Source organism: Halopseudomonas yangmingensis (assembly GCF_900114825.1).
GTDB lineage: Bacteria > Pseudomonadota > Gammaproteobacteria > Pseudomonadales > Pseudomonadaceae > Halopseudomonas > Halopseudomonas yangmingensis.
In genome coordinates, this window is sequence record NZ_FOUI01000007.1 from 1 (window position 1) to 56,131 (window position 56,131).

Here is a 56,131-nt window from a genome sequence, read left to right on the forward strand (position 1 = left end):
GAAGCTGAGGCAAACTTCTACCAGCAACACACCGGTCAGGCCATGGCTGCCTGACTTAAACGAAATGGCCTCCATAAAACCCGGTGTGATTCAGTACGCAGGAAGGGAATGCGATGAAACCTTTGAACATTACCGTTGAAGACCATGCAGTGCCACAGTTGATCACCTCTGCATTGGAGGCCTACGAAATTGGGCGCACGAGCCCGCGAAAGAAAGAAGACAAACTGGAAACCTTTGGCCTGCTTTGGGGGTATATGACCCCCGAGCGGGGCAATCGCCCCCCGCGGATTATCGTGACAACCGCCACTGTTGAAACATCGGCCCTGGTGACCAAAGGCTCGGCCAAGCCCGACCTGGGCTCACTGCGCATGAAAATGGAGTTTGTCACGCGCTACTGGCCTCATCTTGAGGTAGTGGGCACCTTTCACTCCCACCCTTACGACTCATTAAGCGAGGCGCGCGAGTACAAAGGGTGGCAGGCATCCAGCCCGGAAACTGTTGGGCCGAACCAGGGCGACACCGTGTTCTGGCCCTGGCTGCATGAAGAGCTTTTTCTGAATAACCCCTATCTAGGCCACCTGATTATCAGCGTGACCGCCCTGCAAAAGACGGGCTGGGCGTTGCCGAAAGCGATTGAGGGCGACTCGGGTTTTGAACTGTCGCTAGGCAAAAGAAAGATCTGGATTACCAGTTACGCCAGCGAGGCCATTGAGTACGAAGATGGGCCTGGGGCGCAGATGATGGACGCGCTCCCGGTGTTGGATATCCCGTCGATGACTCATCGAGCGATTGAGGGCAATTTTGCCCAGGCAAGCGACTGACCCCTAAAACCCTTGGGCTTAATGGGTAAGAGGCCGCTATGCCTCTTGCCTTAAAGCTGGAGGAGCAGGGCTTCACTCAAACTAGCCTTGGCAAAGTGCCAAAGAAGAGGCTGCCTGGCTTAAACGCTGCGTATTGCTGGGCGGGGAAACTGGCCGCACTGACAGAAACTATTGGCTATGGCTTTACCCCTGTGCGGCCAGTGGATAAGGTGACGAGCATCACAGCATGGCAGGCCGCGGTATCCCAGGGATGGCCTCTCCAATCGTATTGGCACACAGCCCAATACGCGTCACACAGCCATCCCCCACGCCCTTTGCCATCACCGTTTTTAGCATCGGCGCGCCGCCAATATGCAGCGCGTATTGAGGAGTGTTGTATGAGTGGTTTAGCCCAACTTGGCGAAGCCCTGCTGGCCGCAGTGCCGGTAGATGGCAGCAGCATTGGCAATCAAACCTTGTTTGAGCGGCTAAAGGCGCAGTTGCCGGAGATCAGTGAAGAGCAGCTCTGGGCAGCCCGCGATGCGCTGATCGAGCAGGGCGTGCTGGTCAAAGGCCGTGGCCGCGGTGGTTCGGTATTGCGCGCGCAAGCATCCGGCAGCAGCCTGGCGGATCAGGTGTTGAACAAGGCCCGTGAACGTATGGCACCGGTAAGTACCGAAGAGGTCTCTGCCGGTTATGTGGTGCAAGCCGCCGCAGCGGTGAAAAAGGCCAAAGCGCCCAAGCAGCAAGCCACCAGCATTGAGGCCATGGAGAAAACCCTCTGGGCCACCGCTGACAAGCTGCGCGCCAATATGGACGCCGCCGAGTACAAGCACATCGTGCTCGGGCTGATCTTCCTCAAGTACATCTCCGACAGTTTTGCCGGCCGTCGCGAGGAGCTTACGCACAAGCTGCTGGATGAAAACGACGACTACTACCTGGGTGCTCACGCCCTTGACGGCAGTGACCCGGAAGCCCTCAACGCCGAGCTGGAAGACCGCGACTACTACCGCGAGGTCAACGTGTTCTGGGTGCCGGAAGTGGCGCGCTGGGAGTCGATCCGCGCCGCGGCCAAGCAGGTGGATATCGGCAAGCGTATCGACGATGCCCTGGCCGCTATCGAGGCAGAAAACCCACGGCTGAAAAACATCCTCGACAAACGCTACGCCCGCGCCCAGTTGCCGGATGGCAAGCTCGGTGAGCTGGTGGATTTGATCTCCACCATCGGCTTTGGTGACGACACCAGCAAAGCCCGCGACCTGCTCGGCCAGGTGTATGAATACTTCCTCGGTCAGTTCGCCAGCGCCGAAGGCAAGCGCGGCGGGCAGTTCTACACGCCAGCCAGCATCGTGAAAAGCCTGGTGGCGGTGCTTAACCCGCACCACGGCAAGGTGTATGACCCCTGCTGCGGTTCGGGCGGTATGTTTGTGCAGTCCGAGAAATTTATCGAAGCCCACGGCGGCAAGCTGGGCGATGTGTCCATCTATGGCCAGGAAGCCAACCCCACCACCTGGCGCTTGGCGGCAATGAACCTGGCCATTCGCGGCATCGATTTCAATCTAGGCAAAGAGCCGGCCGACACCTTTGTTCGCAACCAGCACTCAGATCTGCGTGCCGACTTTGTGCTGGCCAACCCGCCGTTCAATATCAGCGACTGGTGGCATGGCAGCCTGGAAGGTGACCCGCGCTGGGTGTATGGCACGCCGCCGCAAGGCAACGCCAACTACGCCTGGCTGCAACACATGCTCTACCACCTCAAGCCCAATGGCCGCGCCGGTATCGTGCTGGCCAACGGCTCTATGAGCTCCAGCCAGAACAGCGAAGGCGATATCCGCAGAGCCATGGTCGAAGCCGACGTGGTGGAAGTGATGGTCGCGCTGCCCGGCCAGCTGTTCTTTAACACGCAGATTCCCGCTTGCTTGTGGTTCCTCGCCAAACAGAAAGCCGCCCGCCCCGGCGAAGTGCTGTTTATCGACGCGCGCAAACTCGGCACCAGCGTCAGCCGCGTGCAGATCGAACTGACTGATGCCGATATCGAACGCATCGCGCAAACCGTCGCCAACTGGCGCGGCGAGCCGCTGGATGTGGGCGGTGAGATTGCCGAATACCAGGACATCGCTGGCTTCTGCCGCAGCGTCAAACTGGCCGAAATCGCCGAGCATGGCCATGTGCTGACGCCGGGCCGTTATGTCGGTGCCGAAGAGGTAGAGGATGACGACGAAGCCTTTGCCGAGAAGATGCAGCGGCTGACCAAACAGCTGGGTGAGCAGATGCAGAAGGGCGCGGAGCTCGACCAGTTGATCCGGCAGAAGCTGGGGGGGCTGGGGTATGAGTTCTGAGTGGATACCAACTACCCTCGGAGCGATATGCAGCGCCCAGGGTGGAGCGATTCAGACAGGCCCTTTTGGTAGTCAATTACACACATCGGATTACAAGGAACTAGGCGTGCCCGTCGTGATGCCGACAAATATCGGCGACGGTGGTATAGCAACTGAAGGAATTGCGCGAATTGGGCAGGAGGATGTCGAAAGACTTCAGCAGCACAAGCTGCAGTTGGACGACATAGTTTTCAGCCGCCGTGGTGATGTTACGAAGAATGCTTTGGTGCGAGAGCATGAGGTCGGCTGGCTCTGTGGGACTGGTTGCCTCAAAGTTCGGCTGGGTGATCAGAGAATTGCTGATGCCAAGTTTATTTCTTACTGCTTACGACTACCTGATACGAAGGAGTGGCTGATACGGCATGCCGTCGGTGCCACGATGCCCAACCTGAATACAGGAATTCTTTCGGTTGTCCCCATTACTTTGCCGCCGCTCTCGCTGCAAGTCGCAATTGCTGAGCTTCTTGGGGCTCTCGACGATCGCATCACCCTGCTACGCGAAACCAACGCCACCCTGGAAGCGATCGCCCAAGCGCTGTTCAAATCCTGGTTCGTCGATTTCGACACCGTGCTCGCCAAGGCCGAAGGCCGGCAGCCGGAAGGCATGGACGCCGCCACCGCCGCCCTGTTCCCCGATAGCTTCGAAGAGTCCGAACTGGGCTTGGTGCCGAAGGGGTGGCGGTGGGCTGCCTTGGCTGACGCCTACGAAATGAATCCGGCGCGTAAGTTAAAGAAAGGCGAAGTCGCCCCTTATCTCGATATGTCCAGTGCACCCACCAGTGGGCACTGCTCGGAAGCATATGTTCAACGCGAAATGGGCTCAGGTGCCAAGTTCACTAACGGCGACACGCTGTTGGCTCGCATCACGCCCTGCTTAGAGAACGGTAAGTCGGCCTTCGTAGACTTTTTGGATGATGGTCAAAATGGGTGGGGATCAACTGAGTTCATAGTGCTGCGCCCTAAAGCACCTCTGCCTGAGTACCACGGCTATTTGCTGGCTAGGCACACACAGTTCCGCGATTTCGCTGTTCAATGCATGTCCGGCACCAGCGGTAGGCAGCGAATCCAGAACGACATGCTGGGAAGGTTTCTTCTGGCGCTTCCTACAGAGTCAGTGGCAAATGCATTTTCTGATTTTGTCATGCCTATTCAGAAATCAATTACGGCGAACCATAAGCAAGCCCAAACCCTCGGCCTGCTGCGCGATACCCTCTTACCCCGCCTAATCTCCGGCCAACTGCGCTTGCCCGACGCAGAGCAGTCTATGAGTGAGGCGCTGACATGAGCACCCCGGCCACCATTATCGATCTGCTCGATGCCGTGCGTATTCGTGCGGCATCCCTGGCCGAAGCCAAACAGCGTTACGCCGCTGAGTTGGCCCCGGACTTTAACCTGGTGGATCACCTGCGCAATAACGAGGTGGCACTGTCGCGCTACCTCGGCCTGTTGTTGGATACAAAAGGCGTGCACGGCCAGGGCGAACTGTTTTTGCGCGGCTTACTGCAACGCCTGGGGCAACCCGGTTTTCAGCCGCAGGATCTGCTGCGCGTTGAGCTGGAACAACGCACCCACAGCGGCCGCTTCCTCGATATTTACCTTGAGTTTCGCGGTGGCGTGATCGGCATCGAAAACAAGCCGTGGGCCGCCGACCAGGACAAGCAGCTCGAAGACTACGCGCGCTTTCTGCAGCTGTCGGCCCGAGGTGGGCAGTGGCTGCTGGTATATGCCTGCAACTGGGACCCTTCCGAAGCCAGTTTGAGCGAGGATCAGCGCAAGGCGCTGGAGCAAACCGGCAACTTCTTGCGCCTGGATTTTTTACGGATTGCCGAATGGCTGGATGACAGCGCCTGCCACACCCGCGCCCCTAAAGTGCGGCTGTTTGTAGAAGCCCTCAGCGCCTACGTGCGCCAGCAGGTTAATGGAGAAAGTGACGTGAGCGAGGCCGAACAAATCAAGGCGGTGATCCTGCAAAAGCCGGAACACCTGGAAGCCGCACTCAAAGTGGCGCAGTCCATCGAACAGGTAAAAGCCCAGCTGCTAGCCGAGTTCAAACGCAGCCTGGAAAACGCCCTTGCAGCGCATAGCTTGGGTTTGGCATGGGAAGACCAACCGCTGTCCAGCGGGCTCGCTTGCGCCGGCTTTGGCGTAAAGCTGCACAAGGCGCATCAACTGCAGCTGCGCTTTGAGTTCGGTGCTGCACGGTTAAACGCGCTGGTGTGGGGCATTTGCCGCGACAACGCCAAGATCGAACTGAACCAAACCGACGCCGAGATTGTAGCTGCCGCCATGGATAGCGCCTTTGGCCCCGGCACTAAAAGTTTGCTCGCGTGGCCCTGGATACCCAACGCGGTTATTCGCGCCAGCGTATTGCACGACAACGAACGCAACTGGGCGACGGCTGCTGAGCCATGGCTGAGCATGCAGGATCACAGCGAGCAGGGCTTTGTTAAGCGCATCGTTCAACTCGCGCTTAAAACCCAGCAAGCGCTGGCCGGTGCGCACGATGCGATGTGCCTGCGTGAGCGTTAAAAAACAGATGAATAGTTAGTTTCAAGTAAAGCTAGGCCTCTGGATTCGAAGTGGTTGGACCTTTGGGATAAGGCAACGCCAAAGACGCTGATTTCCCTTTTGACTTAGATAGTGATCGACTGCTGGATGTCGATGCTGCTGCAATCTCCCTTGCGGCATGTCGCGACCACCCGGGCACCCATGGAACTGAGCAGATGAGCCATTACCAGCCACCGTTAACTGTGACACCGCACATGCTGGCGCTGGTTGCCGAGATCAGCGAGCAAGTCGGGTTGCTATCTGCCCAGCGTGATGGCGCGCTGACGCCGCAGCTGCGCCGCGGCAATCGCATTCGCACCATTCAGGCCTCGCTGGCCATTGAGAACAACACCCTGAGCGTCGAACAGGTAACTGCACTGCTAGATGGCAAACGGGTAATGGGCCTTCCGCGTGAGATTCAGGAAGTTCGCAATGCCTTTGCCACCTATGACGCCATGCATGGCTGGCGCCCCGATAGCCAAGATGACCTGTTAGCGGCCCACGGGTTGCTGATGCAGGGTTTGATCGACGACGCCGGCCGCTATCGTCAGGGCGGAGTGGGGATTTACCGCGAGGGGCGTTTGCTGCATATGGCTCCACCGGTCAGCCGTGTTGCTTCCTTGGTGCAAGACTTGCTGAATTGGCTCGGCTCAACTGATTGGCATCCGCTGATTGCCAGTTGTGTGTTCCATTACGAGTTTGAATTTATCCATCCGTTCGCCGACGGCAACGGGCGCATGGGGCGACTGTGGCAGACGCTGATCCTCAGCCAATATCGGCCTGCTGGATGACGAGTTCCTCGCCGAGGTGCGCAACCTGCCAGAGAAGAACCTAGCCGTTGAGCTGCTGGAGCGCCTGCTGGAAGGTGAGATCAAGAGCAAGTTCGCCAGTAACCTGGCCCAGGAGAAGAAGTTCTCCGAGCTGCTCGACAGCGTGATCAAGCGCTACCAGAACCGCTCCATCGAAACTGCCCAGGTCATCGAAGAATTGATCGAGATGGCCAAGAAGTTCGCTGCTGCCAGCAAGCGCGGTGATGAACTGGGCCTGAATGATGATGAGCTGGCCTTCTACGATGCCCTGGCTAATAACGAAGCTTCGGTGCGCGAGCTGGGTGACGAGATTCTCGCCAAGATTGCCCACGAGCTCACCGACAGCCTTCGGCAGAACGTAACGGTGGATTGGAGCAACCGCGACAGCGTGCGCGCTAAGCTGCGGCTGCTGGTTAAACGCATTCTTCGTAAATATAAATATCCACCGGATCAGCAGGAGGAGGCGGCCCAGCTGGTGCTGATGCAGGCTGAGACGCTTTGTGAGGCGTGGATGTAACGATGGAGAACAAGCAAGGATCGCTGTTTGACCAAGCGCCTCAAGCCAGATTTATTTGCTGCTGCTGGCATCTGTTGGACGTATCCGACCAGGTGTGACAGGCTCGAACCGGCCAGCGACTGAACAGTACTCTAAATAAATTCTTCCCATTGTCGCTTCATTTTTTTACTTATGTCCGAAAACAAGGGCATGCTCTTTTTAGCGGCTATAATAAATCCCCCAGCGGGGCCGGGGGGTTATTGAGCGGCGATATCGGCAAGTTTAACTATGGCAGTTACTTGTTGAGGGGGTCAGCGACGTAAGCCGACTGGTTTATGGTTCTTGTCGTAACAAATTGGGTAGTCACAAGTACCACCAGCTGCATCGACTTTATCTTCGTCGACGTAGGGTAGGTATTTGTGAAGGTCATCAATCGATACGGGTTCGTTGTTGATATAACATTCATCATCCATGCGAGGGTTACACCAGGCTTCGGTTACTTTTGTGATGGCTGAGGGTTTATTGCCACCCTTCTTATCTTGAAGGTATTTATCGACACCACCTTCGTAGAACGCCCCTACAATGCGGTTAGCGCCTTCTTCATCCCTTCCAGTGCGACGTAACCATTTATGCAGCAGATCTCCGACCTGAACATACGACAGGTTCTGACTGCTGTATTCTTGGTATTTGTCATGACGATACACGACCGGCATTCCGTCGGAGGTTGTTTGGATAAAGTATCCGAATGGAATTGCAGGTTTTAATTCCCCATTCCAATAACCAACCTGTCGATTATCGATATAACACTCTCCATCGACACAGTTTGCGTTTTGGAATGTAAAGATACGAACATTGGCACCTCGCTGCGAGTCCCAAAGTACACGAGTTTCATCGGGGAATCCAAGGCGGCACGTGATGTGACCATATTGACCTTGAATTATTTTCCGGCAAGTCATTGCTTCAGGTAGTGCATCAAGGTCTGTGAAATCACGTAACCCCAAGATCGCATTGTTGAGTGCAAATGCGTTGTTGCTGACAATAATTCCGACAAATGACATGGTGAAGACTAACGCATAGAAGATTTTTTTCATGATGACTTCCTGTTTTGTTGTCTATGGTTTTATGTATATTTGTGCAAGTCTTGAGTTTATTGTTTTTTTTAGGTGATCCTAAGGATAGTCTGAAAAAGCCTCCTCTCGTCGCTCCCGCTGAGGCGGGGACTCAGACAGTTCGTGGGCCATTGATTACCATCTGTGCGGGAATGACGGCTTTTTCAGAGTTTTTATAATTTCCAGTTATGTGGTCATGTCGATTTCGTGATCAGTTTCGTAGATGGGTAGGCCTGTTAGATTCCATTAGTACGTAAAATTAACACTGCTGCCTGCAAGGCTTCTGGGTCAGGGGGCGACTTCAGCCCAAATGCCTATAATAGCAGTCGGGATGCTGCCATCGTGTAGATTCCATTCATTCTCGGTTACGCCATGCAATAATCTGGTCAAGCGGATCAGCCCTCTTGCGGCATTCTTAATAAGGCATGGCTGGAGTTTTATATAGGACATTTTCTGTTCATCGTTATGTTCCCTATCGAGTTAAGTGGCTCTTCGCATTTAAGGGTGTAGAAAAAATCTGGCCAGCTGGAAAAGGAGTCGGGGAACTTGGAAAATGTAAGTTCCAACACAAACAAAAACTAAGCCCCCAACGTGAACAATCTTACCTTTTCCAGCCCTGACCTTTCCAGCTTTTGCCAACTGAATAACCTCGGCCTGACTGCCACTGGACAGCACCTTTGCGCAGAACGTGCCGTCATCGAATGTCGTTTCACCAAAGCACCCGAACCATGCCCCAAGTGCGGGGCTGCTGGTGTTTCACGCGGTACTGTCGATAGTCATCTTGCTCACACACCTTACGGGCAACGGCCAACCAGATTGCTGCTGCGTATTCGTCGCTGGCGTTGTGCTTGCGGCTGTTTCTGGCACGAAGACACCAGCAGCGCTGCGCCGCCACGCTCAAAGCTTTCCCATGGGGCGATACGCTGGGCACTGGTTGCCATCGTGCTGGATGACTTGTCGGTATCCCGCGTTGCGAACCATCTGGACGTTGCCTGGCACACCGCAAATAGCGCCATTATCAACGAAGGTCAGCGTCTGCTTTTTAATGATCCGAAGCGGTTTGACGGTGTGACCGTGCTGGGTGTGGATGAGCATGTCTGGCGACACACACGCCTTGGTGACAAATACGTCACCATCGTGGTTGACCTTACACCCGTGCGTAACAAAACTGGGCCGGCCCGCTTGCTCGATGTGCTGGAAGGCCGCTCCAAACAAGTCTTTAAGCAATGGCTGAACAATCGTCCCAGGGCTTGGCGTGACCAGATCGAAAGCATTGCCATGGACGGTTTCACAGGGTTTAAATCTGCGGCGCAAGAAGCCCTGCCTCAAGCCCAAACCGTGCTGGATCCTTTCCATGTCGCGCGCTGGGCAAGCAACATGCTGGATGAATGCCGCCGGCGTGTGCAACACGACATCCTGGGCCGCAGAGGGCGTAAAAACGACCCGCTCTACAAAAGTCGTCGAACGCTACTGACCCGGATCAGCTACCTGTTTGACGCCAACAAAAAGCAGCTGTTCCAGCTGTTTGCAGATGAGCGCCACCTCGAAGTGGATTGCACCTGGAGCATGTACCAACGGGTGGTCAGCGCCTACAACGAGCCGGATCGAGGGCGCTGCGAAAAGCTCATGCAAGAGGTTATAAATATCATTACAGCCAGCGACTTGCCCAAAGCGCTCATTGAGGTGAAAGGCTTGGGGAAAACGCTGAAAAAATACGCCCAGAGCATCCTTGCCTACTTCGACCGGCCAGGAACCAGCAACGGTCCAACAGAAGCTATCAACGGACGACTTGAACACTTGCGAGGCACCGCCCTGGGCTTTAGAAATTTAACCCACTACATAGCCAGGTGCTTGCTGAAGTCAGGAGGGTTTAGAAATCAGCTACACCCTTAAATGCGAAGAGCCAGTTAAGTTTGCAAGTTCAAGAAGCTCGGGATAGTAGTTACTTCGCTAGCGCACTGGTAGGCTCTCTTGCTGCTGTTCCGGGAGCCAATGCCTTCACGAGGCGGCAATAAATCCAGCACGCCAACAGTAATCCGATCAGCAGTGGTGGAAAGCGCGCCATCAGAAGGACCATCAAGAGAAGGGCCAGGCAGCCCGCGAGAATACCGGCGAATGTGAGTACGGCGGCAAAGGTGCGTAGCAGTTTCATTATCGTGTTCTCCTCACAGGTAGCCTCGATCAGCCAGGGATACGCAGCCCTCGTGGCCCACCACGATATGGTCCAGGGTTCGCACTCCGACCAGGTTCAGAGCCTCCCGCAATTTGTGGGTCAGGGTGAGATCCGATTGGCTGGGTTCCGGATCACCGGAAGGGTGGTTGTGAACCAGTATGGTTGCTGCCGCGTTGTGCTCCAGGACAGCCTTGACGATTTCCCTTGGATAAACGCTGGCGCTATCCAGCGTGCCGCGAAACAATTCCGTGAAAGCGATTATCCGATGTTGGCTGTCGAGCATGAGCAGGGCGAACACCTCATGCTCGTATCCGGCCAGCAGTGCTTGTAGGTGACTGAACACTTCCTTAGGTGACGTCAGGGCACGTCCTTTGCGCAGACGCAGGCTGGCCAGCTGTTTGGCCATCAGCAGGATGTCGTTTTCCGTCACCGGCGAATCGACCAGATAGGTGCCGGTCGTGTCACTGGCTTTCAGCTTGTGCAGGCGCATGACGGCCTCCTTGGTCTTGATCAGTTGGTGAGTTTTGACGCGCAGCTTGTGCCTCAAGTTTTTCAGCCAGGCTGGGTTTGGTTGCATTGGGTGGAGAGGTCGTTGCTGCAGCCGGCGCTTCACCCTCGGTGTAGAACTCTTCCACGATGGAGCTGACATCCTCCTCGCTGTCCTCGAAGGCACCGTTGCCGAATCCGCGTCGTGCCGCATCATCCAATGCGGTCTGATTGAATCCGGCAGCCTGGCGCCTCGAATCGAGTTCATTGGCGGTCACAAGCGCTTCAGCCATATCCATGCCGCTGCGTACCGTCAGGTCGGCGTAAAAGATCGGCGTGCCATGGCTCTGGCGTGTCGACTTGCCACGCAGACGCAGTTCCAGCGGCAGGCAGGCCAGGCGGTTGCCTGAGATAGCCTGGAAGTAATGCAGGCGAGCGGCCAGGGTGCGGATGCTGTTGAAACCGGTGGTGCGGAACACGAAGCTGCCCAGCGGATCCTCATCGCCAATGACCACGTTAAGTCGACCATAGGGCTTGCAGGCGCCGCCTTTTGCCAAGGGGCAAGCATCAGGTGACGGACAAGGCAACGACTGCATGCCGTCCTGGGTAACCCGCTTGCAGGTTTCGCCATTGCCGACGCAAACCGGCCGACCAGATTGCCGATCGAACAGGGTGTAGTCGGCTCGGAAATTCAGCTCCGGTTCGTTGAACAGTAGGCGTACCGGAATGCTGCGCAGCTTGTCGTCCTTACCTTCGCGCAGCTCATCGTTGAGCGGATGAAGCAGCCAGCCATCCCTGCCTTGCACCTGGGATGTGATGGTGAACTGGTCATCTTTCTCCGGCAGTCGCTTGCCGTTCTTCTCGATGACCTTGCCGATGGAAATCCGCCCGAGTACCGGCGGGGTGATAGCCAGACCTTTGAGCATGGTGAGTCTCCTGGAAATGAAAAAAGGCCAGCCACGCAGCGCGAACTGCACGGACTGGCCAAGGGGAGGGAAGGGGTGGAGTAGTAGGGTTTCAGCCGACCAGGAAGCGCCGTGTACCTGGTTTCAGCAGTGGGTACTTGGCCTGCAGGTGCGGCTTGTCTTTGAGCAGTTGAGCGACATCGAGACCGATGCTGTCCTTGGCTTTGCGCCAACTGACGTAGCCATTGGAAAACTCCGCCCGACTGGCATCGCCCATGGCCTGCTGCAGCATCTGCTTGAGCTCGGCCTCGCGTTTTTCCTTGTCGGCAATCGACTGGCGAACGGCCTTCAACTCAATGAAGGCAGCGGCCAGTCCGGCATGGCCGCTGAAGTCGACGACCTGGCCGTTGTCCTGCGGATAAAGGCAGCGCAGCGCCACCTCAGCCGAAGCGCTGCCATCAGCAGGCGGCGGTGTGTCGGTCTCGACGTAGTACCAGAACTTGCGCTCCAGTTCGATCAGGCGAGCAATCATCTGCTCGTCCCGCTCGATACGGTGGATCTCCAGCGTCTGGCCACCGAGCAGCACAGCCACATCTGCGGCCTGCTTGCCGGTGACCGCGAGTTGGTGCATTACTTGTAGCTGGACATACTCCGGCACGCCCTCTTTCCAGAGGCGAGCCCCGTTTATACCGGCTGTCTTGCATTCTAGGATCTGCACATCGTCGGCCCCGATCACCTCGCGGTCGATGTTGGCCAGCATCCAGGGCAGCTCTGGATCCGGGTGCTGCAGCACGGCGTTGATGCGGCGTACCTTATTCTTCGTGCGCTTGCTGTAGTGCCAGGCCACGATAGGCTCCAACACGTTGCCCCAGTACATCGGGCTTTCCTCATCCTGAGGATCAGCCTTGGGCATGCCAGCATCACGACCGGTTTTCTCCATCCAGAGTTCCAGCTGCGACTTGTAGGGGTTGAGTCCTACGGCTGCAGCTGCATCCGAGCTGCCAATACCTTGCTTGCGGATTTGCAGCCAGTCCTCGCGTGGCAGTTCCTTGGTGCTGACCAGGCGCAGAGCCGGGCGGGATTTGCTGGTGCTGCGGTTCAATGAAGTAGCTTTCATCATGTTTCTCCTGCAGGCATAAAAACGCCCAGCCAGCACAAGGCTGACCGGGCGTTTATGGTGGTAGGTGGATGGCTAGTTAGGGATATGCCTTTGACATATCCCGCTTGATTGGCACAATGGGCTATACGTAAGGCATATCCCCAGGAGGTTTCCATGGAACAAGGTGCAGTTTTTCAGAGCAACCGCAGTCAGGCGGTGCGTTTGCCCAAGGCGGTTGCGCTGCCTGAGGATGTGAAGCGGGTGGATGTAGTGGTAGTTGGTCGAGCCCGAATCATCACGCCGGCAGGCGAGGCCTGGGACGTCTGGTTCGATGGCGAAGGTGTGACCGCTGACTACATGGCGGATCGCGAGCAGCCTGCAGATCAAGAGCGAGATGCGTTCTGATGCTGAAGTACATGCTTGATACCAACATCTGCATTTTCACGATCAAGAATCGTCCTGAGCAGGTGCGGGAAGCCTTCAAGCGCCATTCAGGGCAGCTGAGCATCAGCACTGTCACCCTGATGGAGCTTATTTACGGCGCCGAGAAGTCCGCTAATCCCGAGCGTAATCTGGCGGACGTTGAAGGTTTCGCTGCGCGCTTGGAAGTACTGCCTTACGACGCTCAGGCAGCGGCTCATTCCGGGCAATTGCGAGCTGAGTTGGCTCGTATCGGCAAGCCTATTGGCCCGTATGATCAGATGATTGCAGGACACGCACGTGCCCAGGGACTGATTCTGGTCACGAATAATCTTCGTGAGTTCGAGCGAGTCCCAGGTTTGCGCGTCGAGGATTGGGTGAACGCCTGATTAAGGGCGATCATTTAATGCAGAGCAGCTGAACAACCCCTGATCACCCTTGTGGCGATCAGGGGTTGTGTTTATGCCGCATCAGCTTAAGCGGCGAGCTGCAGTGCTGCGTCCAGCGCGCGTTGCTTGATCTGCGCGCCCTGGCCGAACCAGGCAGAGTCCAATCGATACTCAGTGCTGCGCGCCCGGCGTTCGTGATCGACGTACTCGGTGACGGCATTGAGCAGGCCCCAGGCAGTGCCTCGTGCGGAGTCCAGCTGGCTACCACGACCACGACCTTCGTACAGCTCCTGCACTTTGCGCAGAGCGCGCTCGTTCGGCAGCTGTTCAGGAAGCGGACCGGTCGGGCTGGTCTCACACATCACGTTCATAAAGAAGCCCAGTGCCTCATGCCACTGCACCTTGCGTTCCGCCAAGTGGCGCATGCGGTACATGAAGTCGTCCCATTGCGAGACGGCGACACCAAGCTGCTTCTTCACCAGCTCACCATCGAAGCGGGTGCTGTGCGGCACCTTGATCGCACGGCTGGTGCCGTCCAGGGCGATAGTCAGTGTGTTGTTGCAGACTACGCGGATGGTGGTGGGCGTTGCGGTGGTAGCGAGGGTGCCGTCGCAGGAAGTGGCCAGCAGCAAATAGCCATTCACCTGGTCGTTACCTTTGATCGCTGCACCCTGGCCGGTCCGTGCCAGCGCCCAGAACTTGCGCCCGCCCTTGAGCACGCCAGCAGTTTCCAGCTCGTAGCCGGAGACCTCGGTCAGGTCACGATAAAATTCGAGCACTTCCCGAGGCTGCACAGTGTGATAACGCTGCGAGACCACCGACAGCGGTGCCTTGGTGTCCGAACGGTAGAGCACCTTCTGCTCGGGGAATGAGTGGATCGCGCCGAGATGACCGATGGCATCCGACTTGAAATGCACGGGGCTTTCCAGGATCTGCCAGTCCATACCGGCTTCGCGTTGCCAGACTTCGATGGGCTGTTTCTGCGGCAGGTTGTTGCCCAGGCCGTGCCACGGAGTAGAGCCAACGTAGGCCATTTGTTCGATTTGATGAGCCATGACGAATTTCCTTTGGGTGCGGGCCGGCATAAAGCGCCACGCAGAGCGCAGCACCGGCAATCAGTGATGGATAAGTAAGAGGGGAACGGTGCCCGGATCAGGCCGGCAGGTTGAAGCGATGACCGCAGAGCAGGCAGAGGTTGTGGGCCAGTACATGGCGATCGAGCGATTCGCCGAGCTGAGCGCCAATCGCACAGCCGCCGACGCCTCCGGCCAGCCCGCCGAGAATGGCACCGGATACCGAGCCGAGTGTGATGCCGACAGGCCCGGCGATTAGGCCGAGTGCTGCACCGGCCTTGCCGCCTGCCAGAGCAGCGCTGACGCCACGTGCGAGGCCTCCGACAGCGCCGATGGCCGCGCCGGCTTTCATGGCGTGATAGAATGAAGCGACTTTGGGGGAGTGACAGCGAGGGCACTGCAATGACATGGGAGGATCCTCCTTGGTGGTGATGTCACTGCGGTAATGTGTTGCTGAGATTTTTTCGAATCGAATGGCTGCTTTGCAGCAGCGCTAACTGAGTGCGAACAGGCTGGAGTCGGCCAAAAGCGGGCATTCATTCGTGGCAGATATCGACCGTGACTGACGGCCAGAGGCAGTAAAGCGACGACTCCTCCTATAGTCGTGGCATACCATTCCCAGCTTCATATTTGCCAGACTGGACAGCCAAACACCACTGCGCTTCTAATGGTTGATGGCGTTTTGATAGTGTTGAGCGGGTCAAATTAGGGAGGATTGGAATATGCCGACGAAGGCTGCAGAAGACTTTCTCGCTGCATTAGCAGAAGAGCTTGCAATTAGTGAGTCGCGCTATGAACAGGCAAGCCGGAGCTATGGGGCACTCGGAGTCTGGCTCCACCGTGCAGACTCAACCGTGGCTCAATACGACCCGCAGGTATATGTGCAAGGGTCGTTCCTGCTGGGTACGGCGATCCGTCCTTTGAACGATGAGGAAGAGTACGACGTCGACTCCGTTTGCTTGCTTCGCAACTTAGGAACGACAGATCTCACTCAGAGCCAACTGAAGGCGCTGGTCGGCAAGGAGATTAAAGCCTACCGCGTTGCACAAAACATGGTTAAGCCCGTTCGGGAAGGTCGGCGTTGCTGGATTCTGGACTATGCGGATGGGGCTCAGTTCCATATGGACATTGTGCCTTCTGTGCCCAACGCAACCCGTCAGCGCCTGTTGCTTGAGGCTCGTGGACTGGACTTGAAGTGGTCTGAAACGGCAATGGTCATCACCGATATCGAGTCGCCTGTGTATGAGCAGCTCTCGGATGACTGGCCGCGCTCTAACCCGAAAGGGTATGCCGAGTGGTTCAAGCAACGCATGGGAGAGCTCTTCGAGCGGCGCAGGCAGATGGTGGCAGAATCCATAAAGGCCAGTGTGGAGGATATTCCAGACTACAAAGTTAAGACTCCTCTCCAGTCTGCAATCATGATCTTGAAGCGCCATCGTGATGGCATGTTCGAAGATCGGTACGAGGAGCGGCCTATCTCGATCATTATCACCACTCTGGCTGCTCATGCTTACAACGGCGAAGAAACGATTGCCGCTGCTCTCTACTCGATCCTTTCGCGAATGGACCAGTTCATCGAGCCTGATGGGCAGCACTTCATCATTCGCAACCCTTCCGACCCGCTCGAAAATTTCGCAGATAAGTGGCCGGCGCATCCTGAGCGGCAAGCAGCATTTTTTGAATGGTTGAAGCAGGCCCGCCAAGATTTCAAAACGCTTGCGGACCAGGTAGAGCGGCGCCGCTTAATCGAAAGTATCCAGCCTCATATGGGTGCAGTAGCGGACAGAGCCGCCGTACGACTCGGCCCACCTCCTGGAAGCATGCTGCAGCCGGCCACAGCGGCGGCCGCTGCCGCGGTTGCTACCACAAGTGCTCCGGCATTTCCGAACACTCCCCGGGAGCCAACCACACCCAGGGGGTTTGCTTGATTTGGTGGGTGGAGCTGCCTGGACGTGCGCAGGCCGAGCGCGCCGCAGTCTCTGACTTGGCTGAGCAAAATCCATGGCTCACGAACGTAGCGTGGCGGGTCGCGGCTAACCTGCAATTTGTAGCCGACTTCGAGCTGCAGGTCGGAGAGCAGAGCATTCCGCTGACATTGACCTATCCCGATTTCTTTCCCGACACGACGCCTTCTGTTGTGCCGCGTGATGGGGTTCGTTTATCGGGGCATCAATACGGTGCGGCCGGCGAGCTCTGCCTAGAACACCGTCCTGATAATTGGTCGCCTGAAATTACTGGCGCCATGATGATTGAAAGCGCATACCGCTTGCTGTCGGTTGAGCAGGAAACCGGTCAGGCGGCGGAGTCAGATCACCGCACGCTCCCTGCCCAGCGAGTGAGAACCGCAGCGTTTCGCTTCCTCTGCTCAGAGCTAGTGCGGGCCGGTTTGCAGATGGTCGAAGAGGGGGATGTGGTAGAGGCTGAAATTCAGGAGCACTACTTCTCTGGCGTTTGGGCTGCTCAGTTAGCGCGTATTGGTCCTGCTGACGCGCCTGCCTGGGTCGAGCCGAAGAGACGTGGTTACGGTGCTACCTCAGTAGCTAGTAAAGTGATTCGTTTACCCGAGGGCTCACCCATCGAGTGCCAGTCACTTGATGACCTGGTCGCACTCCTTGAGCCTCATGGCCATCGCTCCTTGGGACAGGAGCTATTGCTGGTGTCCGGGACTAACGCGGTCATCCTCTGTGAGGGGGGGAACATTCTAGTCGCCATGGTCTATGGCGATGTAGGGAACCGAACGCTGATCAAATACAACCAGGTCATAACTGAGGTTGATAGCGTACGCCTCGATCCTGCATACGCTCGTCTCAATGCAGCGAGAGTCGCAGTAGTTGGATGTGGCTCCGTTGGTTCTAAAGTGGCAGTACAGCTGGCTCGATCGGGGGTCGGGCATTTTGTGCTCGTAGACGGCGACGTATTTGCCTCGGGCAATTTGGTCCGTAACGAACTCGACTGGCGAGCGGTGGGCATGCATAAGTCGCGAGCCCTGGAGTCCCGGCTTCAAGAAATTAGCGCTGATTGTGAAGTTATCAGTCGAACTACAGTCCTAGGCGGGCAAGAAAGCGGTGGGGCAACCGCCGTGACGATGAAGCACATCGCTGACTGTGATGTGATCATTGATGCCACTGCCGATTCGACCGTTTTCAACCTATGTGCATCCATTGCACGTAGAGCCAAGAAGCCAATGTGTTGGGCGCAAGTATTTGGCGGCGGCGCCGGTGGGATTGTCGTGCGATCACGGCCAGAACTGGATCCCGCGCCATTGGCGGCCAGGCAAAGAATCGAAGCTTGGTACGCGGACCAGGGAGTCGAGTGGCCTGAGGAACGAACCTCGCAACCTTATTCGGAGGTTGGTGATTCAGGGGGGCCTTTGATTGCGGATGACGCAGACGTATCCGTTGTGGCGGCGCATTTATCCCGCTTTGCCATTGATCTGCTTGCCCGTCCCGGCTCAACGATTTTTCCTTATTCGGCCTACCTCATAGGCATGGCTGAAAGGTGGGTATTCACTGCACCCTTTGACGTTAGACCCATCGACCTTGGCGCTAGTGATGGTTGGAGTACAGAGACGCAGGAAGGTGACCTTGAGGCGCTTAAGCAGTTGCTAGCCGATCTGTTCCCTGGAGCAGGCAATGCGGGTTGAGATCTCGAATAGCGTCAGGGACAAGCTACGGAAGGCGCTAAGAACCGCGGGCAGTCGCGAAATTGGTGGTGTCCTGATGGGGGAGCAGGTCGCGCCAGGTCATTTTAAGGTCGTCGACTTGTCGATCGACAGCCAGACCGGCGGACGAGCTCATTTTGTCCGTGATTCAGAGGCCCATGCCGAGGCTCTAGCCGCTTTCTTTCGCGAGACGGGCCATCAATATGATCGATTCAACTACTTGGGAGAATGGCACTCCCACCCTCGATTTTCGGTCACTCCGAGTACTCAAGATGTGAAATCCATGAACGATTTGGTAGAGGGGGAGAGGGGAATCGACTTCGCGGTATTACTGATTGTCAGGTTGCAATGGTGGCGCTGGATATCCTGCTCCTGCACCTTGTTTTGTCGTAACGCTAAGCCTGTGCCAGTCGATTTATTGGAGGAACAGCGTTGATCAACTACTTCCTGCGCTCCCTCATCGACTGGATCTTCAGGCGACGATCAACCGGATTGACCCTGGTAAGAATTGGGGTGCCGCTTCTTGCTGTAGTTCTCGTAGGCCTCACGATCGGGGTGGAGATTCCCACATCCCAAGGTCCCTTAGTCTTGAAGTGGGACTCATCTGGCTCTACTGGCGTATTGAGCTATGGCGTATTCGTCATCGCAAGCCTCATCGTACTGATAGGGCTAGGTCTCATCATTCGAGATATCCGTGAGGAAGGCCGCAAAAAAGTCATTGTCATCGAGGCAAGAGGGTTACGCGATTGGCAGGGGCAACCTTTGGCATCGGCGGTTCCGTGGTCAGTGCCTGGGCGACGCGAACAGGTGATAGTTGATCTCAGGCAAGGGTTAGTGGATGGCCAAATCGTCAGCCCTGACGTAGCGCTACGTCGTCTGGCTGGATTGGCCGACGATATTTCTCGACGTTGTGATGGGTTGGACAGGCTGGATATCTCCTTCGTGCTCGGTGGGCTCGCACCGGTGCCATTTCTTTTTCTACTGGGAGTGATCGTTGATGATGAGTCCCGAACGTTCTTTATGGACTGGGAGCGGACTCGGCATGACTGGCAAACTCTGGCTGAGGAGGATGATGGCAAGCGGTTCGTAGTTACCGGGCTGGAAAAGGTCCACGCACAAATACGGCGAGTGGCACTCTGCGTGTCTGCTTCGTACGATGTGCTGGACGCAGATGTGCAGGTTGCGGAGCCCAATGTACCGATCATCAAAATGGAGTTGGATGGGCGCAACACCAACTCGCACTGGTCCGAGCTGAAACAGCAGAAGCTTGCTCAGCAGTTTCTAGATACTGTGATGGTCTTGGCTCGGCAGGGCGTCAGCGAAATTTCTCTGTTTCTGGCCGCACCGGCGAGTCTCGCATTGCGACTAGGTACGCTCTACGACAAACGTAACCTTCCGCATGTCGAGGTTAATCAGTTTGAGCAGGGTGACCCCAAACGATTCCCTTGGGCAGTTCGAATGCCGGTGTCGGGGTTGCCACTGGCTGAGGTGAGACAACGATAGCTACGGGTATTCCAGCCAATAATGGAGGGGCGGGCAGTGATGACCGGCAGCTTTTGGCAGGTTTCTGCCTGTTGCTACCGGCTGCTTTGTTGCTGGCTGTGGATGGTCATTTTTCTCTCGTGCAGAACTCTGCCCAGTCCGCCATCAGTGTCCGGCCCAGTTAACAAATAAAAGTTTGGCCTATCTATATTTCAAAGGCCGTGTGGACTTCAAGCTAATCCGGGGTAGGGATCTTTCATCCAGATTCGTCCTGCAACCCCTGGGCAATAGGGTGGTCAAAGAGGTTTTCTATGCAAAACATCTTCTCTGAGGCAGCAGTCAGCATTTCTGAGCTGAAGAAAAACCCATCCCGCATATTGGCTGAAGCCGCAGGTGCCCCTGTAGCCTTGCTCGAACAGGATCGCGTTATGGCATATCTGGTCCCAGCGACGCTGTACGAACAAATACTCGAGCGCCTGGACGATTTCGAGCTGGCTTCATTAGCGAAGGCTCGGGCAGCTGAAAAATCCATCCAGGTTTCCTTGGAAGACCTGTAAGCAGCAGATGCTCGGGTTTGGATTGAGCCATCCAGTGTTATGCCCATCGGCGTCTGAATGCGCAGCACAGTTTTTTCTCTGCTACGATATTCAAAGGTAATACCTTTAGATAACGGAGGGCTGACCATGGCCACTTCCATCAAAATTGACGACGATCTGAAAGGTCGCATTCAGCATTTGGCTGGTTTGCGGCAGCGCTCATCTCACTGGATCATGCGTGAGGCGATCACCCAGTACGTAGAGCGTGAGGAGGCCCGTGAGAGCTTCAAACAAGAAGCGCTGGCATCTTGGGCTGCATACCAGGAAACCGGCCAGCACTTGACCGGCCAGGAGGCTCGCACCTGGCTTGGTAGTTGGGGTACAGATGCTGAGGCAGAGTTGCCCAAGTGCCACGACTGATCGTCACGGAAGGCGCGGCGAAGGGCCTGGAGCGTTGCCGGCGATTTCTCTCCGATAAAGATCCGCAGGTTGCGCGCCGTGCTGCACAGGCAATCGAGCGCCAATTCGCTCGATTGGAGGAAAGTCCGGAAGTAGGGCGTCCATTTCCAGATCTGCCAGAGCTGCGTGAGCTCATCATTGAGTTTGGTGACTCAGGTTACGTCGCGTTGTACCGCTATGAGCGCGCAGATGACACCGCCTATGTCTTGGCCTTTCGCCATCAAAAAGAAGCTGGCTACTGAGGCTGGATAGCAGGTACCGGAGTCCCGGCAAGAATCGACTCTAACTTTTCGCCCAACAAGCTCCAGGCTTCGGTTTTTTCCTTGGCGTAATCGTGGTGCAGGTAATGTCGACGTACCTTCGAGCCGCCCAGCAGATGGTTCTGGCAGCGGTCGATGATTTCCAGTGTCACACCCAGCTCCTGCATCATCGTCGCGCCCGTGCGACGCAGGTCATGCGGGGTCCATTCCCCCCTGGTTCCCTTGCTCAGCACAAGTGAATCGTCATGATGCCGGCCGGCCAGTGGCTTGCTGCGGTTTTTGAATCGACACTGGCGGTCTCCGATGAGCTTGCTGACAGTCTTGGTATCAACGTGGCTTTTACCATCCTTGCTGGGGAAGCAGAACGGCGTATCGCCGGTTTCTTTCTGAAGGCGTTTGAACTGAGCAATGGAAAACGCTGACAGGAACACGTGGTGATCCTGGCGCTTGCCTTTGTGGCCCTTGGTGGCTTCTGCCGGAATGAACCAGGTGCCTTTCTCCAGATCCACGTAGCGCCATTCTGCCTTAAGCAGCTCGCCGATTCGGCAGAGAGTGCTCAGGCAGATCCACAGAGCGCACTGGACTCGCGTGTTGACCGGGCGAATGCCTGAATACTTCTGTCCAGCAGGAAGCTCTTCGTAGTCTTTCTCCAGGCGTTCGAGGATGTCACGCAGTTCTCGAATCTCGTCAGGCGAGAGCAGTCGATCCCGCTGCTCTTCGTAGTCATGGTCGAGCAACTTATTCACGTCTATCAGGTCGGCTGGATTGCCGTCAGCCATCAGGCCACGCCATGGTTTGCGTTTCTCGGCCCAGCGCAGCATCTGGCCGATGTCCTTGCTGCGGATGACGACGGTGCGATTTAGGCCGCGAGATTTGACTGAGCGCAGGACAGCGAGGAGATCCTTTTCAGTAAGGTTGCGCAGCGGCTTCTTGCCAATCAGTGGCAGGACGTCCTTCTTGAAGCTGCGGATCAGTTCGGCATTGCCGTCCTGGCGGGAGACACCGTCGCGTATCCACTCATCAAACAGATCGGCCACTGTCTTGTTTTCTGCGGCTTCACGCTCTGCTTCAGCAATAGTGGTGGCGATTGCCGCTTGTGCTTCGATCCGTGCAGCTTTGGCGGCAAGGGTAGGGTGCAGGCCTTTGGTGACGAGTACCCGGGCCTCGTCGCGCTCAGACCGAATTTGCGCCAAGCTTTTCTTCGGCCAGCTACCCAAGCGCTTCCTGGTTCGCGCTCCATCCAGCTTGAATTCATAGCTGAACTGAACTGTGATTCCGCGAACCCCGGCGCGCACCTCGGCAACCAATCCTCCATCCTCACGGAAGACCTTGCCGTCATCTTGGGCTGTCAGTGCCTCTAATTGCTTAATCGTTACCTTGGACACTCTCTACCCCTAGTACAATTCCTTGCGCCCGAATTTTGTGCCACTTTTGTGCCACCGAATTGCATAGCTGGTGGTGGACGGTATTGGACGCTGCCGGATGCAATATTAGCCTGCAAGCCCCGTATTTACTAGGTTTAAGCCTGTCCAATAGTGTTTGGTAGGATCTATGGAAATCCACCAAATAAGCGCATGGGGTGCAAGGGGTCGAGTGTTCGAATCACTCCGTCCCGACCAAATAACTCCAGAAAATCCAGTCACTTTGTGGTGGCTGGATTTTTTTATGGGTGATGGTTTTGGGTGGTTTGAAGGGAATGGCTTTCTGGTAATAAAAACTGAGCTTAAGGTCTCATGCTCGTGGTACAGGTGAATAGCCAGAGTCCGTCTGGCCTTTGCCTGATTCAGAGGTGCAGCCGTTATTCGATCCCTCGCTTGTTTCAACCCCAAAGATTATTGCAGATACGCTGCGCTGCAGCGGTCGCGGCTCTGCAGTCAAACTGCGCTGGATCAAAGTGACCGCCGGCCCAAGCCAGCGCCTCCTGGCCTTCTTCACTGTCCGGCTGGGCAATCACCTGCAGAAAGTCCAGATACCCCGGCACGCCACCCACATCCTCCGGTGGACACGCACCAGCACCATCCAGTACCTCGCACCAGGTGCCGGAAGCATTGCCCGGCTCCTGTGCTTCCAGTGCAATCACGTGTTGCCAGCTGTCGCCAAAGTCATAGGTGTAGCGCACACGATCAACATGCTTGAACGCTTTTGTCAGTTCGCTAACAAATCTCGCTTGGCCATTGACAGCAAGGCTCTGCGACAGCGATCTTGTGTCTGAGTTGTAAGTTGCATTGCCGCCGATAGCTGCAATAGCCATGCGAGGAAATGCTACTCGGCAGTTGTCGTCTGGATATCAGGAAAGCTGTTTGCACATTTCGGCAATCACGATGCTGACGATAGTTCTCAGGCAACGCGTTTCACCTGCAAGAGTTGCTTGGAGATTTGGCTGCTTCTGCGCCAGTTCCTGATTGTCGCGGACGACTTGTTCAAGCAACTGATTCGCAGTGGCCTGGATCCCCGATGTCATTTTGTCGATTGATGCCAGTGCTGCGCTGGCTTTTATACCCATGGCCTCGGCAGCGGCAATGAGATTTTTGCGATTGAGGTGCGTAATCCGGTCCTCTTCTCCTACTGGCCAGGCCATTCTGACCTGTTCTGGCCAGCCATTCTGGTCAAACGCACGAGTGGTATACACCGCGGTACTCAGCAGGTCGTAAAAGGGGGAAAGGTTTACTCCCTTGGCCGTGACCAAGAAGCTGAGGTTTTTCAGGTGGGCGTCGCCGTTGCCCACCAAGATGTTGAACACTAGCCAGCGGAATAGCTCGAGGCGAGCTTTTGCCGGAATGTTGCACATCTTGCTGATATCCAGCAGGCGCTGCACGCTGCCTTGATCGTACTTGTAGGCTCGGTCGAGTCCAAGCAATTGGCAGGCATCAATGCAATGCAGACGCTCCCAGCCTCTTGGTGTTTGCCGCCTATCGAAACGGGAGATGAGGTAGACCGGTTGTGGAATATACCTGCGAGTGACTTCTGGAACTTGAAGGCCCATTCTTTTTGCCAGAGTCATGACAAACCACTCGTTAATCACCGAATGTGCGTAGGTCAAGTCTGGGTGGTCAGGCTTAAGGATATGGGTCGAGGGCATGTTGCCGGTGGGCTCTAGCAGTCGCTCTCCGTCTAAGATGATGGCCATCTTGTGCTGAGCGCCTGCCAGCGACATGCGCTTGGCAGCTTGCTCGGCTAAAGATACGCGTGGCATATCGCGAATGCGTTGCGAAAGTACTTCATCAGGTAGTGCCCGAAGTTCACCTGGTGTGGGTTGCTGCTCTGGTGGAAGGAGGGTGATAGAGCCCGCCGATTCAGCTCCGAATTGGGTAAGCAAGCCAAAGGCGTCGGCTACAGATGTATGCGCAGCTCGAGCGATCAACTGTCGCTGGCCTTCCTCAGGCAGCAGGTTGTCGAAGTACCACTGTACTGGACGCAACGAGGCGCCATCCATGTGCGGCTCATTCTGCAGGGGCAGGTTAGGGCAAAGAGGGTAGGCACCCGGTTGGCTTAGCCATTGCTGGGTGTAGGCGAAGCTCCAAAGCCCGTTCTGTTCGGATAAGGTGCCGATCAGTGTGTGGTTGATCCAGACGTTTAATTGGCGATCCATTGCAGTTTTCTATCTCTGGGCAGATTACTGTTGTTCAGATTTTTCGAGAAGCCTTTCCAGATTCTGTCGAGTTTGTTCCGCGACCTCATCCGGAACATCAACGTAGACTTGAAGTCCCAGCTCCCGCATGACCTGGAAAAGCTTTCCCCAGTGAACAGACTCGCCGCCACGCTCCACTTTGCCGAGGAAGTTCTCGGACACGCCGATGCTGCCCGCGGCATCGTCCTGGCGCATGTCCATGGCCTTGCGGCTTGAGCGAATTACCATGCCAATTTTTTCCGGTGTGTCGATCTGAAACTGCATGCCTAAATCCTCATGAACGAGCGGATTATGTTGCCGCAAGTTTATTCTAGCCATAAATCCTCATGATCGTGAGGATTAATGATGGTGGACCATCGATTGTATCAAAAACCTCACGATCTTGAGGATTTCTATCAATTCAGTTGGGCGCATAAGAAAATCCACTTTCCGCTGTTCAGCGTGGATCGGTGGTTTGTGGCGCAGCAGATAGTGCATGTAGTGGTCAACTGATTCCGGACACGGATTAAAGCCAGACGCTGATAGCCCGTTGCCGGCACTCACTCAGTTTTCAGGTTTCGGAACAGGCGTGTTGTACTGGCAGTTACCTCGGAGGCTGATGCTCTGCACCATGCGGTGTCTGCAGCACAGAAAAACTCGTAGCTTGAGCTACTGCGCCAACTATCCTGACACCGGGAGCGGTTGCTGGGTCAAACTGCGGCATCCTTGGGAACGACCACCAGTTTGACGCCCAGTGCGCCAAGTACGCGGCTAATGGTGTCAAAGCGTGGGCTTGCGCCGTTGCGCAGGGCCTTGTAAAGCGATTCACGGCCAATGCCGGCATCCTTGGCTATCTGTGTCATGCCGCGTGCTTTGGCGATGTCGCCCACGGCGCTGGCCAGCAAAGCGTCATCATTCTCTTCGAGGATGGCGTTCAGGTAGGCGGCAATGGCTTCTTCGCTGTCGAGGTAGTCGGCAGCATCGAAGGTGGCCAGTTCTGCAATTTTTGGCATGGTTCAGTCCTCCAGTTTTTTGGACAGTGCGATGGCTTTGTTTATATCGCGGCTCTGTCTGGACTTGCCGCCACCGCCCAGCATGACAATCAGGTGTTCGCCTCGCTGTATAAAGTACATTCGCCAGCCTGTACCGAAGTGCTCGCGCATTTCACTGACGCCTTCACCTACTGGTTTGACGTCTCCCAGGTTGCCCAAGGCTGCCTTTTTCAGGCGAACTATCAATCGTGCCTTGACTGTCTGGTCTTTCAGGTTGCTCAGCCATTTGTCAAATTCTGGCAGGCGTTTGATTTCTATATGCACTGGCAGTCCTTGCTTGTTGCGTGCATGAATTGTATTCTTTCGAATACAATCGAGCAAGCGCCCGTTCGCTTCTGTTACTGGCTGTCAATGGCCATGGTCAGGCTGGCTGGTGGCCGCGTGCGGCAGGCTATTTCAATATTGGACAGTTTTACATCTGGCTGCTAGGGTATCTAAAGGTATTACCTTTAGATAATTGGGGTGAATAATGGCTACCTCCATCAAGATTGATGACGAGCTTAAAGGCCGAATCCAGCAGCTGGCTGACCAGCGTCAGCGTTCGTCTCACTGGATTATGCGAGAAGCAATCATTCAGTATGTCGAGCGTGAAGAGGCGCGTGAAAGCTTTAAGCAGGAAGCACTTGCATCCTGGTCTGCTTATCAGGAAACCGGCAGGCATTTGACTGGCGAAGAGGCGCGTACCTGGCTTGATAGCTGGGGAACTGATGGGCAGGGAGAGCTTCCCAAGTGCCACGACTGATTGTCACTGAGGGCGCAGCTAAAGGTTTGGAGCGGTGCCGGCGATTCCTTGCCGATAAAGATCCGCAGGTGGCACGGCGTGCTGCGCAGGCAATCAAACGCCAATTCGCCTGTTTGGAAGAAAGCCCGGAAATAGGGCGTCCATTCCCAGATTTGCCGGAGCTGAGAGAACTCATCATTGAGTTTGGTGACTCAGGGTATGTCGCGCTTTACCGATATGAACGCTCGAATGACACGGCCTACTTGTTGGCCTTTCGTCATCAAAAAGAAGCTGGTTACTGAGTCCAGGCTGGTTGAGGCTTTGGATAAGCTGCTGGCAGGTAAACGCCAGCTGACTGTGCGCCACATCCGTGAGCTCTCGGATCGACTTGGCATTCCGGCGGATGTGTTTTTTGGGCGCGCTTTGCCGTGGCTAAACCAGTAAAATGCCGCGAGTTCTGTTCGCCGCACGCCCATGCCGGCGCCTTGTTCAATTGTTGCTGGAGTCCTCGCATGTCCCACCTGGTTACCCCGCCTGGCCGCATTGCGCCGTTGTTCCTGGCCTGCCTGTTGGCGTCTGCGGCATTGCACGCAGAGGATGCGGCTCAACTGGACTCCATTACCGTCTCGGGCGAGAAATATGATGCGGTTGCAAGCGCGCGTGCAGCGCTGAGCGAGGTGCCGGGTGGCACCAATGTGGTGGATATGCGGCAGGTCGAGCAGGGGCGGGTGGCCGGTGTGGCCGATGTGCTGGCCTTTCAGCCGGGTGTGTATGCCCAGTCGCCGGGTAACGAAGGCGTCAAGATCAGTATCCGTGGCTCGGGTATCAATCGTGGCCCCGGGGCGCATGCGTCGGGCAATCATATCCTGCTTGATGGCTTGCCGCTGACAGGCTCGGGCGGTACCCCCTATGAGTTGCTGGAGCCGCTGTGGCTCAGTCGTGTCGAGGTGCTGCGGGGTGCCAACGGCTTTGCGCGCGGCGCACTGGCGCTGGGTGGGGCGGTGGATTACATCACCCGCAGCGGGTTTGATGCGCCGCGTTTGCAGGTGCGCATGGAGGCCGGCAGTGATGGTTATCTGAAGCGCCATCTGGCTTCCGGCCAGGTTGTCGGTGATCTGGATTATTACGTTGGCATCACCGACCTGCACTACGACGGTCAGCAGGATCACGCCGCCGGCAGTGCCAAGGGCGTGGTTGCCAATCTAGGCCTGCAGCTGACAGCGGACCTGGAGACCCGTTTCTTCCTGCGTTACCGCGAAACCGAACACAAGACGCCGGGCCGCCTGACCCAGTCGCAGATCGACGACGATCCGACCCAGGCCAATGCCGGGAATGTTGCACGCAATGCCCGGCGCGAGCAGCCGGGCAGCACCTGGCTGGCCAACAAGACCACACTGCGGCTGGATGACGTCAGTTCGCTGGAGTTGGGGCTGGTCTATCACCACTACCCGATGGACCTGATGGAAAGCCCGTATCGCATTCGGGTGGATTACAGCGACATCAGCGCAACCCTGAATTACCGGCGCGAGCACACGCTGTTTGGGCTGAATTCGAACACCGTGATTGGCTGGCGCATTACCGCCAACCTGCCGAGCAGTGATTCGCAGGAGTCCGCCTACCAGCCGCTGAATGCCAGCGGCACCCTCTATCCGGTCGGCACAGTGACGCGCGAGTACAGTCATCAGGGTTCGGATAACGTGCTGCATCTGGGCAACGAACTGCAGCTGGCCCCCAGGCTGTGGCTGACCAGCGGACTGGCGCTGATCTACACCCAGCGTGAGGTCGAGGTCACCCGACCTGAGACCAATCAGAAGCTCAGCGAAGGCACCTGGGATTACGCGCCGCGGCTGGGCCTGCGTTACCGGCTGGAGTCCGGCACCGAGCTCTACGGCAACCTGTCGCGCTCGGTTGAGCCGCCGCACCCGTGGTCGATGATCTGGGGTTCGCCGACGCGCTTCCCGGTCAGCAATCAGCCCTGGAGCAACCGTCAAAGCACGCCGGTCAGTCTGGACAACCAGACCGCCACCACCCTTGAACTGGGTGCGCGGGGCGATTCTGTGCTGGGGCAGTGGGATCTGGCGTGGTACTACTCACGGGTCAACCACGAGCTGCTGACCATCGAGATCGAGCCGGCTATCTTTGCCGAGTCCAACGCCAGTGCCACCGTGCATCAGGGTATCGAGGCCGGGCTCACCAGCACCCTCTGGCAGGGTGACAAACTGGGTGCGCTGACGCTGCGCCAGGCCTATACGTTCAGCGATTTCCATTACCGTGATGACGACGCCTTTGGCAGCAATGCGTTGCCCGGTTTGCCGCGCCATTACTATCAGGGCGAGCTGCGTTATCAGCACCCGGCAGGCGTTTATCTTGGGTTGAGCACCCAACATGCGTCAAAGGTGCCAGTTGATTACGCCAACTCCTGGAATGCCGACGCTTACACCACCTTTGGCGCGATTCTCGGTTATGACGCGCCGAAGCAGGATTGGCAGGCGTGGCTGGAGCTACGCAACCTCACCGATGAGCGCTACGCCGCAACAGTGACCCCCGGGTTCAACGATAACGGCCTAGAAGCGCCGCGCTTGACGCCCGGTGAAGGCTTTGGCGTATACACGGGCTTTTCCTGGAGCTGGCTGTAACGGCGGGTTGACGGTTTCAGTGAGCGTACTCAAATACCTCAGCGGTTACAGCGCGGATCTGCAAAGTCAGGTGCAGAGGCTGATCGACACCAATCAGCTTGGCCTCTGGCTGGAGCAGCGCTATCCGCCACAGCCCCGGCATTTGATTCAGACTGACGCGGCCCTGTACGACTATACCCAGCGCCTCAAGCAAAGGTTCATGCGCAGCAGCGATCCGCTCAGCAAGGTGTACTTTGATACGCGCATGCACGTTATCGACAACGCCCTGGGTCAGCACCAGTTTGTCAGCCGTGTGCAAGGCAGCAAGCTCAAGCGCAAGAACGAAATCAAGGTCTCTGCCCTGTTCAAACGCTTGCCCGAACCGCTGCTGCGTATGGTCGTGGTGCATGAGCTGGCGCACCTGCGCGAGAAGGAGCACAACAGGGCCTTCTATCAGCTGTGCCAGCACATGGAGCCGGACTATCACCAGCTGGAGCTGGATTTGCGTTTGTTTTTGACGGCAGGGGGCCTGTGATCTGGCCCATCCAGCCCGATAGGCGCTGACAGCTGTTCCGGTTAGCCGGTTGCAGTTTTACAGCAGTACTGGAAATAGGGTAGAACCCGGACATCCTTCAATCATCCCGCCATTTTCAGTTATTGAGGCCTGGTTTGTGACGCCCGAACACCTGAACGATGACCTTTCGCAGCGCGCCATCATGCATGGCGCCAGTTTGCCGTGGATTGCCGGCCAGCACGACCGGCTGTTGTTCGAGGATGCCCATGAGTGCGACTGGGTAAAGGCTGTAGCGGCAGGCGTGTGTCTGTGGCTGAACGAGGCGCAGCCTGATTCGGGGATTCTGCCAAAACAAGTCGGAGAGGCCTTGCCATGAAAAAAGCCGTTTGCCTGCTCAGCGGCGGGCTGGATTCGACCACCACGTTGGCCATCGCCCAGGCCGAGGGCTTTGATGTGCATGCGATGAGTTTTCGCTATGGGCAGCGGCACTCGGTCGAGCTGGATCGGGCTTCGGCCTTTGCCCGGCAGCGCGGTGTGGCCGAGCACATCATTGTCGACTTCGACCTGCGACTGATTGGTGGTTCGGCGCTGACCGCCGATATCCAGGTGCCCAAACATGACAGTGCCGATGGCATGGGCACGGACATTCCGGTCACCTATGTGCCGGCGCGCAATACCATCTTTCTCAGTTTTGCGCTGGGCTGGGCCGAGGTGCTGGGGGCCGAGGATATCTTTATCGGGGTGAATGCGCTGGATTACAGCGGTTACCCGGATTGCCGGCCGGAATACATTGCGACCTTTGAAACCCTCGGCAATCTGGCTACCCGGGCGGGTGTCGAGGGTCGGCAGAATCTGCGTATTCATGCGCCGCTGATGCAGATGAGCAAGGCGCAGATTATCTGTCGCGGCCTGGAGCTGGGTGTGGATTTTGCCCAGACCAGCAGTTGCTATGATCCGGGCGCCGATGGCCGGCCCTGTGCCCGCTGTGATTCCTGCCTGCTGCGCGCCCGGGGGTTCGAGGCGCTGGGGCTGACTGATCCGCTGTTGTAGCGCCTGCCGCTATCCAGCCTTTACCACCATCAGTTGATCAATCCGTGTGCTGTAGGCCGGGCTCAGCAGCTGGCGCTGCATGTGCCAGCTGGCCGTGGCCGGGACCCGTGCGGGGCGGATACAGCCTTTGCCCCAGCGCTGGTTGATGCGGTCCATGGTCTGCATCAGGCGTTCGCTGCTGGCCGGTTGCGAGGGCGCGAACAGGTCCGGGGTGTACTGGTTGCGCTGGCACAGGTCGAGCAGCAGTATGCTGGCCTTGGCATAGGCCAGTCCGGGGCGATAAATCTGCCGCAACCCTTCGGTGGCGGCCGCCACCAGTACCCGGGTGTCGTCGGTCGGGCAGGGTAGCTGGCAGACCAGGCTGCGGGCGCTGCGGGTTTCCTGCGGGTTGAACATGCCGGTGCGGATGCCGACCTGCAGCAGGCGGCAAAGCGACTGCTGGCTGCGCAGTTTTTCCGCGGCGCGGCTGGCGAAGCTGGCTACCGCCTGCTGCAGCTGCGCCAGTTCGCTAACCCGGCTGCCAAAACTGCGGCTGCAGCAGATTGCCTGGCGTGGTGGTGTCTCCGGTTGCAGGTCAAGGCAGCTGATACCGCGCAGTTCGCGGGAGGTTTTCTCCAGTACCAGGCTGAAGCGTTTGCGCAGCAGGGCCGGATTGGCCTGGGCCAGATCCCAGGCGCTGCGAATGTGCATGGCCTGCAGTTGTTCATTCAGGCGTCGGCCGACGCCCCACACCTCGGCCACCGGCATGGCTCGCAACAGCTTGTCACGCCGCTCGGGATCGCGGATATCAACCACACCACCGGTCTGGCTCTGCCAGCGCTTGGCGGCGTTGTTGGCCAGTTTGGCCAGGGTCTTGCTGGTGCCGATGCCGATACCCACCGGAATGCCGGTTTTTTGCAGGACATCGGCGCGCAGCGCATGGCCGAGTGAGTCCAGTGGCTCCGGCAGGCCGGTCAGCTCAGCGAAGGCCTCGTCGATCGAATACACCTCGACACGCGGCAGGTGCTGCTCAAGGATGCTCATTACCCGCTCGCTCATGTCGCCATACAGCGCATAGTTGCTGCTGAAGGCGACGATGCCGTGGCGCTTCAGGCTGTCGCGGATCTTGAACCAGGGTTCGCCCATGGGGACATGGGGTTTGGCCTCGCGGCTGCGGGCGATCACACAGCCGTCGTTGTTGCTCAGCACCACAATCGGGGTGCGCGCCAGATCCGGGCGAAACACCCGCTCACAGCTGGCATAGAAGCTGTTGCAGTCGATCAGCGCAAAGCTGCGGTTCATGCCTGGCTCCGGTCACTGCTGGCATACCAGCGGATGCTGTTGCGCACCACACCCCAGATCAGCAGCTCGTCACCTTCCATGATGTAGCGCGGGGCATAGCGCGGGTTCTCCGAGACCAGCACTATCCGGGCCTGGCGCTTCTGCAGGCGCTTGACGAACACCTCGCCATTCACGCAGGCCACCACTATGTCGCCATGCCCGGCCTTGAGCGCCCGGTTCACCACCAGCACGTCACCGTCGTACAGGCCAATGCCGCTCATACTGTCGCCACTGACGCGCACCAGATAGGTGTGTGGCGCCTGTATGCCGAGCAACTCGTCCAGCGAGATGCGCTGCTCCATATGATCCAGCGCCGGACTGGGAAAGCCGGCCGGCACGCAGGTATCGAACCAGCGGATCGGCTGGTCGGAGGGAGCGAGCGGGGCGATGGCGGCGACGTTGGGCATACTGAACCTGCTAATGCTGATTGCATATACAGTAATATGCGCGAGCTAATAGCTCAACTGCTTTTCTGCAAGCTGCTATGCTTCTTCGATCAGGCCGTCGCGCGGGTGGATGGCCGGTAATGGCAGGTGGAGACCTTGATGGATGCTGAACTGCTCGAGGATGTGCTGCCAGAGGCGCACTTGGACAACCATTTCTACCGGGCCGTGCTCGATTCGCTGGAGGAGCAGTTTGCGCTGATCGATGACGAGGGGCGGATAATTTTCGTCAACCGCAGTTGGCAGCTGTTCGCCCAGTGCAACGGTCTGCCTGCGGATTTCGACTGGCTCGGCCACAACTATCTGGCTGTCTGCCAGGCAGCGACCGAACATGGGGATGCCGATGCGCTGGCGGTGGCCAGCGGGTTGGAGGCAGTGTTGACTGGCCGGCTCGAACATTTCCATCATGAGTATCCCTGCCACAGTCCGGGTGAGCAGCGCTGGTTCATCCTGCGCGTGGTGCCGGTGCAGCATCCAGGCAAGCCCTGCTTTGCCATAAGCCATCAGAACATCACCCAGCGCAAGCTGATCGAGCAGGCGGTTGAGCACTCGGCACAGCATGACCCTTTGACCGGATTGGCCAACCGGCGCAGCTTTGATGACTACCTGACCAAGGCCTGGCGGCGAGGCAAGCGGGCAGGCAGTCCGTTGAGTTTGTTAATGGTCGATCTGGACAGTTTCAAACCTTTTAACGACGGTCATGGGCACCTGGATGGTGACCGTGCTCTGGTGCGGGTCGCCGCGGTGTTGCAGCGTTGTGCGCGACGCGATACCGATCTGGCGGCGCGTTACGGCGGCGATGAATTTGTGTTGGTGCTGCGTGATACCGATACCGAAGGGGCCCTGCAGGTCGCCCAGGCAGTTATCGACGGGGTGGCGGCGCTGGCCCTGATGTCAACGGATGGATCGCAGGTCGGTGCCAGCGTCGGTCTGGTATCGCGGGTGCCGGGGAGGGCGATTGACTGTCCGGATCGCCAGACCCTGTTGCGGCTGGCCGATGATGCTCTGTACCAGGTCAAGGACGCAGGCGGCGGTTCGCTAGTCTGCGCCTGAGCTCAGGCGCTTTGACTGAGGCTGGCAACCCGGAGAGGGCAGCGGCGGCCTGGGTCAGGCCAACGTAACCACTGCCGAATACGCTGAGGTTCATGCTTGCCTCGTTATCCCGGTGAATGGGCGGTCGCTGGCTGAGGTTGCCGGCGTTGCAACGAGTGTTCCACGGCTGCGGGGCAGTCCGGTTACGCTTTGATGATAAAACTGTTGCAGGGGCGGGCTAGTGATCGTGGTTTTCCAGCGCCTGCATCAGCACCTGCACCTTGGTCAGGCTTTCCTGGTACTCGGCGTCGGCATCCGAGTCGGCAACTATGCCGCCGCCGCCCCAGACGTGGATGCGTTCTTGCTGGCGGATCAGTGTGCGGATGGTGATGTTCATGTCCATCTGGCCTTCGCAGCCGATGTAGCCGAGGCTGCCGCAGTACAGGCTGCGGCGCACCGGTTCGAGTTCCTCGATAATCTGCATGGCGCGGATTTTCGGGGCGCCGGTGATCGAGCCGCCGGGAAATGCGCCGGCCAGCAGGTCGAAGGCATCCTGTCCGGAGGCCAGTGTGCCGGTGACGCTGCTGACCAGATGGTGCACATTGGGGTAGTGCTCGATGGCGAACAGTTCCGGCACCTGCACGCTGCCGGGCTGGCAGCTGCGTCCCAGGTCATTGCGCAGCAGGTCGACGATCATCAGGTTTTCTGCGCGGTCCTTGCTGCACTGGCGCAGTTCCTCGGCGAGTGCCTGATCCTGCTGCGCGGTGCTGCCACGCGGGCGGGTTCCCTTGATCGGGCGGGTTTCCACCAGGCCGTTGTGCAGGTGCAGGAAGCGCTCCGGCGACAGGCTCAGGATGCTCGCTTCGGGGTAACTGAAGCAGGCCGCGAAGGGCGTCGGGCAGGCCTGGCGCAGGCGCAGCCAGGCGTCCAGTGAGTCGCCGCCGCAGTTGGCACTGAAACGCTGGGTCAGGTTGATCTGGTAGCAGTCGCCGGCCTGGATGTACTGTTGGATGCGCTGGAAAGACTGCTGGTAGTCGGCGCGACTTTGTTCGGCAATAAAACTGCCAGCCAGGCTGAACCGGGCGGGTGCTTCGGCTGGCTGTTGCAGGGCCTGCTGTACCTGTTTCAGCACGTCCTGGCTACAGCGCGGGTGGCTGACCAGCCAGCTACGCTGCAGCTGGTGATCGCTGAGCAGCACCCAGGCATACAGGCCAAAGCGCGCCAGTGGCAGCTGGATGTCGGCGCGGGCCCGGCTGGGCAGGCTTTCCAGCAGGCGACCAAAGTCGTAGGAGAGGAAACCGATCAGACCGGCACCAAAGGGCAGTGGCTGGTCCGGCCAGCGTGCCGGTCCGAGTTCGGCAAGGGCGCTGCGCAGGCGGTCGAACCAGTCGCCGGGATGGCTGTTGTCGCTGGCATCCAGCACCCGCAACGGGGCGGCGCTGACCAGACTGTAGCGTGCCTGTGCCAGGTTGCCGGCGGCGGAGTCCAGCAGCAGCGGCTGGGGCAGATGTCGCAGTTGCAACAGCCACTGGCTGGCATCTGCCTGGTAGGGCAGGGGGTGCAGCCGGTAGCAGGGCGCAGACACAGCGGGTTCAGTCACCCGCGCCGTCCGCAGCGGCGTCCGTGCTGCCATCCGGTTGTTTGGCCTGGGCTTCAGCTTCCTCTGCGTTCAGCAAGGTGGGCTGTTGACCAAAGTGTTTTTGTGTCCAGACAACACGCTGTTCCGGAGTCTCAGCTTCACGGCCGGTCTTCTTCAGCGCGGCCAGATGACGCTCCACCGCATGCAGACGGGTGGTCAGGCCGGCGTCGTTGGCGATCTGGATGTTCAGGCCGGGACGTGCGTTGAGCTCAAGAATCAATGGCCCCAGCTCTTGATCAAGCACCAGATCGACACCGACATAGCCGAGGCCGGACAGCTCGTAACAGGAGGCAGCCAGGTTCATAAAGCCGTTCCAGTCGGGCATCTGCACGCCGTCTACCGGGTTGGTGGTGTCCGGGTGCTTGCTGATTTTCTTGTTCAGCCAGGTGCCTTTGAGGGTCAGGCCGGTGGCCAGATCGACGCCGACGCCGATGGCACCCTGGTGCAGGTTGGCCTTGCCGCCGGACTGGCGGGTCGGCAGGCGCACCATGGCCATCACCGGGTAGCCCATCAGGATGATGATGCGAATATCCGGCACGCCCTCGTAGCTGATGCTTTTGAAGATCGGGTCGGGCTTGACCCGGTATTCGATGATCACGCGGTCGCGGTGGCCGCCCAGCGAGTACAGCCCGGAGAGGATGCTGGAGATATGGTGGCCGATTTCGTCGCGGCTGATGATCTTGCCGGAGACGGTCTTGAACATGCCCTCGAAACGGTCGGCGATGACGATGATGCCGTCACCGCCAGCGCCCTGCGCCGGCTTGATCACGAAGTCCTGGTGGTTGGCGACAATCGCATCGAAGCGGTCAATGTCCTTTTCCGTTTCGATAATACCGTACAGCTCGGGTACATGGATGCCGGCGGCGATGGCGCGTTCCTTGGTGAGGATCTTGTCATCGACCACCGGATACAGGTGGCGCTGGTTGTACTTGAGCACGTAGTCGGCATTACGCCGGTTGATGCCCATGACGCCCTTGGCCTTGAGTGCTTTCCAGGTTTGCCAGAAGAACATGGTGGTTTCCTCAGTCCTTCTGCAACAGCGCCTTGAAGCGCATCAGTTCGGTCAGTCGGTAACCGCGGTAACGTCCCATCGCCAACATGAAGCCAACCAGTACCAGCAGGATCGCCGGGAAAGTGAAGACGAAGTAGGTCAGCTCCGGAATACTCATCAGCATATGCGACAGGGTGGCGGCGATCAGAGTGCCGAGTGCAACCTTGAACGAGTGGCCGCCGCCGCGCTCTTCCCAGGTGATCGACAGGCGCTCGATAGTCATGGTCAGGATCACCATCGGGAACAGCGATACCGACAGCGCGCGTTCCAGCCCCAGCTTGTGGCTGAACAGGGTGATCACCGCGATGATCACTACCACAAAGGTCAGCACGATCGACAAGCGAGGCAGCATCTGCAATTTAAGGTGCTCAAGGTAGGAGCGTAGCGACAGGCCGAGGGCGGTGATCAGGGTGAACAGCACGATACCCCAGCCGACCTGGGTTTCACGGAAGGCCAGGGCAATCAGCACCGGGGTGAAGGTGCCGAGGGTCTGGATGCCAACCAGGTTGCGCAGAACCAGGATCACCAGTACGCCCACCGGGATCATGATCATCACCTGATAAACCTGCTGGGCATGCAGCGGCAGGCCATACAGCGAGTATTCCAGCAGTGCCGAGGCGCGGTTGTCACTGGTCATGCGGGCCAGCCGCAGGGCATTCATTTCACTGTTGTTGATGGTGAAGCTGACGCGTGGCTGGCGGCCACCCTCGATGCTGAACAGCGGCTGGTTGCCGGTCCACCAGACCAGACGGTTGTCGGGCATGCCCTGTTGGCCGGTTTCCGGGTGGAAGTACAGCCATCGCTCGCCATTGTGGCTGCGCAACCAGAGTTCAGGCTCCTGGCCGGTGGAGGCCTCAAGGCGCACGGTGTGAACCAGTTCCAGCGGGATGCGTGCGTTGGACAGCAGGATGTCGATTACCCTTGCCTTGTCCAGCACGGTGCTGCTGCGGCCGAGCAGCAGCTTGACGTTGTCGTCGGTGATGTCGTTGACCCGGCGAATGGTTTCGCTGATGAAGGTTTCAATGTCTGCCGAGTGCTGGCGTATCGGGTTGATCAGCGCCTCGGCGGCTACCTGTTCCGGGCCTTCCAGCGGAATTGGCTGACGTAGCGCGGGGGCTTCCGGGTTCTGCAGGGCGTCGCTGTAGCGTTTGGTCAGTACCAGCCGGTAATACAGCGCCTGTTTGCCCCCGGCACGGCGGGCCGACCAGGTCACCCGGCGGTTGCCCTGCACCTGGTTGATGCTGACGCCGTAATTGTTGGAGATAAAGCTTTCATTGAGGCTGATGAAATCCTGGGTCAGCGGCGGGATGAACATCTGCGCCTTGACCGGCACCCCCTGGGTGGCCTGGAACTCGAAGCGTGCATCCAGGCTCCAGATGTCATCGGTTTCGTCTTCGCGTACCGGAATATCGAGTACGTAGATCTGGTAGCCGGTGATCAGCAGGCCCAGACTGACCAGCAGGGCAATCAGGATTTTCAGGTGCGTATTGATCGATTGCATGTTGCTCTCAATGTGTGAGGGTAGAGCGGTTTGCCGGCCGCGTGCCGGTGACAAATCGTCGCGCATATTAGCATGCCGCTCCAAGCCCACCTAGAGCCCGCGAGTGGCGGCACAGAAAAAGCATAGACCAAGGTCGTGGCTGGTGCATTGTTGACAATCGGTAGGGTTGGCCCCATAGTCTGCCGCATGTTTTCCCGGCTTTATGGAGTCTTTGTAGACAATGCCTGCCGATTCCCCACAGGAAAAGCCCCCGTCACCTGCCACTGCCACCCTTGCCGATGGCGCCTTTGAACGCATTCAGCAGGCGATAGTGCAGGGTGAGCTGGCGCCCGGTACGCGGATCAGCGAGCAGTACCTGTGCAGCACCTTCGGTATTGGTCGCGGGCCGCTGCGCGAGGCGATTCGCCGGCTGGAGGGGCGCCGGCTGGTGGTGCGCACGCCACATGCCGGGGTGCGTGTGGCGTCGCTGAGTCAGGAGGAGCTGATCGAGCTGTACCATGTGCGCGAGGCACTGGAAGGCATGGCCTGCCGGCTGGCGGCACAGAACATGACCGATGCCGAGATTGCCGGGCTGCGCGAGGTGCTGGCGATGCACGAGCAGCACAGCGGGCTGAAAACCAACGAGTCCTATTACCAGCAGGAAGGCGATCTGGATATCCATTACCGGATCATCCAGGGCAGCCGCAATCGTACCCTCAGCGACATGCTCTGTGGTGACCTGTATCACCTGGTGCGCATGTACCGCTACCGCTATTCCACCACCCCCAAGCGGCCGCAGCAGGCGTTCGCCGAACACCACCGAATCATCGAAGCCATCGCCGACCGTGATGGCGAACTGGCGGAAATGCTGATGCGCCGACATATCAGCGTTTCGCGCCGCAACATCGAGCGTCAGATGCGTGAACAGCGCGACGCCACCGCATCCTCAGGAGGGAGCACGCCATGAGCAGCACAGCCGGTCAACGATTCCGTCAGGCCCTTGCCGAAGAAAGCCCGTTGCAGGTGATCGGGGCGATCAATGCCAACCATGCCCTGCTGGCCCAGCGTGCCGGCTTCCGCGCCCTGTATCTGTCCGGAGGTGGCGTGGCTGCCGGCTCGCTGGGGCTGCCGGATCTGGGCATCAATACCCTGGAGGATGTGCTGATTGATGTGCGGCGCATCACCGATGTTTGCGATCTGCCGCTGCTGGTGGATATCGACACCGGCTTTGGCCCGAGTGCCTTCAATATCGAACGCACGGTGAAAAGCCTGATCAAGGCCGGTGCCGCCGCGGCGCATATCGAGGATCAGGTCGGTGCCAAGCGCTGCGGTCACCGCCCTGGCAAGGAAATTGTCTCGACTGGCGAGATGGTCGACCGGGTCAAGGCCGCCGCCGATGCCAAAACCGACCCGGACTTTTTCCTGATTGCGCGGACCGATGCGATCCAGGCCGAGGGTGTGGATGCCGCGATCGAACGCTGCAAGGCCTATGTCGAGGCTGGGGCCGACGGCATCTTTGCCGAGGCGGCCTACGACCTGCCGACCTACCAGCGCTTTGTCTCGGAACTGAATGTGCCGGTGCTGGCGAATATCACTGAATTTGGCGCGACCCCGTTGTTTACCCGCGAGGAGCTGGCCTCGGTGGGCGTGGCTATCCAGCTGTATCCGCTGTCGGCGTTCCGCGCTGCCAACAAGGCGGCGGAAAACGTCTACACCGCGATCCGTAGCCAGGGTCACCAGAAGGATGTGCTGGACAGCATGCAGACCCGCGCCGAGCTGTATGACCGTATTGGCTATCACGCCTTCGAGCAGAAGCTCGATGCGCTGTTTGCCGCCAAGAAATAACAACTGCCTGACAGGAGATGAACGCCATGGGAACCGATAACCAGACACCGACGTTCAAGCCGAAGAAGTCCGTCGCCCTCAGCGGCACCGCCGCCGGCAATACCGCGCTTTGTACCGTGGGGCGCAGCGGCAATGACCTGCATTACCGTGGCTACGACATTCTGGATGTCGCCAACAGCTGTGAGTTCGAGGAAATCGCCCACCTGCTGGTGCACGGCAAGCTGCCGAATGCCGCCGAACTGGCCGGTTACAAGGCCAAACTCAAGGCCCTGCGTGGCCTGCCGGCCGGGGTCAAGGCGGCACTCGAACAGTTGCCGCCGTCGGCGCACCCGATGGATGTGATGCGCAGCGGCGTGTCGGTGCTCGGCTGCCTGCAGCCGGAGAAGGATGACCACAACCATCCGGGCGCCCGCGATATTGCCGACAAGCTGATGGCCAGCCTGGGCTCGATGCTGCTGTACTGGTACCACTTCAGCCACAACGGCCGGCGCATTGATGTGGAAACCGACGACGATTCCATCGGTGGGCATTTCCTGCACCTGCTGCACGGCGAGAAGCCGCGCGAGTCCTGGGTGCGCGCCATGCACACCAGCCTCAACCTGTATGCCGAGCATGAGTTCAACGCCTCGACCTTTACCGGTCGGGTGATTGCCGGTACCGGCTCGGACATCTATTCCTGCATCGCCGGCTCCATCGGTGCGCTGCGCGGACCCAAGCACGGCGGCGCCAACGAGGTGGCCTTCGAGATCCAGAAACGCTACGACAACGCTGATCAGGCCGAGGCGGACATCCGTGAGCGGGTGGCGCGCAAGGAAGTGGTAATCGGTTTCGGCCACCCGGTCTATACCGTCTCCGATCCGCGCAACAAGGTGATCAAGGAGGTGGCCCGCGAGCTGTCGGCCGAGCAGGGCAACATGAAGATGTATGACATTGCCGAGCGGCTGGAAAGCACCATGTGGGAGATCAAGAAAATGTTCCCCAATCTCGACTGGTTCAGTGCAGTCAGCTACCACATGATGGGCGTGCCTACCGCCATGTTCACCCCGCTGTTTGTGATTGCCCGCACCTCGGGCTGGTCCAGCCATGTCATCGAGCAGCGCATCGACGGCAAGATCATCCGCCCCAGTGCCAACTATGTCGGCCCGGAAGATCTGCAGTTCGTCCCGCTGAAGGATCGTAAGTAAATGAATAGCCAATACCGTAAACCGCTTGCCGGCACCGCACTCGACTACTTCGACGCGCCCGCTGCGGTAAATGCCATTGTCCCCGGTGCCTGGGCGCGTCTGCCCTATGTCTCGCGGGTGCTGGCCGAGCAGCTGGTGCGCCGCTGTGATCCGGCCAGTCTGGACGCTTCGCTGCGCCAGCTGATCGAGCGCAAGCGCGATCTGGATTTCCCCTGGTACCCGGCGCGGGTGGTCTGCCATGACATTCTCGGGCAGACCGCGCTGGTCGATCTGGCCGGCCTGCGCGATGCGATTGCCGAGCAGGGCGGGGATCCAGCCAAGGTCAACCCGGTGGTGCCGACCCAGCTGATTGTCGACCATTCGCTGGCAGTGGAATACGCCGGTTTTGATCCGGATGCCTTCGACAAGAACCGTGCGGTGGAGGAACGCCGCAACGAGGACCGCTTCCACTTTATCGAGTGGACCAAGACCGCGTTCAAGAACGTCGATGTGATCCCGGCCGGCAACGGCATCATGCACCAGATCAATCTGGAGAAGATGAGCCCGGTGATCCAGGCGCGGGGTGGTGTGGCCTTCCCGGATACCTGCGTGGGCACCGACAGCCACACCCCGCATGTGGATGCGCTGGGGGTGATTGCCATCGGTGTCGGCGGACTTGAAGCCGAGACGGTGATGCTCGGCCGCGCCTCGATGATGCGTCTGCCGGATATCGTCGGCGTGGAGCTGACCGGCAAGCGCCAGCCGGGTATTACTGCCACCGATATTGTGCTGGCGCTGACCGAGTTCCTGCGCAGCCAGCGGGTGGTTGGTGCCTGGCTGGAGTTTTTTGGCGAGGGCGCCGACAGCCTGTCGATTGGCGATCGCGCGACCATCTCCAACATGTGCCCGGAATACGGCGCCACGGCGGCGATGTTCCATATCGACCAGCAGACCATCGACTACCTGAAACTCACCGGTCGCGAGCCGGAGCAGGTGGCGCTGGTCGAGCAGTATGCGAAAACCCTCGGACTCTGGAGCGATGCGCTGCGCAGCGCCGAGTACGAGCGGGTGCTGAGCTTTGACCTGTCCACTGTGGTGCGCAATATGGCCGGGCCGAGCAACCCGCACAAGCGTCTGCCGACCTCGGCACTGCATGAGCGCGGCATTGCTGACGAGGCCAAGCTGGCGGCTGGCAAGCGGGAAGAGGCAGAGGGACTGATGCCCGACGGGGCGGTGATCATTGCCGCGATTACCAGTTGCACCAACACCTCCAACCCGCGCAACGTGGTCGCCGCCGGCCTGTTGGCGAAGAAGGCCAACCAGCTCGGTTTGCTGCGCAAGCCCTGGGTGAAGACTTCCTTCGCGCCGGGCTCGAAGGTCGCCAAGCTCTATTTGGAAGAGGCCGGGCTGCTCAGTGAGCTGGAACAACTCGGTTTTGGCATCGTTGCCTATGCCTGCACCACCTGCAACGGCATGAGCGGCGCGCTGGACCCGCAGATCCAGCAGGAAATCATCGAGCGCGACCTGTATGCCACCGCGGTGCTGAGTGGTAACCGCAACTTCGATGGCCGTATCCACCCCTACGCCAAGCAGGCCTTCCTGGCTTCGCCACCGCTGGTGGTGGCCTATGCCATCGCCGGCACCGTGCGTTTCGATATCGAGCAGGACGTGCTCGGTCATGACCAGAACGGCAATCCGGTGACGCTCAAGGACCTGTGGCCGAGCGACGAGGAGATCGATGCGATTGTCGCGGCGGCGGTCAAGCCCGAGCAGTTCCGTCAGGTGTATATTCCGATGTTCGATCTGGGCAATGTGCCTGAGGCCGAAAGTCCGCTGTATGACTGGCGTCCGATGAGTACCTATATCCGTCGCCCGCCCTATTGGGAAGGTGCGCTGGCCGGTGAACGCACGCTCAAGGGCATGCGTCCGCTGGCGATTCTGCCGGACAACATCACCACCGATCACCTGTCGCCGTCGAATGCCATTCTGCTGGACAGCGCCGCCGGTGAGTATCTGCACAAGATGGGCCTGCCGGAGGAAGACTTCAATTCCTACGCCACCCACCGAGGTGACCACCTGACTGCACAGCGCGCGACCTTCGCCAACCCGCAGCTGGTCAATGAAATGGCGGTGGTCGACGGGCAGCTGAAGAAGGGCTCGCTGGCGCGGGTCGAGCCGGAGGGGCAGGTGATGCGCATGTGGGAGGCGATTGAAACCTACATGCAGCGCCGACAGAACCTGATCATCATTGCTGGTGCCGACTACGGCCAGGGCAGCTCGCGGGACTGGGCGGCCAAGGGCGTGCGGCTGGCCGGCGTCGAGGTGATCGTTGCTGAAGGCTTCGAGCGCATCCACCGCACCAATCTGGTCGGCATGGGCGTGCTGCCGGTCGAGTTCCTGCCTGGCACCACCCGCCTGACCCTGGGGCTGGACGGCACGGAAACCTACGACGTGATCGGCGAGCGCCAACCGCGCGCGCAACTGACCCTGGTGGTCAACCGGCGTAATGGCGAGCGCCTGGAAGTCCCGGTCACCTGCCGCCTGGACAGCGACGAGGATGTGCTGATCTACGAAGCCGGCGGGGTGCTGCAACGCTTTGCCCAGGATTTCCTGCAGGCATCGTCCAACTGAACCATCACCGGGGCCTGGCGCCCCGGTGTTTTTTGTGGAGCCTGACGTTATGGCCTTTCCAGCACAAATCAGAATCCCCGCCACCTATATGCGCGGCGGTACCAGCAAGGGCGTGTTTTTTCGTCTTGAGGATCTGCCGCCGGCCTGTCAGGTGCCGGGAGCGGCGCGTGATGCGCTGTTTATGCGGGTGATCGGCAGCCCTGACCCCTATGCCGCGCACATTGATGGCATGGGCGGTGCTACTTCCAGCACCAGCAAGTGCGTGATCCTGTCGAAAAGCCGTCGCGACGGGCATGACGTGGATTACCTGTATGGCCAGGTGTCGATCGACAAGGCGTTTGTCGACTGGAGCGGCAACTGCGGCAACCTGTCGACCGCCGCCGGAGCCTTTGCCATCCATGCCGGGCTGGTTGATCCGACGCGTATCCCTGACAACGGCGTCTGTGTAGTGCGTATCTGGCAGGCAAATATCGGCAAGACCATCATCGCCCACGTGCCGGTGACGGATGGTCAGGTGCAGGAAACCGGTGACTTCGAACTGGACGGTGTGACCTTCCCGGCGGCAGAAATCGTACTGGAATTTGTCGATCCCTCGGATGATGACGGCGAGGGCGCCTCGATGTTCCCCACCGGCAATCTGCTTGACCAGCTGGAGGTGCCGGGTATCGGCCGCCTGTCGGCGACCATGATCAGTGCCGGCATTCCCACGGTGTTCGTCAATGCGGCGGATATCGGCTACAGCGGCACCGAACTGCGTGAGGACATCAACAACGACCCCGACGCCTTGGCACGGCTTGAGGCGATCCGGGTGGCCGGCGCCCTGCGCATGGGGCTGATCAGTGATCCGGCAGAGGCGCTGACTCGCCAGCACACACCGAAAATCGCCTTTGTCGCGCCGCCGCAGGGCTATCAGGCATCCAGTGGCCGGCAGATTCAGGCGGCTGATACCGACCTGCTGGTGCGTGCACTGTCGATGGGCAAGCTGCACCATGCCATGATGGGCACCTGCGCGGTGGCCATTGGCACCGCTGCGGCGATTCCCGGCACCCTGGTGAATCTCGCCGCCGGTGGCGGGGAGCGCAGCAGTGTGGTGTTCGGTCATCCCTCCGGTACCTTGCGGGTTGGCGCCGAGGCGCGCCAGCAGGACGGCCAGTGGCAGGTGACCAGGGCGATCATGAGCCGCAGTGCGCGGATTCTGATGGAAGGCTGGGTGCGCGTGCCGCCGAGCGAGTGAATCACTGGTGGCAGGCCTGCTGCAGCAGACTGGCTATATAAAGAGGCAAACAATGAATCTGGATCTAACCGGCAAGCGGGCTCTGGTCTGCGGGGCCAGTCAGGGGATTGGTGAGGCTTGCGCCCGGCAGTTGGCGGAGCAGGGCGCCGAGGTGCTGCTGCTGGCGCGTTCCGCCGAGCGGCTGCAGGCGATTGTCGACAGCCTGCCGAACAGCGGCGGACGCCGCCATGCACTGCTGGCGCTGGACGCTAACGATCGCGAGGCGTTGCTGGCAGGCGTCGGCGCCGAACTGGCGCATGGCGATCTGCATATCTGGATCAACAACACCGGCGGTCCGGCACCCGGGCCGGCCAACACTGCAGCTCCCGAAGCCTTTGCTGCTGCCTTTACCCAGCATCTGGTGAATGCCCAGGCGTTGCTGCAATTGCTGCTGCCTGGCATGCGCCGCGCCGGTTATGGACGCATTCTCAATGTGCTGTCGACTTCGGTGAAACAGCCGATTGCCAACCTTGGGGTGTCCAATACCATCCGCGCTGCGGTGGCCAATTGGGCCAAGACCCTGGCCAGCGAGCTGGGTCCGGACGGTATCACGGTCAACAATATCCTGCCGGGGCTGACCCGCACGCCGCGTCTGGACAGTCTGGTGGCGCATATGGCCAGCCAGAATGGCCGTACGGTGGAGCAGGTGGAGGCGGCGATGCAGGCGCAGATTCCGCTGCGGCGTTTTGCCGATCCGGCCGAGTTTGCCAATGTGGCGGGCTTTCTGGCATCGCCGGCGGCGGCCTATGTGACCGGTATCAATGTGCCAGTGGATGGCGGTAATACGGGGAGTCTGTAGCGGAGTTTTTTCTTCCGGGGATGGGCTTGCTTGCCGGCACCTCCTGCCGGACACGCCGTAAACCCATCCCTGGGGGCTCGCGATAGCCATCCATGGCTATCGACGGTCCTGCAGCAGCTACCGGCAAGCAAGCCAGTAGCGGATACGAGTGGATGAAATGTCAGCCGTGCAGCTTTTCGCAGGCGTGCAGGGTGTTTTCCAGCAGGCAGGCGCGGGTCATCGGGCCGACGCCACCGGGTACCGGCGTGATCCAGCCGGCGCGCTCGGCAGCCACGGCGTATTCCACATCACCACACAGGCGGCCATCGGCCTGGCGGTTGATGCCGACGTCGATAACGATGGCACCGGGCTTGATCCATTCACCCTTGACCAGCCCCGGCTTGCCCACAGCTACCACCAGTAGGTCAGCGCGGCGTACGTGCTCTTCCAGATTGCGGGTAAAACGATGGGTCACGGTGGTGGTGCAGCCGGCCAGCAGCAGCTCCAGTGCCATCGGTCGGCCAACGATATTCGAGGCGCCGACGATGGTTGCCTCAAGACCGTGCAGGTCAATGCCGGTGCTGTGCAGCAGACGGGTAATGCCGAGTGGCGTGCAGGGACGCAGCAGCGGAATGCGCTGGGCCAGACGACCGATGTTGTAGGGATGGAATCCATCCACGTCCTTGTCCGGGCGGATGCGCTCCAGCAGTTGCGAGGCATCCAGATGCGCCGGCAGCGGCAGCTGTACCAGAATGCCGTCGATCTCGGGATTCTCGTTGAGCTGATCGATCAGCTTCAGCAGCGCCTGCTGGCTGGTGTCAGCCGGCAGGTCATAGGCACGTGAGACAAAGCCGACCTCTTCGCAATCCTTGCGTTTGTGCGATACGTAGACTTCCGAGGCGGGGTCGTTGCCGACCAGAATCACCGCCAGACCGGGGACGCGCAGACCCTGTTCGGCACGTTGGGCGACACGGGCGGCTATTTCCTTGCGCAGGGAGGCGGCAATCTGCTTGCCATCGATAATGCGAGCGTTCATGGGTTTCCTGAGACAGCAAAAAATTGCCGTGATTGTCGCATGCCGGCCTGCTTCGCAAAAGCCCGGTGGCAGTTGGTCGCAGTCTTGTTCGCTAAAAGCTTGTGATAGAAGAAAAAAAGCAAATTCAGGCGTTGACGCATCTGAAGTGGCTGAGTATGATTCGCCCCGCTTCACAAACAAGGCGATGCCGGTTTGGAAGGCGGCCAGGCCCGACTGTCAGGCGCTGTAACAGGTTGTCAGACAGGCATTCTCAGGTACTTTATAGTGCCAACAGAACAGGCGCCCGTAGCTCAGCTGGATAGAGCATCCGCCTTCTAAGCGGATGGTCGCAGGTTCGAGTCCTGCCGGGCGCGCCACTGGCTCTTGGCTGGATAGTGTGAAGTAACAATATGGTGGGCGTAGCTCAGTTGGTAGAGCACAGGATTGTGGCTCCTGGTGTCGTGGGTTCGATTCCCATCGTCCACCCCATATTCTGAAACGCCAGACCCCGGTCTGGCGTTTTTGTTTCTGCAGCATGCGCGGACGTGGTGAAATTGGTAGACACACCAGATTTAGGTTCTGGCGCCGCAAGGTGTGAGAGTTCGAGTCTCTCCGTCCGCACCATTCAAGTAAAAAAGGCTGTAACGGCCGCATCAACTTCCCGATACTTCAGCGCCCCTGGCTTTTGATTAAGAAGGTCAGGTGGCTTCGTGCTTGCCGTGTGTTGCCGATAATCTGCAGGCTCTGGTGTTTTCTTATCTTCGGCAAGGTAATAGAATGTCGGGCTTTGCGAAGGATCACCGGTATTGTCTATTGCATCCGGGTGATCGTAAAACCAACATAAAACCTTTGTTCAACGAGGACTATCCATGCAAGTTTCGGTAGAAACCACCTCCGGCCTCGAGCGCCGCATGACCGTTGGCGTTCCCGCCGAGCGTATCGACAATGAGGTCAACAAGCGCCTGCAGCAGACTGCCCGCCGTGCCCGCGTGGATGGTTTCCGCCCCGGCAAGGTGCCAATGAGCGTAATCCGCAAGCGCTTTGGTGACTCGGCTCGTCAGGAAGTGATTGGTGAAGTGATCCAGTCTTCCTTCTACGAAGCCATCATGCAGGAAAAGCTCAATCCGGCAGGCGCTCCCAATGTTGAGCCGCGTCAGTTGGAAGCCGGCAAGGATCTCGAGTACGTTGCCACCTTTGAAGTCTATCCGGAAATCCAGTTGGCCGATTTTGCCGGCATCAGCGTTGAGCGTATCGAGTCAGAAGTGACCGATGCCGACCTGGACAAGATGCTCGACATTCTGCGCAAGCAAAATACCCGTTTTGAAGTGGCTGAGCGTGCTGCGGCTCTGGAAGATCAGGTCAATATCAATTTTGTCGGACGCATCGACGGTGAGGCCTTCCAGGGCGGCACTGCCGAGAACGTGGATCTGGTGCTGGGTTCCGGTCGCATGATTCCCGGTTTCGAAGACGGCCTGGTCGGCGCCATTGCCGGTGAAACCCGCGCTGTCAAGGTGACTTTCCCTGCTGAGTACCAGAACCTTGAGCTGGCCAGCAAGGAAGCAGAGTTTGAAATCACAGTGAATACTGTGTCTGCACCAGTTTTGCCGGAGATGGACGCCGAGTTTTTTGAACTGTTCGGTGTCAGCGACAGCGACCTGGATGGTTTCCGTGCCGAAGTACGCAAGAACATGGAGCGCGAGCTGTCACGCGCTATCAAGACCAAGGTCAAGACCCAGGTCATGGACGGTCTGCTCGACACCAACAGTATCGACGTGCCTGCCGCACTGGTTGCCAGCGAGATCGATCGCCTGCGCGTCCAGGCCGTCCAGCAGTTTGGCGGCGCCAATATCCAGCCTGATCAACTGCCCGCCGAGCTGTTCGAAGAGCAAGCCAAGCGTCGTGTCAGCCTGGGTCTGATCGTGGCTGAAATCGTCAAGCAGAACGAGATCAAGCCGGACAATGATCGCGTCCGTGCGATGATTGAAGAAATGGCATCTGCCTACCAGGAGCCGGAGCAGGTGGTCAGCTGGTACTACCAGAATGAGCAGCAGCTGGGCGAGGTTCAGTCGGTTGTGCTGGAAGAACAAGTGGTGGATACTGTTCTTCAGAAGGCACAGGTAACCAGCGTACAGAAGTCCTACGAGGACGCTGTCAAGCCGGCCGAGCAGGCGCTGGCCGATGAGGCTGAGCAGGCAGGCGAGGAAGCCGGCGAGCAGGCGTAACCCTGTAGCCATCAGGTAAACCAGAGAGCCAGCCTTCGGGCTGGCTCTCGTTTTTCAGCGACAGGCACGGCCATGGGGTTGGTGCACTGTACCGCACGGCCAGAGACGGAGTGACGGCAATCCATGATTAACAACAGCTTCAATCAGCTCCCCCCGGAAATTCAGGCTGCAGGCGGCCTGGTGCCCATAGTGGTCGAGCAGTCGGCCCGCGGCGAGCGCTCCTACGATATCTACTCCCGTCTGCTCAAGGAGCGGGTGATTTTTCTGGTGGGGCAGGTGGAAGACTATATGGCCAATCTGGTGGTCGCGCAGTTGCTGTTCCTTGAGTCGGAAAACCCGGACAAGGATATTCACCTGTACATCAACTCTCCGGGTGGTTCGGTCACTGCGGGCATGGCTATCTATGACACCATGCAGTTCATTAAGCCGAATGTAAGCACCTTGTGCATTGGTCAGGCCTGCAGCATGGGAGCGTTTCTGCTGGCTGGCGGTGCCGAGGGCAAGCGTTTTGCGTTGCCCAATTCACGCGTGATGATTCACCAGCCGCTGGGTGGTTTCCAGGGGCAGGCGTCGGACTTCGAAATCCATGCCCGGGAAATCCTGACTATTCGTGAAAAGCTCAACCGCATCCTGGCTCACCACACCGGGCAGTCGCTTGATGTCATTGCGCGTGATACGGATCGCGATCGTTTCATGAGTGCTGCCGAATCCATGGAATATGGTCTGATCGATCAGGTTCTGGAACGCCGTCAGAGCGCCGAATAAATATTGGGTTCCGGGCGCAGCCTGTCGCCCGGTATGGAATTTGTCACAGGCTGACCTTGCAATGGCGAATCATTGGCGCCATCTTTGCAGGCGAGATCGCTTGAAATCAGAGGTTTTAGATGACCGACATGACCAGGAAGGGAGACGACAACGGCAAGCTGCTGTATTGCTCCTTCTGTGGCAAGAGCCAGCATGAAGTGCGCAAGCTGATTGCCGGCCCCTCCGTATTCATCTGCGATGAATGCGTTGATCTGTGCAACGACATCATTCGTGAGGAAGTGCAGGAAAACCAGGCCGAGAGCAGCAGTCACAAACTGCCATCGCCCAAGGAAATCTGCGGCATCCTCGACCAGTATGTGATCGGCCAGGAGCGTGCCAAGAAAGTCTTGGCAGTGGCTGTATATAACCATTACAAGCGTCTGAATCGGCGCGGCGGCAAGGATGAGGTCGAACTGGGCAAGAGCAATATCCTGCTGATCGGCCCGACCGGTTCCGGCAAGACGCTGTTGGCCGAAACGCTGGCACGCCTGCTGAATGTGCCTTTTACCATTGCCGATGCAACCACGCTGACTGAAGCCGGTTATGTGGGTGAAGACGTCGAGAACATCATCCAGAAGCTCTTGCAGAAGTGCGATTATGATGTTGAAAAGGCGCAGATGGGTATTGTCTACATTGACGAGATCGACAAGATTTCGCGCAAGTCTGACAACCCGTCGATTACCCGTGATGTATCGGGCGAAGGCGTGCAGCAGGCCTTGCTGAAACTGATCGAAGGCACGGTCGCTTCGGTGCCTCCGCAGGGTGGTCGCAAGCATCCGCAACAGGAGTTTTTGCAGGTTGATACCCGCAACATCCTGTTTATCTGTGGTGGTGCTTTTGCCGGACTGGAAAAGGTCATTCGCGACCGCTCCGAAAAGAGTGGTATCGGCTTCAATGCAGCCGTGCGCAGTCAGGATGCAGGCAAGAAGGTGGGCGAGACGCTGCGTGATGTGGAGCCGGAGGATCTGGTGCGTTTTGGCCTGATTCCCGAGTTTGTCGGTCGTCTGCCGGTGATTGCCACGCTCAACGAGCTGGATGAGGAAGCACTTATCCAGATTCTGACCGAACCCAAGAACGCCTTGACCAAGCAGTATGGCAAGCTGTTCGAGATGGAAGGGGTTGAGCTGGAGTTTCGTGACGACGCCCTGCGTGCGGTTGCTTCTCGTGCGCTCGAGCGCAAGACAGGCGCGCGTGGACTGCGCTCGATCCTGGAAAACGTACTGCTCGAGACCATGTACGAGATCCCGTCTGCGGAGGATGTCAGCAAGGTCGTGGTCGATGAGAATGTGATCAAGGGCGAATCCAAGCCTCTGCTCATCTATCAGACTGCCGATCAGCCGAAGGCCATGCCCGAGGACTGATTATCCCGCTCTGACACCCGGCAGTCTTCGTCTGCCGGGTGTATTGATGCCTGCGTCTGCAGCATCCTGCAATCTTCCTCTCTGTTTTACCCTTGTTTTTTCCCGATAATGCCCTCATGTTGAAACGGTAACCCATAAAAGTCGGGCTGCTGTCCGACGTTTGCTGCGAGTGACTCTGCGCATGACGAATTTGATTGAACTTCCCCTGCTGCCGCTCCGTGATGTAGTGGTCTATCCGCACATGGTCATTCCGCTGTTTGTCGGTCGGGAGAAATCCATCCGTGCGTTGGAACAGGCAATGGCTGGAGACAAGCAGGTGCTGCTGGTGGCCCAGACAGATCCTGCTGTAGACGATCCAGCCGAGCGTGATCTCTACCGAATTGGCACCCGGGCCAACATCTTGCAATTGCTGAAGCTGCCAGACGGCACTATCAAGGTGCTGGTTGAGGGTGAGCAGCGCGGGCGCATTCATGCGTTGTATGAACTTGATGGAATGCAACTGGCAGACACCGAGTTGCATGATGAGGACACAATTGATGCCCGTGAGAGCGAGATTTTGTGTCGGGCATTGATGAACCAGTTCGAGCAATATGTGCAGCTGGGCAAGAAGATTCCCACGGAAGTTCTCGCTTCCCTTTCCTCAATTGAGGATGCCGCCCGTCTGGCTGACAGCATGGCGGCCCATTTGGCAATAAAGCTGGAGCAAAAGCAGGTGCTGCTTGAGGTGCTGCCGCTGCGTGAACGGGTTGACCAGTTGCTTGGGCTGCTGGATAACGAAATTGACCTGTTGCAGGTGGAAAAACGTATCCGCTCGCGGGTTAAAAAGCAGATGGAGCGCAGCCAGCGTGAGTACTATCTGAACGAGCAGATGAAGGCCATCCAAAAGGAAATGGGTGAGGACGGCCCTAACGAACTGGATGCGCTGAAGCAGAAGATTGACGCTGCCGGCATGCCCAAGGAAGCGCTGGAAAAAGCGACCTCTGAGCTGAACAAGTTGAAGATGATGTCTCCGATGTCTGCAGAAGCCACAGTGGTGCGCTCCTACATCGATTGGCTGATCAATGTGCCATGGAGCAAGGCTAGCAAGGTTCGGCACGATCTGAAGCGTGCAGAGGAGGTCTTGGAGGCCGATCATTACGGGCTGGAGGAGGTCAAGGAACGCATCCTTGATTATCTGGCGGTTCAGAAACGTGTTCGCAAGCTTAAAGGGCCGGTGCTCTGTCTGGTTGGTCCTCCGGGCGTCGGCAAAACATCGTTGGGTGAGTCGCTGGCACGCGCCACCAACCGCAAGTTTGTGCGCATGGCGCTGGGCGGAGTGCGTGATGAGGCCGAAATTCGCGGCCACCGTCGCACCTACATCGGCTCGCTGCCGGGCAAGTTGATCCAGAAGCTGGCCAAGGCCGGGGTGCGTAACCCGCTGTTTCTGCTGGACGAGATTGACAAGCTGGGCGCCGACATGCGTGGTGATCCGTCTTCGGCACTGCTCGAGGTGCTGGATCCGGAACAGAATCACAATTTCAACGATCATTACCTCGAGGTGGATTACGACCTCTCCGATGTCATGTTCGTTTGCACCTCCAATTCAATGAATATCCCTGCGCCTTTGCTGGATCGCATGGAGGTTATCCGCATTCCTGGGTACACCGAGGATGAGAAGGTTGCCATTGCCAAGCGATATCTGCTGCCCAAGCAGATCCGCAACAATGGTTTGCGTGACACTGAACTCAGTGTTCCTGATGCGGCGTTGCGCGATATTATCCGCTACTACACCAGAGAGGCCGGGGTGCGGAATCTGGAGCGGCAGTTGGCCAAGCTGTGCCGCAAGGTGGTGCGTGAGCAGACCGGAAGCAGCAAGGCGCGCAAGACAGTAACGGTCGAAGGGGAGTTGCTCGAACATTACCTTGGCGTGCGCAAGTTCAAATACGGCCTGGCCGAAGAGCAGGATCAGGTTGGCCAGGTGACCGGCCTGGCCTGGACACAGGTGGGCGGTGAGTTGCTGAGTATCGAGGCGGTAGTAGTGCCGGGCAAAGGCAAACTGATCAATACAGGTTCGCTGGGTGACGTGATGAAGGAGTCTATCAGCACTGCCTTGACGGTTGTTCGCAGCCGGGCGGCGACACTGGGCATTGCCCCCGACTTTCATGAGAAGCAGGATATCCACATTCACGTCCCGGAGGGCGCAACGCCCAAGGATGGCCCAAGTGCGGGTATCGGTATGTGTACAGCACTGGTGTCCTCGCTGTCAGGTATTCCGGTGCGCGCAGACGTGGCGATGACTGGTGAAATTACCTTGCGTGGCCAGGTGCTGCAGATTGGCGGCTTGAAGGAAAAACTGCTGGCCGCGCACCGTGGAGGCATTCGTACCGTCGTGATTCCGCACGACAATCTGCCTGATCTGAAGGAGATTCCCCAGAACATTCGTGAAGATATCGAGATTATCCCGGTGAAATGGATTGACGAGGTGCTGCAGATTGCGCTGCAATACAGCCCGAAGCCCATGGCGGAAGGGGTTGAAGATATCCTGGCAAAGGATGACAATCGTCCGACTGATGGCAAGGAGCGCGTCAGCACTCACTGAATTCGATAGGTACGCCAGAGCCGGACGCGTGCCGCTCGGCTCAACGGCTTTCCTTGACACGGTTTTTCATGGCTTGCTATAAAGCGGCCACGACCATGCAGCAAGACTTGCGGTCTGCGCCCTGGCGCAGCGTAAAGAATAAAACGATTACACCAAACTGAAAGAACAAGGGGACTCAGAGTGAACAAGTCTGAACTGATTGATGCAATTGCAGCGTCTGCCGATATTCCAAAAGCCACCGCCGGTCGTGCTCTGGACGCCGTCATCGAATCCATCACCGGTGCTCTGAAGGGTGGCGATTCCGTGGTTCTGGTTGGTTTCGGTACTTTCGCTGTCAAGGAGCGTGCTGCCCGTACTGGCCGCAACCCGCAAACTGGCGCCACCATTGAAATTAGCGCTGCCAAGATCCCTGGCTTCAAGGCTGGCAAGGCTCTGAAAGACGCTGTCAACTGATTGCGTCGGCCCTGACCGGCAGTTCGCCGGACAGGGGCCAGGCAGAGCCATGGCTTATGTCACTGTGTTAACCCACGGGTTCTGTCATTTTCGGAAGGCGCATCACCTGTGATGCGCCTTTTTTCATTTCTCGTGGACTGACAGTCTGCGACGGTATTGCAGGATGGGGGCACAATGCTGCAAAACATGAGAGACAACGCACAAAGCTGGGTCGCCAAGGTGATCGTCGGCGTTATCGTGCTTGTCTTTGCCTTGACTGGCTGGGAGTCGATTTCACGCTTTACCAGCGATGCGCAAAAGGCTGCAGAGGTCAACGGCAACGTTATTTCACGTACCGAGCTGGATCAGGCGGTATCAATCCAGCGAGGCCAGTTGTACCGTCAATTGCAGCAACTGGGTGACGGCAACTTTGATCCAAGCATGATCGATGAGGCGCGACTGCGCGAGTCAGTGCTGGACGGTATGGTTGAACGTGCCCTGTTGATCAGTGCTGCGGATGATGCTGGTTTGTATATTTCAGACAGCATGATTGACCAACTGATTCTGGCAACCCCGGATTTTCAGGTCGACGGGCGTTTTGATGCCGGTCGTTTCGATGTTGTTATCCGCAATATGGGGATGGCCTCACGTCTGCAGTTTCGCGACCTGGTTCGTCAGGAACTGAAAATGTCGCAGTTGCGCAATGCCTATGAGGCGACCGGCTTTGCCACGCTGGGTGAGCGCCGCCAGTTGGCCCGCCTGGAAAACCAGACCCGTGATTTTGCGGTGATTGAACTGCGTGTTGATGAGTCGGACATTCAGATCAGCGACGAAGAAGTGGCTGACCATTATGCTGCCAATCTGTCTGACTATATGAGTCAGGAGCAACTGGTACTGGAAACCCTGACTTTGTCGCGCAGCAGCTTCTTTGACCAGGTTGAGGTGGATGAAGGCCAGCTTGAGGCCATTTATCAGCGCGAGATTGGCAACCTGGCCGAACAGCGTCGTGCTTCGCATATCATGTTCGAAGTGTCAGATCCGGCGCAGGAACAACAGGCTCTCGAACGCCTGCAGCAGGTGGCTGAACGCCTGGCAGGTGGTGAGGACTTTGCAGAACTGGCTCGCGAGTTGTCGGAAGACTTTGGCAGTGCTTCCTCTGGTGGTGATCTTGGCTTTACTGTTGCCGGCAGCTTTGATCCGGCTTTCGAGCAGGCGCTGTTTGCCCTCGCTGAAGGCGAGGTCTCCGAGCCTGTTCGCAGCGAGTTCGGTTATCACCTGATCAAGCTGACTGCCCTGCAGGCACCCGAGGTTCCGTCTTTTGATGAAATGCGTCCCGAGCTTGAAGCAGATCTGAAGGCGGAGCAGGTCGAGCGTCGGTTTGTCGAGGCGACTCGCGAACTGGCGAACCTCTCCTATGAGTCACCTGATCTGGCTGACCCGGCTCGAGCACTGGGGCTTGAGGTTGCCGTGCACACTGGTTTTACCCGTGCAGGTGGGGAAGGCATCCTGGCTAATCCTCGGGTCGTCAGTGCCGCCTTCGAAGAGGAGGTGCTGGTCGACCGGCTAAACAGTCAGCTGATCGAGCTGGATGCAGATACTGTCGTGGTGTTGCGTGTGCGTGAGCACCAGCGTCCCGAGCAATTGCCACTTGAGGCTGTGGCTGGGCGAATTACGGATGTCCTGCGCCAGCAGCGTGTTGCCGATCAGGCACGGCAGAAGGCTGGCGAGTTGGTTGCGTCGCTGCGTTCCGGAGAGCAGCAACTGGAGCAACTGGCTGATGCCGAAGGTCTGGAGCTGAGCAAGCATGAGGCGGTGCGGCGTGGTCAGCGTGATCTCTCTGCAGTTCTTTTGCAGCATGTCTTTGCCATGCCCCGACCCGATGGAGCGGCTCCCCGCTTTGCCCACTTTGCCAGTCCGGGTGGTGGTCAGTGGCTGGTTCGCCTGACCGGTGTGACGGTGGCTGAGCAGGCCGAGGCAGAGGTCGACAACCCCATGTTTGGCGAGTTTATTGCCGGCCAGACCGCCCAGCAGGATTTCTCCGCCCTGCAGGAGTATCTGCGCAGCAAGTCAAAGATCGAACGCTACTGATCTTTGCTCGACAAAAAAAAAGCCGCACCCTGTTGGAGTGCGGCTTTTTTGTGTCTGCCATCCATGGCCGGGGTGGCCTGTGGCTCAGGCCTCGTCAAGCCCGCCCATGGCGGTAATGTTGAAGCCGCCATCCACATACATGATTTCGCCACTGATGCCGGATGCCAGATCCGAGCAGAGGAAGGCGCCGGCGTTGCCAACTTCCTCAATGGTGACATTGCGGCGCAGCGGGGTCTGGCTGGCGTTGTGCGAAAGCATCTTGCGGAAGCTCTTGATGCCTGAAGCCGCCAGGGTGCGGATCGGACCGGCGGAAACCGCATTCACCCGGGTACCTT

52 protein-coding genes, 3 tRNA genes and 3 pseudogenes (1 of these 58 cut by a window edge) are annotated in these 56,131 nt (G+C 58.4%); 38 read left to right on the forward strand and 20 right to left on the reverse strand.

Annotated elements, in window-relative coordinates:
- The first annotated feature begins 113 nt into the window (after positions 1–113).
- From BMZ23_RS07955 to BMZ23_RS07980, 6 genes and pseudogenes are all read left to right on the forward strand, one after another.
- The gene (locus tag BMZ23_RS07955; protein WP_093475174.1) at positions 114–821 is read left to right on the forward strand and encodes a hypothetical protein; all 708 of its coding nucleotides are present in this window, start codon (positions 114–116) and stop codon (positions 819–821) included.
- A 377-nt stretch (positions 822–1,198) separates the two neighbouring features.
- Positions 1,199–3,139 (forward strand): class I SAM-dependent DNA methyltransferase, encoded by a 1,941-nt coding sequence (locus BMZ23_RS07960; RefSeq protein ID WP_093475176.1) that lies wholly within the window; start codon positions 1,199–1,201, stop codon positions 3,137–3,139.
- A gap of 106 nt (positions 3,140–3,245) precedes the next feature.
- Positions 3,246–4,463 carry a restriction endonuclease subunit S gene (locus tag BMZ23_RS15180; protein ID WP_245748159.1) on the forward strand — a complete coding sequence of 406 codons (1,218 nt, stop codon included), beginning with the start codon at positions 3,246–3,248 and terminating at the stop codon, positions 4,461–4,463.
- Positions 4,460–5,707, forward strand: coding sequence for a PDDEXK-like family protein (locus tag BMZ23_RS07970; protein WP_093475180.1), 1,248 nt, complete (start codon positions 4,460–4,462; stop codon positions 5,705–5,707). Before BMZ23_RS15180 ends, BMZ23_RS07970 begins: the two co-directional genes overlap by 4 nt.
- Positions 5,708–5,901: 194 nt before the next feature.
- Positions 5,902–6,507, forward strand: a pseudogene (locus BMZ23_RS07975) (Fic family protein); the annotation flags it as partial.
- Positions 6,497–7,051: pseudogene (locus BMZ23_RS07980) on the forward strand (DUF3387 domain-containing protein); the annotation flags it as partial. The pseudogenes BMZ23_RS07975 and BMZ23_RS07980, both read left to right, overlap by 11 nt.
- Positions 7,052–7,341: 290 nt before the next feature.
- Here BMZ23_RS07980 and BMZ23_RS07985 read toward each other — a convergent pair.
- Positions 7,342–8,121 (reverse strand): hypothetical protein, encoded by a 780-nt coding sequence (locus BMZ23_RS07985; RefSeq protein WP_093475184.1) that lies wholly within the window; start codon positions 8,119–8,121, stop codon positions 7,342–7,344.
- A 609-nt stretch (positions 8,122–8,730) separates the two neighbouring features.
- Between BMZ23_RS07985 and BMZ23_RS07990 the strand changes: the two genes are divergently transcribed.
- Positions 8,731–10,032: an ISL3 family transposase gene (locus BMZ23_RS07990; RefSeq protein WP_177197248.1), complete on the forward strand. Its 1,302-nt coding sequence runs from the start codon at positions 8,731–8,733 to the stop codon at positions 10,030–10,032.
- 49 nt (positions 10,033–10,081) lie between these two features.
- Here the strand turns inward: BMZ23_RS07990 and BMZ23_RS07995 are convergent, their stop codons facing one another.
- From BMZ23_RS07995 to BMZ23_RS08010, 4 genes are all read right to left on the reverse strand, one after another.
- Entirely contained in the window at positions 10,082–10,291 is a 210-nt protein-coding gene (locus tag BMZ23_RS07995) for a hypothetical protein (RefSeq protein WP_177197249.1), read from the reverse strand.
- A 13-nt stretch (positions 10,292–10,304) separates the two neighbouring features.
- Complete coding sequence (radC, locus tag BMZ23_RS08000; protein WP_093475188.1) at positions 10,305–10,802, reverse strand: RadC family protein; 498 nt, start codon at positions 10,800–10,802, stop codon at positions 10,305–10,307.
- Positions 10,774–11,724, reverse strand: coding sequence for a recombination directionality factor (locus tag BMZ23_RS08005; RefSeq protein WP_093475190.1), 951 nt, complete (start codon positions 11,722–11,724; stop codon positions 10,774–10,776). Before BMZ23_RS08005 ends, radC begins: the two co-directional genes overlap by 29 nt.
- Before the next feature lie 91 nt (positions 11,725–11,815).
- Positions 11,816–12,820, reverse strand: coding sequence for a YqaJ viral recombinase family nuclease (locus tag BMZ23_RS08010; protein WP_093475192.1), 1,005 nt, complete (start codon positions 12,818–12,820; stop codon positions 11,816–11,818).
- Positions 12,821–12,976: 156 nt separating this feature from the next.
- Between BMZ23_RS08010 and vapB the strand changes: the two genes are divergently transcribed.
- Both vapB and vapC read left to right on the forward strand, forming a co-directional pair.
- Entirely contained in the window at positions 12,977–13,207 is a 231-nt protein-coding gene (gene vapB / locus BMZ23_RS08015; RefSeq protein WP_003285520.1) for a type II toxin-antitoxin system VapB family antitoxin, read from the forward strand.
- Positions 13,207–13,611, forward strand: coding sequence for a type II toxin-antitoxin system tRNA(fMet)-specific endonuclease VapC (gene vapC, locus BMZ23_RS08020; RefSeq protein ID WP_009408500.1), 405 nt, complete (start codon positions 13,207–13,209; stop codon positions 13,609–13,611). Before vapB ends, vapC begins: the two co-directional genes overlap by 1 nt.
- Before the next feature lie 86 nt (positions 13,612–13,697).
- Here the strand turns inward: vapC and BMZ23_RS08025 are convergent, their stop codons facing one another.
- Together BMZ23_RS08025 and BMZ23_RS08030 are read right to left on the reverse strand one after the other, a co-directional pair.
- Positions 13,698–14,666 carry a DUF932 domain-containing protein gene (locus BMZ23_RS08025; RefSeq protein WP_093475195.1) on the reverse strand — a complete coding sequence of 323 codons (969 nt, stop codon included), beginning with the start codon at positions 14,664–14,666 and terminating at the stop codon, positions 13,698–13,700.
- Positions 14,667–14,763: 97 nt separating this feature from the next.
- Entirely contained in the window at positions 14,764–15,093 is a 330-nt protein-coding gene (locus BMZ23_RS08030) for a hypothetical protein (protein ID WP_093475198.1), read from the reverse strand.
- 313 nt (positions 15,094–15,406) lie between these two features.
- Between BMZ23_RS08030 and BMZ23_RS08035 the strand changes: the two genes are divergently transcribed.
- The 7 genes from BMZ23_RS08035 (at position 15,407) to BMZ23_RS08065 (ending at position 21,064) form a co-directional block, all read left to right on the forward strand.
- Positions 15,407–16,612, forward strand: a complete 1,206-nt coding sequence (locus tag BMZ23_RS08035; RefSeq protein ID WP_093475201.1) for a nucleotidyltransferase domain-containing protein — start codon at positions 15,407–15,409, stop codon at positions 16,610–16,612.
- A gap of 56 nt (positions 16,613–16,668) precedes the next feature.
- Positions 16,669–18,327 (forward strand): ThiF family adenylyltransferase, encoded by a 1,659-nt coding sequence (locus BMZ23_RS08040; RefSeq protein WP_245748160.1) that lies wholly within the window; start codon positions 16,669–16,671, stop codon positions 18,325–18,327.
- Entirely contained in the window at positions 18,317–18,781 is a 465-nt protein-coding gene (locus tag BMZ23_RS08045) for a Mov34/MPN/PAD-1 family protein (protein ID WP_093475205.1), read from the forward strand. The genes BMZ23_RS08040 and BMZ23_RS08045 overlap by 11 nt, the downstream gene beginning before the upstream one ends.
- The gene (locus tag BMZ23_RS08050) at positions 18,778–19,848 is read left to right on the forward strand and encodes an SAVED domain-containing protein (protein ID WP_093475207.1); all 1,071 of its coding nucleotides are present in this window, start codon (positions 18,778–18,780) and stop codon (positions 19,846–19,848) included. Before BMZ23_RS08045 ends, BMZ23_RS08050 begins: the two co-directional genes overlap by 4 nt.
- Before the next feature lie 290 nt (positions 19,849–20,138).
- Entirely contained in the window at positions 20,139–20,384 is a 246-nt protein-coding gene (locus tag BMZ23_RS08055; RefSeq protein ID WP_093475210.1) for a type II toxin-antitoxin system Phd/YefM family antitoxin, read from the forward strand.
- Between the two features lie 126 nt (positions 20,385–20,510).
- Positions 20,511–20,783: a CopG family ribbon-helix-helix protein gene (locus BMZ23_RS08060; RefSeq protein WP_017940300.1), complete on the forward strand. Its 273-nt coding sequence runs from the start codon at positions 20,511–20,513 to the stop codon at positions 20,781–20,783.
- A complete protein-coding gene (locus tag BMZ23_RS08065) occupies positions 20,771–21,064 on the forward strand; it encodes a type II toxin-antitoxin system RelE/ParE family toxin (protein ID WP_010953434.1) in 294 nt (97 codons plus the stop codon). Before BMZ23_RS08060 ends, BMZ23_RS08065 begins: the two co-directional genes overlap by 13 nt.
- Here the strand turns inward: BMZ23_RS08065 and BMZ23_RS08070 are convergent.
- The 6 genes from BMZ23_RS08070 to BMZ23_RS08095 all read right to left on the reverse strand — a co-directional run bounded on the left by BMZ23_RS08070 (position 21,058) and on the right by BMZ23_RS08095 (position 26,062).
- Entirely contained in the window at positions 21,058–22,467 is a 1,410-nt protein-coding gene (locus tag BMZ23_RS08070; protein ID WP_093475213.1) for a tyrosine-type recombinase/integrase, read from the reverse strand. The two genes, BMZ23_RS08065 and BMZ23_RS08070, sit on opposite strands and share 7 nt — an antisense overlap.
- A 434-nt stretch (positions 22,468–22,901) precedes the next feature.
- Positions 22,902–23,333 carry a plasmid pRiA4b ORF-3 family protein gene (locus BMZ23_RS08075; protein ID WP_093475216.1) on the reverse strand — a complete coding sequence of 144 codons (432 nt, stop codon included), beginning with the start codon at positions 23,331–23,333 and terminating at the stop codon, positions 22,902–22,904.
- A gap of 36 nt (positions 23,334–23,369) precedes the next feature.
- Positions 23,370–24,671: a HipA domain-containing protein gene (locus BMZ23_RS08080; protein WP_093475220.1), complete on the reverse strand. Its 1,302-nt coding sequence runs from the start codon at positions 24,669–24,671 to the stop codon at positions 23,370–23,372.
- A gap of 24 nt (positions 24,672–24,695) precedes the next feature.
- Positions 24,696–24,974, reverse strand: coding sequence for a helix-turn-helix domain-containing protein (locus BMZ23_RS08085; protein WP_093475533.1), 279 nt, complete (start codon positions 24,972–24,974; stop codon positions 24,696–24,698).
- A gap of 425 nt (positions 24,975–25,399) precedes the next feature.
- Entirely contained in the window at positions 25,400–25,702 is a 303-nt protein-coding gene (locus BMZ23_RS08090; protein WP_093475223.1) for an addiction module antidote protein, read from the reverse strand.
- Between the two features lie 3 nt (positions 25,703–25,705).
- Positions 25,706–26,062 carry a type II toxin-antitoxin system RelE/ParE family toxin gene (locus BMZ23_RS08095; protein WP_342707831.1) on the reverse strand — a complete coding sequence of 119 codons (357 nt, stop codon included), beginning with the start codon at positions 26,060–26,062 and terminating at the stop codon, positions 25,706–25,708.
- Positions 26,063–26,210: 148 nt separating this feature from the next.
- Here BMZ23_RS08095 and BMZ23_RS08100 point away from each other — a divergent pair, with 148 nt between their 5' ends.
- The 6 genes from BMZ23_RS08100 to queC all read left to right on the forward strand — a co-directional run bounded on the left by BMZ23_RS08100 (position 26,211) and on the right by queC (position 30,641).
- Positions 26,211–26,483: a CopG family ribbon-helix-helix protein gene (locus BMZ23_RS08100; protein WP_093475229.1), complete on the forward strand. Its 273-nt coding sequence runs from the start codon at positions 26,211–26,213 to the stop codon at positions 26,481–26,483.
- On the forward strand, positions 26,471–26,764 hold the full coding sequence (locus BMZ23_RS08105; protein WP_093475232.1) for a type II toxin-antitoxin system RelE/ParE family toxin: 294 nt from the start codon (positions 26,471–26,473) through the stop codon (positions 26,762–26,764). The genes BMZ23_RS08100 and BMZ23_RS08105 overlap by 13 nt, the downstream gene beginning before the upstream one ends.
- 210 nt (positions 26,765–26,974) lie before the next feature.
- A complete protein-coding gene (locus tag BMZ23_RS08110; protein WP_093475235.1) occupies positions 26,975–29,098 on the forward strand; it encodes a TonB-dependent receptor family protein in 2,124 nt (707 codons plus the stop codon).
- Between the two features lie 19 nt (positions 29,099–29,117).
- On the forward strand, positions 29,118–29,612 hold the full coding sequence (locus tag BMZ23_RS08115; protein WP_093475238.1) for a M48 metallopeptidase family protein: 495 nt from the start codon (positions 29,118–29,120) through the stop codon (positions 29,610–29,612).
- Positions 29,613–29,748: 136 nt separating this feature from the next.
- Positions 29,749–29,967 (forward strand): hypothetical protein, encoded by a 219-nt coding sequence (locus BMZ23_RS08120; protein ID WP_093475241.1) that lies wholly within the window; start codon positions 29,749–29,751, stop codon positions 29,965–29,967.
- Complete coding sequence (gene queC / locus BMZ23_RS08125) at positions 29,964–30,641, forward strand: 7-cyano-7-deazaguanine synthase QueC (RefSeq protein WP_093475244.1); 678 nt, start codon at positions 29,964–29,966, stop codon at positions 30,639–30,641. Before BMZ23_RS08120 ends, queC begins: the two co-directional genes overlap by 4 nt.
- 9 nt (positions 30,642–30,650) lie before the next feature.
- Here the strand turns inward: queC and BMZ23_RS08130 are convergent, their stop codons facing one another.
- Positions 30,651–31,922: a Y-family DNA polymerase gene (locus BMZ23_RS08130; protein WP_093475247.1), complete on the reverse strand. Its 1,272-nt coding sequence runs from the start codon at positions 31,920–31,922 to the stop codon at positions 30,651–30,653.
- Positions 31,919–32,368, reverse strand: coding sequence for a LexA family protein (locus BMZ23_RS08135; protein WP_093475250.1), 450 nt, complete (start codon positions 32,366–32,368; stop codon positions 31,919–31,921). The genes BMZ23_RS08130 and BMZ23_RS08135 overlap by 4 nt, the downstream gene beginning before the upstream one ends.
- Positions 32,369–32,506: 138 nt before the next feature.
- Between BMZ23_RS08135 and BMZ23_RS08140 the strand changes: the two genes are divergently transcribed.
- The gene (locus BMZ23_RS08140) at positions 32,507–33,457 is read left to right on the forward strand and encodes a sensor domain-containing diguanylate cyclase (protein ID WP_093475253.1); all 951 of its coding nucleotides are present in this window, start codon (positions 32,507–32,509) and stop codon (positions 33,455–33,457) included.
- A 217-nt stretch (positions 33,458–33,674) separates the two neighbouring features.
- On the opposite strand, the gene pabB is transcribed toward BMZ23_RS08140, so the two are convergent.
- From pabB to rloB, 3 genes and pseudogenes are all read right to left on the reverse strand, one after another.
- Positions 33,675–35,036: an aminodeoxychorismate synthase component I gene (gene pabB / locus BMZ23_RS08145; protein ID WP_245748162.1), complete on the reverse strand. Its 1,362-nt coding sequence runs from the start codon at positions 35,034–35,036 to the stop codon at positions 33,675–33,677.
- A gap of 88 nt (positions 35,037–35,124) precedes the next feature.
- Positions 35,125–36,087 (reverse strand): annotated as a pseudogene (locus tag BMZ23_RS08150) (alpha-L-glutamate ligase-like protein); the annotation flags it as partial.
- A gap of 10 nt (positions 36,088–36,097) precedes the next feature.
- Positions 36,098–37,627, reverse strand: coding sequence for an osmotic stress tolerance membrane protein RloB (rloB, locus tag BMZ23_RS08155; RefSeq protein ID WP_093475262.1), 1,530 nt, complete (start codon positions 37,625–37,627; stop codon positions 36,098–36,100).
- Between the two features lie 220 nt (positions 37,628–37,847).
- Between rloB and BMZ23_RS08160 the strand changes: the two genes are divergently transcribed.
- Genes BMZ23_RS08160 through BMZ23_RS08185 form a run of 6 tightly spaced genes read left to right on the forward strand, consistent with a single transcriptional unit; the run spans position 37,848 to position 45,317 of the window.
- A complete protein-coding gene (locus BMZ23_RS08160) occupies positions 37,848–38,573 on the forward strand; it encodes a GntR family transcriptional regulator (protein ID WP_093475265.1) in 726 nt (241 codons plus the stop codon).
- Positions 38,570–39,451, forward strand: a complete 882-nt coding sequence (gene prpB / locus BMZ23_RS08165) for a methylisocitrate lyase (RefSeq protein WP_093475269.1) — start codon at positions 38,570–38,572, stop codon at positions 39,449–39,451. Before BMZ23_RS08160 ends, prpB begins: the two co-directional genes overlap by 4 nt.
- 26 nt (positions 39,452–39,477) lie before the next feature.
- On the forward strand, positions 39,478–40,635 hold the full coding sequence (prpC, locus tag BMZ23_RS08170) for a bifunctional 2-methylcitrate synthase/citrate synthase (protein WP_093475276.1): 1,158 nt from the start codon (positions 39,478–39,480) through the stop codon (positions 40,633–40,635).
- Complete coding sequence (acnD, locus tag BMZ23_RS08175; protein WP_093475279.1) at positions 40,636–43,245, forward strand: Fe/S-dependent 2-methylisocitrate dehydratase AcnD; 2,610 nt, start codon at positions 40,636–40,638, stop codon at positions 43,243–43,245.
- Positions 43,246–43,294: 49 nt separating this feature from the next.
- Positions 43,295–44,479, forward strand: coding sequence for a 2-methylaconitate cis-trans isomerase PrpF (prpF, locus tag BMZ23_RS08180; protein WP_093475283.1), 1,185 nt, complete (start codon positions 43,295–43,297; stop codon positions 44,477–44,479).
- A gap of 52 nt (positions 44,480–44,531) precedes the next feature.
- Positions 44,532–45,317 (forward strand): SDR family oxidoreductase, encoded by a 786-nt coding sequence (locus BMZ23_RS08185; RefSeq protein WP_093475286.1) that lies wholly within the window; start codon positions 44,532–44,534, stop codon positions 45,315–45,317.
- A 160-nt stretch (positions 45,318–45,477) separates the two neighbouring features.
- On the opposite strand, the gene folD is transcribed toward BMZ23_RS08185, so the two are convergent.
- Entirely contained in the window at positions 45,478–46,332 is an 855-nt protein-coding gene (gene folD / locus BMZ23_RS08190; protein WP_093475289.1) for a bifunctional methylenetetrahydrofolate dehydrogenase/methenyltetrahydrofolate cyclohydrolase FolD, read from the reverse strand.
- Positions 46,333–46,611: 279 nt separating this feature from the next.
- On the opposite strand from folD, the gene BMZ23_RS08195 reads away from it, so the two are divergent.
- From BMZ23_RS08195 to BMZ23_RS08235, 9 genes are all read left to right on the forward strand, one after another.
- A tRNA-Arg gene (locus BMZ23_RS08195) sits at positions 46,612–46,688 on the forward strand.
- 36 nt (positions 46,689–46,724) lie between these two features.
- Positions 46,725–46,800: transfer RNA gene (locus BMZ23_RS08200), tRNA-His, on the forward strand.
- A 50-nt stretch (positions 46,801–46,850) separates the two neighbouring features.
- Positions 46,851–46,935: transfer RNA gene (locus tag BMZ23_RS08205), tRNA-Leu, on the forward strand.
- A gap of 245 nt (positions 46,936–47,180) precedes the next feature.
- Entirely contained in the window at positions 47,181–48,533 is a 1,353-nt protein-coding gene (gene tig, locus BMZ23_RS08210) for a trigger factor (protein WP_093475292.1), read from the forward strand.
- A 123-nt stretch (positions 48,534–48,656) separates the two neighbouring features.
- On the forward strand, positions 48,657–49,298 hold the full coding sequence (gene clpP, locus BMZ23_RS08215) for an ATP-dependent Clp endopeptidase proteolytic subunit ClpP (protein ID WP_093475295.1): 642 nt from the start codon (positions 48,657–48,659) through the stop codon (positions 49,296–49,298).
- 119 nt (positions 49,299–49,417) lie between these two features.
- The gene (clpX, locus tag BMZ23_RS08220) at positions 49,418–50,698 is read left to right on the forward strand and encodes an ATP-dependent Clp protease ATP-binding subunit ClpX (protein ID WP_093475298.1); all 1,281 of its coding nucleotides are present in this window, start codon (positions 49,418–49,420) and stop codon (positions 50,696–50,698) included.
- Between the two features lie 181 nt (positions 50,699–50,879).
- Positions 50,880–53,276 carry an endopeptidase La gene (gene lon / locus BMZ23_RS08225; RefSeq protein WP_093475301.1) on the forward strand — a complete coding sequence of 799 codons (2,397 nt, stop codon included), beginning with the start codon at positions 50,880–50,882 and terminating at the stop codon, positions 53,274–53,276.
- Positions 53,277–53,456: 180 nt separating this feature from the next.
- Positions 53,457–53,729, forward strand: a complete 273-nt coding sequence (locus BMZ23_RS08230) for an HU family DNA-binding protein (RefSeq protein ID WP_093475304.1) — start codon at positions 53,457–53,459, stop codon at positions 53,727–53,729.
- Positions 53,730–53,903: 174 nt separating this feature from the next.
- Positions 53,904–55,796 carry a SurA N-terminal domain-containing protein gene (locus BMZ23_RS08235; protein ID WP_093475307.1) on the forward strand — a complete coding sequence of 631 codons (1,893 nt, stop codon included), beginning with the start codon at positions 53,904–53,906 and terminating at the stop codon, positions 55,794–55,796.
- A gap of 84 nt (positions 55,797–55,880) precedes the next feature.
- Here BMZ23_RS08235 and fabI read toward each other — a convergent pair whose 3' ends face one another.
- Positions 55,881–56,131: the 3' end of an enoyl-ACP reductase FabI gene (gene fabI / locus BMZ23_RS08240; RefSeq protein ID WP_093475310.1), read on the reverse strand. Its footprint extends 547 nt past the window's final position; the window shows 251 of its 798 coding nt (coding positions 548–798); the start codon falls outside the window, past its right edge — the gene reads right to left on this strand; the stop codon is at positions 55,881–55,883.

What these genes read in the sequence shown, in the direction of transcription:
- acnD (WP_093475279.1), top strand. Translation starts at nt 40,636, where the DNA reads ATGAATAGCCAATACCGTAAACCGCTTGCCGGCACCGCACTCGACTAC.
- lon (WP_093475301.1), top strand. Translation starts at nt 50,880, where the DNA reads ATGACGAATTTGATTGAACTTCCCCTGCTGCCGCTCCGTGATGTAGTG.
- clpP (WP_093475295.1), top strand. Translation starts at nt 48,657, where the DNA reads ATGATTAACAACAGCTTCAATCAGCTCCCCCCGGAAATTCAGGCTGCA.
- BMZ23_RS08055 (WP_093475210.1), top strand. Translation starts at nt 20,139, where the DNA reads ATGCAAAACATCTTCTCTGAGGCAGCAGTCAGCATTTCTGAGCTGAAG.
- radC (WP_093475188.1), bottom strand. Translation starts at nt 10,802, where the DNA reads ATGCGCCTGCACAAGCTGAAAGCCAGTGACACGACCGGCACCTATCTG.
- tig (WP_093475292.1), top strand. Translation starts at nt 47,181, where the DNA reads ATGCAAGTTTCGGTAGAAACCACCTCCGGCCTCGAGCGCCGCATGACC.
- BMZ23_RS08010 (WP_093475192.1), bottom strand. Translation starts at nt 12,820, where the DNA reads ATGAAAGCTACTTCATTGAACCGCAGCACCAGCAAATCCCGCCCGGCT.
- BMZ23_RS07995 (WP_177197249.1), bottom strand. Translation starts at nt 10,291, where the DNA reads ATGAAACTGCTACGCACCTTTGCCGCCGTACTCACATTCGCCGGTATT.
- prpB (WP_093475269.1), top strand. Translation starts at nt 38,570, where the DNA reads ATGAGCAGCACAGCCGGTCAACGATTCCGTCAGGCCCTTGCCGAAGAA.
- BMZ23_RS08100 (WP_093475229.1), top strand. Translation starts at nt 26,211, where the DNA reads ATGGCTACCTCCATCAAGATTGATGACGAGCTTAAAGGCCGAATCCAG.
- prpF (WP_093475283.1), top strand. Translation starts at nt 43,295, where the DNA reads ATGGCCTTTCCAGCACAAATCAGAATCCCCGCCACCTATATGCGCGGC.
- prpC (WP_093475276.1), top strand. Translation starts at nt 39,478, where the DNA reads ATGGGAACCGATAACCAGACACCGACGTTCAAGCCGAAGAAGTCCGTC.
- vapB (WP_003285520.1), top strand. Translation starts at nt 12,977, where the DNA reads ATGGAACAAGGTGCAGTTTTTCAGAGCAACCGCAGTCAGGCGGTGCGT.
- rloB (WP_093475262.1), bottom strand. Translation starts at nt 37,627, where the DNA reads ATGCAATCGATCAATACGCACCTGAAAATCCTGATTGCCCTGCTGGTC.
- folD (WP_093475289.1), bottom strand. Translation starts at nt 46,332, where the DNA reads ATGAACGCTCGCATTATCGATGGCAAGCAGATTGCCGCCTCCCTGCGC.
- BMZ23_RS07985 (WP_093475184.1), bottom strand. Translation starts at nt 8,121, where the DNA reads ATGAAAAAAATCTTCTATGCGTTAGTCTTCACCATGTCATTTGTCGGA.
- BMZ23_RS07970 (WP_093475180.1), top strand. Translation starts at nt 4,460, where the DNA reads ATGAGCACCCCGGCCACCATTATCGATCTGCTCGATGCCGTGCGTATT.
- BMZ23_RS08140 (WP_093475253.1), top strand. Translation starts at nt 32,507, where the DNA reads ATGGATGCTGAACTGCTCGAGGATGTGCTGCCAGAGGCGCACTTGGAC.
- BMZ23_RS08135 (WP_093475250.1), bottom strand. Translation starts at nt 32,368, where the DNA reads ATGCCCAACGTCGCCGCCATCGCCCCGCTCGCTCCCTCCGACCAGCCG.
- BMZ23_RS08030 (WP_093475198.1), bottom strand. Translation starts at nt 15,093, where the DNA reads ATGTCATTGCAGTGCCCTCGCTGTCACTCCCCCAAAGTCGCTTCATTC.
- BMZ23_RS08130 (WP_093475247.1), bottom strand. Translation starts at nt 31,922, where the DNA reads ATGAACCGCAGCTTTGCGCTGATCGACTGCAACAGCTTCTATGCCAGC.
- BMZ23_RS08160 (WP_093475265.1), top strand. Translation starts at nt 37,848, where the DNA reads ATGCCTGCCGATTCCCCACAGGAAAAGCCCCCGTCACCTGCCACTGCC.
- BMZ23_RS08185 (WP_093475286.1), top strand. Translation starts at nt 44,532, where the DNA reads ATGAATCTGGATCTAACCGGCAAGCGGGCTCTGGTCTGCGGGGCCAGT.
- BMZ23_RS08235 (WP_093475307.1), top strand. Translation starts at nt 53,904, where the DNA reads ATGCTGCAAAACATGAGAGACAACGCACAAAGCTGGGTCGCCAAGGTG.
- BMZ23_RS08110 (WP_093475235.1), top strand. Translation starts at nt 26,975, where the DNA reads ATGTCCCACCTGGTTACCCCGCCTGGCCGCATTGCGCCGTTGTTCCTG.
- BMZ23_RS08035 (WP_093475201.1), top strand. Translation starts at nt 15,407, where the DNA reads ATGCCGACGAAGGCTGCAGAAGACTTTCTCGCTGCATTAGCAGAAGAG.
- BMZ23_RS08090 (WP_093475223.1), bottom strand. Translation starts at nt 25,702, where the DNA reads ATGCCAAAAATTGCAGAACTGGCCACCTTCGATGCTGCCGACTACCTC.
- queC (WP_093475244.1), top strand. Translation starts at nt 29,964, where the DNA reads ATGAAAAAAGCCGTTTGCCTGCTCAGCGGCGGGCTGGATTCGACCACC.
- BMZ23_RS08060 (WP_017940300.1), top strand. Translation starts at nt 20,511, where the DNA reads ATGGCCACTTCCATCAAAATTGACGACGATCTGAAAGGTCGCATTCAG.
- BMZ23_RS08075 (WP_093475216.1), bottom strand. Translation starts at nt 23,333, where the DNA reads ATGGCTATTGCAGCTATCGGCGGCAATGCAACTTACAACTCAGACACA.
- BMZ23_RS08025 (WP_093475195.1), bottom strand. Translation starts at nt 14,666, where the DNA reads ATGGCTCATCAAATCGAACAAATGGCCTACGTTGGCTCTACTCCGTGG.
- BMZ23_RS08085 (WP_093475533.1), bottom strand. Translation starts at nt 24,974, where the DNA reads ATGCAGTTTCAGATCGACACACCGGAAAAAATTGGCATGGTAATTCGC.
- clpX (WP_093475298.1), top strand. Translation starts at nt 49,418, where the DNA reads ATGACCGACATGACCAGGAAGGGAGACGACAACGGCAAGCTGCTGTAT.
- vapC (WP_009408500.1), top strand. Translation starts at nt 13,207, where the DNA reads ATGCTGAAGTACATGCTTGATACCAACATCTGCATTTTCACGATCAAG.
- BMZ23_RS07955 (WP_093475174.1), top strand. Translation starts at nt 114, where the DNA reads ATGAAACCTTTGAACATTACCGTTGAAGACCATGCAGTGCCACAGTTG.
- BMZ23_RS07960 (WP_093475176.1), top strand. Translation starts at nt 1,199, where the DNA reads ATGAGTGGTTTAGCCCAACTTGGCGAAGCCCTGCTGGCCGCAGTGCCG.
- BMZ23_RS08080 (WP_093475220.1), bottom strand. Translation starts at nt 24,671, where the DNA reads ATGGATCGCCAATTAAACGTCTGGATCAACCACACACTGATCGGCACC.
- BMZ23_RS08005 (WP_093475190.1), bottom strand. Translation starts at nt 11,724, where the DNA reads ATGCTCAAAGGTCTGGCTATCACCCCGCCGGTACTCGGGCGGATTTCC.
- BMZ23_RS08045 (WP_093475205.1), top strand. Translation starts at nt 18,317, where the DNA reads ATGCGGGTTGAGATCTCGAATAGCGTCAGGGACAAGCTACGGAAGGCG.